The organism is Lactobacillus iners DSM 13335 (assembly GCF_000160875.1).
Lineage (GTDB): Bacteria > Bacillota > Bacilli > Lactobacillales > Lactobacillaceae > Lactobacillus > Lactobacillus iners.
Window position 1 is genome coordinate 76,253 of record NZ_GG700801.1, and the last position, 41,226, is coordinate 117,478.

At 32.5% G+C, this 41,226-nt stretch carries 46 protein-coding genes and 1 other RNA gene; 6 read left to right on the forward strand and 41 right to left on the reverse strand.

Annotation, left to right across the window (positions count from 1 at the left end; translation table 11 throughout):
- Positions 1–268, forward strand: a 268-nt coding sequence (locus HMPREF0520_RS06175) for an HD domain-containing protein (protein ID WP_006728903.1), incomplete at its 5' end; no start/stop codon positions are given.
- A gap of 82 nt (positions 269–350) precedes the next feature.
- Here HMPREF0520_RS06175 and HMPREF0520_RS00335 read toward each other — a convergent pair.
- The 24 genes from HMPREF0520_RS00335 to HMPREF0520_RS00445 form a co-directional block, all read right to left on the reverse strand.
- Complete coding sequence (locus tag HMPREF0520_RS00335; RefSeq protein WP_006728904.1) at positions 351–1,097, reverse strand: aspartate/glutamate racemase family protein; 747 nt, start codon at positions 1,095–1,097, stop codon at positions 351–353.
- Positions 1,098–1,120: 23 nt separating this feature from the next.
- Positions 1,121–2,680 (reverse strand): UDP-N-acetylmuramoyl-L-alanyl-D-glutamate--2,6-diaminopimelate ligase, encoded by a 1,560-nt coding sequence (locus HMPREF0520_RS00340; RefSeq protein ID WP_006731750.1) that lies wholly within the window; start codon positions 2,678–2,680, stop codon positions 1,121–1,123.
- A gap of 34 nt (positions 2,681–2,714) precedes the next feature.
- Positions 2,715–3,896 (reverse strand): sensor histidine kinase, encoded by a 1,182-nt coding sequence (locus HMPREF0520_RS00345; protein WP_006728906.1) that lies wholly within the window; start codon positions 3,894–3,896, stop codon positions 2,715–2,717.
- Positions 3,886–4,575: a response regulator transcription factor gene (locus HMPREF0520_RS00350; protein WP_033193072.1), complete on the reverse strand. Its 690-nt coding sequence runs from the start codon at positions 4,573–4,575 to the stop codon at positions 3,886–3,888. Before HMPREF0520_RS00350 ends, HMPREF0520_RS00345 begins: the two co-directional genes overlap by 11 nt.
- A 31-nt stretch (positions 4,576–4,606) precedes the next feature.
- Entirely contained in the window at positions 4,607–5,653 is a 1,047-nt protein-coding gene (gene tsaD / locus HMPREF0520_RS00355) for a tRNA (adenosine(37)-N6)-threonylcarbamoyltransferase complex transferase subunit TsaD (RefSeq protein WP_006728908.1), read from the reverse strand.
- A 19-nt stretch (positions 5,654–5,672) separates the two neighbouring features.
- Complete coding sequence (gene rimI / locus HMPREF0520_RS00360; protein ID WP_029327246.1) at positions 5,673–6,155, reverse strand: ribosomal protein S18-alanine N-acetyltransferase; 483 nt, start codon at positions 6,153–6,155, stop codon at positions 5,673–5,675.
- 28 nt (positions 6,156–6,183) lie between these two features.
- Positions 6,184–6,921 (reverse strand): tRNA (adenosine(37)-N6)-threonylcarbamoyltransferase complex dimerization subunit type 1 TsaB, encoded by a 738-nt coding sequence (gene tsaB / locus HMPREF0520_RS00365; RefSeq protein WP_006728910.1) that lies wholly within the window; start codon positions 6,919–6,921, stop codon positions 6,184–6,186.
- A 13-nt stretch (positions 6,922–6,934) separates the two neighbouring features.
- A complete protein-coding gene (locus HMPREF0520_RS00370) occupies positions 6,935–7,654 on the reverse strand; it encodes an acyl-[acyl-carrier-protein] thioesterase (RefSeq protein ID WP_006728911.1) in 720 nt (239 codons plus the stop codon).
- Between the two features lie 9 nt (positions 7,655–7,663).
- On the reverse strand, positions 7,664–8,518 hold the full coding sequence (gene rsmI / locus HMPREF0520_RS00375; RefSeq protein ID WP_006728912.1) for a 16S rRNA (cytidine(1402)-2'-O)-methyltransferase: 855 nt from the start codon (positions 8,516–8,518) through the stop codon (positions 7,664–7,666).
- A gap of 2 nt (positions 8,519–8,520) precedes the next feature.
- Positions 8,521–8,874: a DNA replication initiation control protein YabA gene (gene yabA, locus HMPREF0520_RS00380; RefSeq protein ID WP_006730421.1), complete on the reverse strand. Its 354-nt coding sequence runs from the start codon at positions 8,872–8,874 to the stop codon at positions 8,521–8,523.
- 15 nt (positions 8,875–8,889) lie between these two features.
- The gene (locus HMPREF0520_RS00385) at positions 8,890–9,747 is read right to left on the reverse strand and encodes a DNA polymerase III subunit delta (protein ID WP_006728914.1); all 858 of its coding nucleotides are present in this window, start codon (positions 9,745–9,747) and stop codon (positions 8,890–8,892) included.
- 16 nt (positions 9,748–9,763) lie between these two features.
- Positions 9,764–10,405, reverse strand: a complete 642-nt coding sequence (gene tmk, locus HMPREF0520_RS00390) for a dTMP kinase (RefSeq protein WP_006733547.1) — start codon at positions 10,403–10,405, stop codon at positions 9,764–9,766.
- A 59-nt stretch (positions 10,406–10,464) separates the two neighbouring features.
- On the reverse strand, positions 10,465–10,698 hold the full coding sequence (locus tag HMPREF0520_RS00395) for a DUF2508 family protein (protein WP_006728916.1): 234 nt from the start codon (positions 10,696–10,698) through the stop codon (positions 10,465–10,467).
- On the reverse strand, positions 10,695–11,294 hold the full coding sequence (gene recR / locus HMPREF0520_RS00400) for a recombination mediator RecR (RefSeq protein WP_006728917.1): 600 nt from the start codon (positions 11,292–11,294) through the stop codon (positions 10,695–10,697). Before recR ends, HMPREF0520_RS00395 begins: the two co-directional genes overlap by 4 nt.
- Positions 11,294–11,623: a YbaB/EbfC family nucleoid-associated protein gene (locus HMPREF0520_RS00405; protein WP_006728918.1), complete on the reverse strand. Its 330-nt coding sequence runs from the start codon at positions 11,621–11,623 to the stop codon at positions 11,294–11,296. The genes recR and HMPREF0520_RS00405 overlap by 1 nt, the downstream gene beginning before the upstream one ends.
- A gap of 45 nt (positions 11,624–11,668) precedes the next feature.
- Entirely contained in the window at positions 11,669–13,420 is a 1,752-nt protein-coding gene (dnaX, locus tag HMPREF0520_RS00410) for a DNA polymerase III subunit gamma/tau (protein ID WP_010222194.1), read from the reverse strand.
- Between the two features lie 54 nt (positions 13,421–13,474).
- Positions 13,475–13,570, reverse strand: an RNA gene (ffs, locus tag HMPREF0520_RS06180) — signal recognition particle sRNA small type.
- A gap of 32 nt (positions 13,571–13,602) precedes the next feature.
- Positions 13,603–14,079: a tRNA adenosine(34) deaminase TadA gene (gene tadA / locus HMPREF0520_RS00415; RefSeq protein ID WP_006728920.1), complete on the reverse strand. Its 477-nt coding sequence runs from the start codon at positions 14,077–14,079 to the stop codon at positions 13,603–13,605.
- Positions 14,080–14,097: 18 nt separating this feature from the next.
- Positions 14,098–14,712, reverse strand: coding sequence for a class I SAM-dependent methyltransferase (locus HMPREF0520_RS00420; protein ID WP_006728921.1), 615 nt, complete (start codon positions 14,710–14,712; stop codon positions 14,098–14,100).
- A 45-nt stretch (positions 14,713–14,757) separates the two neighbouring features.
- The gene (locus tag HMPREF0520_RS00425) at positions 14,758–15,387 is read right to left on the reverse strand and encodes an LVIS_2131 family protein (RefSeq protein WP_006728922.1); all 630 of its coding nucleotides are present in this window, start codon (positions 15,385–15,387) and stop codon (positions 14,758–14,760) included.
- A gap of 22 nt (positions 15,388–15,409) precedes the next feature.
- Positions 15,410–15,871 carry a hypothetical protein gene (locus tag HMPREF0520_RS00430; protein ID WP_006728923.1) on the reverse strand — a complete coding sequence of 154 codons (462 nt, stop codon included), beginning with the start codon at positions 15,869–15,871 and terminating at the stop codon, positions 15,410–15,412.
- A 300-nt stretch (positions 15,872–16,171) separates the two neighbouring features.
- A complete protein-coding gene (locus HMPREF0520_RS00435) occupies positions 16,172–16,624 on the reverse strand; it encodes a threonine/serine exporter family protein (RefSeq protein WP_006728924.1) in 453 nt (150 codons plus the stop codon).
- Between the two features lies 1 nt (position 16,625).
- Entirely contained in the window at positions 16,626–17,408 is a 783-nt protein-coding gene (locus tag HMPREF0520_RS00440; protein ID WP_006731773.1) for a threonine/serine exporter family protein, read from the reverse strand.
- A complete protein-coding gene (locus tag HMPREF0520_RS00445; RefSeq protein ID WP_006735436.1) occupies positions 17,401–17,790 on the reverse strand; it encodes a hypothetical protein in 390 nt (129 codons plus the stop codon). The genes HMPREF0520_RS00440 and HMPREF0520_RS00445 overlap by 8 nt, the downstream gene beginning before the upstream one ends.
- 184 nt (positions 17,791–17,974) lie before the next feature.
- Here HMPREF0520_RS00445 and HMPREF0520_RS00450 point away from each other — a divergent pair, with 184 nt between their 5' ends.
- Complete coding sequence (locus HMPREF0520_RS00450) at positions 17,975–18,559, forward strand: hydrolase (protein WP_006737708.1); 585 nt, start codon at positions 17,975–17,977, stop codon at positions 18,557–18,559.
- 31 nt (positions 18,560–18,590) lie between these two features.
- On the opposite strand, the gene HMPREF0520_RS00455 is transcribed toward HMPREF0520_RS00450, so the two are convergent.
- Positions 18,591–19,697: an LCP family protein gene (locus tag HMPREF0520_RS00455; RefSeq protein WP_006728928.1), complete on the reverse strand. Its 1,107-nt coding sequence runs from the start codon at positions 19,695–19,697 to the stop codon at positions 18,591–18,593.
- Positions 19,698–19,834: 137 nt separating this feature from the next.
- Between HMPREF0520_RS00455 and pepF the strand changes: the two genes are divergently transcribed.
- The 4 genes from pepF to dhaM all read left to right on the forward strand — a co-directional run bounded on the left by pepF (position 19,835) and on the right by dhaM (position 23,724).
- Positions 19,835–21,634 (forward strand): oligoendopeptidase F, encoded by a 1,800-nt coding sequence (gene pepF / locus HMPREF0520_RS00460; RefSeq protein ID WP_006728930.1) that lies wholly within the window; start codon positions 19,835–19,837, stop codon positions 21,632–21,634.
- Between the two features lie 132 nt (positions 21,635–21,766).
- Positions 21,767–22,762: a dihydroxyacetone kinase subunit DhaK gene (gene dhaK / locus HMPREF0520_RS00465; RefSeq protein ID WP_006730394.1), complete on the forward strand. Its 996-nt coding sequence runs from the start codon at positions 21,767–21,769 to the stop codon at positions 22,760–22,762.
- A 12-nt stretch (positions 22,763–22,774) separates the two neighbouring features.
- Positions 22,775–23,359 (forward strand): dihydroxyacetone kinase subunit DhaL, encoded by a 585-nt coding sequence (dhaL, locus tag HMPREF0520_RS00470; RefSeq protein WP_006728932.1) that lies wholly within the window; start codon positions 22,775–22,777, stop codon positions 23,357–23,359.
- Positions 23,356–23,724 (forward strand): dihydroxyacetone kinase phosphoryl donor subunit DhaM, encoded by a 369-nt coding sequence (gene dhaM, locus HMPREF0520_RS00475; protein ID WP_006728933.1) that lies wholly within the window; start codon positions 23,356–23,358, stop codon positions 23,722–23,724. Before dhaL ends, dhaM begins: the two co-directional genes overlap by 4 nt.
- Before the next feature lie 181 nt (positions 23,725–23,905).
- Here dhaM and HMPREF0520_RS00480 read toward each other — a convergent pair whose 3' ends face one another.
- The 16 genes from HMPREF0520_RS00480 to HMPREF0520_RS00555 all read right to left on the reverse strand — a co-directional run bounded on the left by HMPREF0520_RS00480 (position 23,906) and on the right by HMPREF0520_RS00555 (position 41,146).
- Entirely contained in the window at positions 23,906–24,778 is an 873-nt protein-coding gene (locus HMPREF0520_RS00480; protein WP_006728934.1) for an aldose 1-epimerase family protein, read from the reverse strand.
- Positions 24,779–24,961: 183 nt separating this feature from the next.
- A complete protein-coding gene (locus HMPREF0520_RS00485; RefSeq protein ID WP_006728935.1) occupies positions 24,962–25,639 on the reverse strand; it encodes a DUF4867 family protein in 678 nt (225 codons plus the stop codon).
- 12 nt (positions 25,640–25,651) lie between these two features.
- Complete coding sequence (lacB, locus tag HMPREF0520_RS00490; protein ID WP_006728936.1) at positions 25,652–26,227, reverse strand: galactose-6-phosphate isomerase subunit LacB; 576 nt, start codon at positions 26,225–26,227, stop codon at positions 25,652–25,654.
- A gap of 17 nt (positions 26,228–26,244) precedes the next feature.
- Positions 26,245–26,673, reverse strand: coding sequence for a galactose-6-phosphate isomerase subunit LacA (gene lacA, locus HMPREF0520_RS00495; protein ID WP_006728937.1), 429 nt, complete (start codon positions 26,671–26,673; stop codon positions 26,245–26,247).
- Positions 26,674–26,682: 9 nt separating this feature from the next.
- Positions 26,683–27,441 carry a DeoR/GlpR family DNA-binding transcription regulator gene (locus HMPREF0520_RS00500; protein ID WP_006730383.1) on the reverse strand — a complete coding sequence of 253 codons (759 nt, stop codon included), beginning with the start codon at positions 27,439–27,441 and terminating at the stop codon, positions 26,683–26,685.
- 116 nt (positions 27,442–27,557) lie between these two features.
- Positions 27,558–28,550 (reverse strand): tagatose 1,6-diphosphate aldolase, encoded by a 993-nt coding sequence (locus HMPREF0520_RS00505; protein WP_006728939.1) that lies wholly within the window; start codon positions 28,548–28,550, stop codon positions 27,558–27,560.
- Between the two features lie 100 nt (positions 28,551–28,650).
- Positions 28,651–30,054, reverse strand: a complete 1,404-nt coding sequence (lacG, locus tag HMPREF0520_RS00510; protein WP_006728940.1) for a 6-phospho-beta-galactosidase — start codon at positions 30,052–30,054, stop codon at positions 28,651–28,653.
- A gap of 67 nt (positions 30,055–30,121) precedes the next feature.
- Positions 30,122–31,813 carry a lactose-specific PTS transporter subunit EIIC gene (locus tag HMPREF0520_RS00515; RefSeq protein WP_006728941.1) on the reverse strand — a complete coding sequence of 564 codons (1,692 nt, stop codon included), beginning with the start codon at positions 31,811–31,813 and terminating at the stop codon, positions 30,122–30,124.
- Positions 31,814–31,817: 4 nt separating this feature from the next.
- The gene (locus tag HMPREF0520_RS00520; protein WP_006728942.1) at positions 31,818–32,129 is read right to left on the reverse strand and encodes a PTS lactose/cellobiose transporter subunit IIA; all 312 of its coding nucleotides are present in this window, start codon (positions 32,127–32,129) and stop codon (positions 31,818–31,820) included.
- Positions 32,130–32,544: 415 nt separating this feature from the next.
- Positions 32,545–33,552 carry a substrate-binding domain-containing protein gene (locus HMPREF0520_RS00525; RefSeq protein WP_006735926.1) on the reverse strand — a complete coding sequence of 336 codons (1,008 nt, stop codon included), beginning with the start codon at positions 33,550–33,552 and terminating at the stop codon, positions 32,545–32,547.
- Positions 33,545–35,218 (reverse strand): alpha-glucosidase, encoded by a 1,674-nt coding sequence (locus tag HMPREF0520_RS00530; protein ID WP_006728944.1) that lies wholly within the window; start codon positions 35,216–35,218, stop codon positions 33,545–33,547. Before HMPREF0520_RS00530 ends, HMPREF0520_RS00525 begins: the two co-directional genes overlap by 8 nt.
- Entirely contained in the window at positions 35,215–35,637 is a 423-nt protein-coding gene (locus HMPREF0520_RS00535) for a PTS sugar transporter subunit IIA (protein WP_006728945.1), read from the reverse strand. Before HMPREF0520_RS00535 ends, HMPREF0520_RS00530 begins: the two co-directional genes overlap by 4 nt.
- Before the next feature lie 14 nt (positions 35,638–35,651).
- Positions 35,652–36,488: a PTS system mannose/fructose/sorbose family transporter subunit IID gene (locus HMPREF0520_RS00540; RefSeq protein WP_006728946.1), complete on the reverse strand. Its 837-nt coding sequence runs from the start codon at positions 36,486–36,488 to the stop codon at positions 35,652–35,654.
- A gap of 62 nt (positions 36,489–36,550) precedes the next feature.
- The gene (locus tag HMPREF0520_RS00545) at positions 36,551–37,288 is read right to left on the reverse strand and encodes a PTS mannose/fructose/sorbose/N-acetylgalactosamine transporter subunit IIC (RefSeq protein ID WP_010222171.1); all 738 of its coding nucleotides are present in this window, start codon (positions 37,286–37,288) and stop codon (positions 36,551–36,553) included.
- 2 nt (positions 37,289–37,290) lie between these two features.
- The gene (locus HMPREF0520_RS00550; RefSeq protein WP_006728948.1) at positions 37,291–37,782 is read right to left on the reverse strand and encodes a PTS sugar transporter subunit IIB; all 492 of its coding nucleotides are present in this window, start codon (positions 37,780–37,782) and stop codon (positions 37,291–37,293) included.
- A gap of 295 nt (positions 37,783–38,077) precedes the next feature.
- Positions 38,078–41,146: a type I restriction endonuclease subunit R gene (locus HMPREF0520_RS00555; protein WP_010222168.1), complete on the reverse strand. Its 3,069-nt coding sequence runs from the start codon at positions 41,144–41,146 to the stop codon at positions 38,078–38,080.
- Positions 41,147–41,226 lie beyond the last annotated feature (80 nt).

A 41,226-nucleotide genomic window follows, 5' to 3' on the forward strand; every position in this document is an offset into this window, starting at 1 on the left:
TATCGGCATAGCACGTGCATTTGCTTACGGCGGGCACACTGGGCAGGAAATATATGATCCCCAAATATCAGTGAAGGAAATCAAAACACACGATGATTATCGCCATCACAAAAGTACAACCATCAATCACTTTTATGAAAAGCTGCTGAAATTAGCAAGTTCAATGAATACCAGAACGGGAAAACAGGAAGCCATTCGTCGAACAAAGTATATGCGTGATTTCTTATCTGAATTCCAAATGGAAACAGATGTAAAAGATGAGTGCTGAATTTCATCCGTTCTTACACAACAGATTTAAGAAAATGACCACACTGGAGCATCTTATACTCTAGTGTGGTCATTTGTTTTGATTAATACATATATTTTTTTAGAGCCTGTTGCGGTTCAATACCCTGTCTAATTTTTAATGCAACATCAATGGTGACATCTGCAATAATTGATTGTGGATCAATAACATTATATGGATGATCTGATGCTTTTTCTTGTGCTAAAGATAATTCTGTACATCCTAGCAAAATAACATGACAACCATATTTATCATGCATCAATTGCAAGATTTTATAAAAAAGTTGTGCATCAACTATGCCCTTTTCTTTAATATTTTTGTATATCAACTCATTAACTAAAGGTTGAATTTCAGGTCCACCAAATTCAACCTGACGACCTACTTTACTTAATTCATCAGCATATAAGTGATCATAAATAGATCCTTCAGTTGCAATCAATCCAATCTTTTTTTCGTTAGGATAATTATCAATAAAATTATGTATTGCAATTCGCATCATATGTAAAAATGGAACATCTGTCAAAGAAGCCAACTCATTATAATAATAATGAGCAGTATTGCATGGCATAACGAAAAAATCTGGTTTTAATTGAGCCTGTGACAAAACATCACTACGCAATGCTGGAAAAAAATCAGGCTGTGTATGATCTTTAATATAAGCAGTACGATCTGGGATTTGTGCATCATTAACCAAAATATAGTTTAAATAATCTTGATCACATTTGATTTTAACCCTACTATTAATCAACCGTACATAACTTTCTGTTGCAATAGTACCCATACCGCCAATTATCGAAAAAAAATGTTCCATATACTTATACCTTTTTCAGTACTTTAATTTTCTAATTTATTAATTACTTCTTGAGCTACCTTAATATCTGTTGGGTAAGGAGTATCTACACCTCTTATTTTTTGATATGGATCAGCACCCTTACCACATATCAATACAACATCATCATCTTTAGCCCCTTTGATAGCTTCAGCAATGGCCTTTTGCCGATCTAATTCAATCATTACTTGACAGCGATCATGATCAATACCGGCCGCAATTTCATCAGCAATAACTTGGGCATCTTCAAAGCCTGGATCATCAGTAGTTAAAAATACTTGGTTAGCATACAAACTCAAACTCTCACTAAAGCCTGCTCTACGAGAAATACCTTTATCACCAGGAGCTCCAACTACAACAATTATCTTAGGACTATCGAACTCCTTTTGCATAAAACTCATCAAAGCAATCATTGAAGCCTTATTATGTGCATAATCGACGATAACTGTTCCATGATTGGCAGTCGTTAAGGTTTCCATTCGTCCAGGAATAGTAACATTCTTAATACCATCATAGCAATCTTGATAATTAACTCCAGCTAACCCTGCTCCAATAATTGCAGCAGTAGCATTAATTTCGTTGAAATCGCCTATCATCTTCAAACTATAATTTCCTTCAACGGGGATATTGCGTGCAGCATCAGTTTCACTATATAGTTTGAATTTAGTCTCACACATATCGGTTTCCACAGAAGCAAATCTAAAATCAATTGGACGCTTTAAATCTGGATTATCATAATCATTACGTGCAAACAAATAGATGCTATCTGGATTAGTCGTAGTTGTTGCAGCAGCATAGATTTCATCGAAATGATCAGTCATTGCATTAATAATACATTTTCTGGAATTAACCATTAATTGCAATTTACAATGTAAATAATCTTCAAAATTAGGATGCTCATTAACTCCGATATGATCTGGCGTAATATTTAAGAAAAAGCCCAAATCATAAGTTAATCCAAAAACTCGATTTTTCTTATAAGCCTGAGATGATACTTCCATAACTAAATGCGTCATACCATTATCTACAGCACGTCGCATATCTCTAAATAAATCTAGAGATTCTGGCGTTGTAAGACTCGATTTAAAACGATCTTCAGGTTTAGGCCCTACTACATCATCAACAGATGAAAACAAAGCTGTTCTACCACCATTTAACTTATCTAAGATTCCTTTTAAGAAATAAGCAGATGTTGTTTTTCCTTTGGTTCCAGTGAAAGCTATTAAGAATAAATCATCTTGTGGGAAACGATAAAAAGCAGCTGATAACAATGACATAGCCTTTGTCACATTGCTTACAATCAAAGCGTGCATCCCTTTTCCTTCAGGATATGGTTGCTCTGCTACATAACAAATTGCACCATTTTCTTTAGCATAAGATAAATAGGTAGGACGAAATCCTTTTCCCTTACAGAAAAATAACGTATTTGTTTTAATATCACGTGAATCATATGATATATAATCCATCTTTGTTGAAACAACATCTTGCGTTGCACATGATTTTAATAAATGATGTTCTTTCAATATCAATATACACGTATTTAATGAAATGCTTGACTCGCTCATGCTCTCTCTCCCAATTAAATCAATTCAGTGTAAATTATAGCACATCCAAATTATTTTTTTGTATGTTTATAGGTAAGTCGATAATAAAAGAAGTCAATTTCTGATTAGATGTGCAAAAAATAGTTCCATGATGCATCTCGACGATTGTTTTAGTAATAGCTAGTCCTAATCCTGAACCACCAGTTTTTGGTGAACGTGATTCTTCAACGCGATAAAATCGATCAAACAACTTACCCAACGCATCTTGTGGAATAGCTTGGCCATCATTAGAAACGATAATTTGCACCATATCATTACTGATTTTTTTGACAGAAACATAAATATTTTTAGCACCAACACCATATTTAACCGCATTGGAAATTAAATTGTTAAACATTCTGACAATCTTTTTAACATCGACAGCTATCTCTAGATCTTGCGGTTCACAAGAAGTTTTAATATCAATCTGCTTCTTTTCAGCTTCTAAGGCAAAACCTGCAGCAATTTGTTCTATTAGTGATGATATTTTTATTTGCTCGAGTTCTAATTTTTTATCATGTGAAAAATTTAGAGTCGCATATTCAAATAAATCATTAGTCATCGATTTCATTTGCAAAGATTTATCAAAAACAATATTAAGATATTCTTGCCGTTGAGCTGGTAACATACTATTTTGATGCATCTTTAGCAAACTCATATAACCAATGATAGAAGTCAAAGGTGTTCTCAAATCATGTGATAAATTAGCAATTAATTCATCCTTGGACTTTTCAACAGCTTTTTCTTCAGAAATAGCCATACATGTACTATCAACTAAAGCATTAATTGAATCTACTACATCTTGCAACGGTCCCTTAAATTTAAATGGGATTCGATAATTAAAATGTCCATCCGCAATATAATGCAATTCTTTAATGATATGATACATTTGAAATTGATGATACCGACGCATCATTCGCAGATATACGACAAATAATTCTAAAACAAAAATCACATTTATTATTACTTTTTGCCACGCAAAGAAAGGTAGATGATTCCAATTATTTAACGTGTTATTAAATAATAATATGCCATCCACAAATTTGGAACTACCTAAAATCAGCAAATTTAGCAACACTAATAGCGACAAATTTAACAAACATAACAATCCAAATGTAACAACTGCTTCTAATATTAATCGTATTTTTTCTTTTTTACTTAGAAAAGTTACTTCTTCATCACAACTATTATATTTCAATTTTATATCCTACGCCCCACACTGTCTGAACTACTTCAGAACCTGCAGTAGCTTCTTGAATCTTATCACGAAGATGTGAAACATGAACCATTACTGTCTTAGTTGAAACTATCGATTCTTGTTTCCAAACTCGTTCAAATATTTCATTAGCAGAAAATACACGTCCTGGATGACTAGCTAACAAATATAAAATGCCAAATTCTAAAACTGTCAAATTAATTTTCACACCAGTTAAAGTTTTTACAACATGCGAATCTTTATTAATAACTAATGGACCAACTTCTATTAAATCAGGCATATCACTAACAATGTTTTTTTCACTACGTCTAATCAGTGAACGAATACGAGCCATAACTTCTAATGGATTAAAAGGTTTAGTCACATAATCGTCAGCACCTGTTAGTAATCCCTGAATTTTATCAAGGTCTTTAGTTCGGGCAGAGACAACTAAAATAGGAACTTCAGAATCTTTACGAACTTCTTTAATAAAATCAAGACCAGACATTTCTGGCATCATGATATCCAATATGATACATGTAATACTTGGATCCATTCTAAATTTAGTTAAAGCTTCTCTACCGTCACATGCAACTATAGGATCATAATTTTCATTTTTCAAATATATACTTAAAAGTTCAACAATTTCTTTATCATCATCTACAACTAATACTTTTACCAATTTTTTCCCTTTCAATCTCACATAAAAATTATTATTTGTACAATTCATCTGAATAAGGTAATTCCAATGATGGATCTGCATTTAAATTCAAGTCACTAAATTGACCAGCAACATACAGATTATAAGCTGCAGCACCAATCATTGCAGCATTATCACCACATAATTTCAAATCAGGCATGATCACTTTCAAATGATGATCTTGATTAATCACAGCAATTTCTCGATTTAATCGCTCTCTCAATCCAAGATTAGCTGCTACGCCACCACCCAAAATAAACGTCTTCGGCTTAAATTCTTTAATAGCACGCATAGTTTTGTAAGCTAATACGTCAACAACAGCCGCCTGAAAACTAGCAGCTAAATCATATTTATCCAATTTTTGGTTAATTTGATCTGCATGATGACAAGTATTAATAAAGGCACTCTTTAAGCCAGAAAAAGAAAAGTCATAATCATAATCTTCTAGCATAGCACGAGGAAATTTAAAAGTGTCTTGACCTTGATGTGCCCATGTATCAATAGTTTTTCCGGCCGGATAATTCACACCCAAGACTCTGCCTATCTTATCATATGCTTCACCAGCAGCATCATCTCTAGTATCGCCAATAATTTCAAAATCAATCGGGCTTTTTAGCAAAACAAGTTCAGTATGTCCACCAGATACCTGTAAAGCTAATGCTGGATATTCAATAGTATCTTTTAATTGTGCAGCCATAATATGTCCCATAATATGATCAACACCAATCAAAGGAATATTAGTCGCCATCGAAGCGGCTTTAGCAGCACTAACTCCAATCAACAACGCACCAACTAATCCAGGACCATATGTGACGGCAATCGCATCAATATCTTTCCATGTACAATTAGCTTGAGCTAAGGCCTCTTTAGTTATCTGCGTAATGACTTCAATATGGTGTCTACTTGCTACTTCAGGAACCACACCTCCGAAACGTTGATGACTTTTGATTTGAGTTGCTATAATTAAACTTTCTATTTCTGTACCATTTTTCACAATGGAAGTAGATGTTTCATCACATGAACTTTCATATGCTAAAATGCGAATATTTTTTTGTGTCACAATCTTTCTTCCTTCTATTTCAAAGTTTCAAAACCATATTTATTGCATCTTCTTGCAATGTTGCATAATAATTTTTACGAATACTATCTGGTGTAAAACCCATCTTTCGATATATCCGCTGAGCATGCACATTTTTAACATTAACTTCCAGAGTAATCTTATCAATGTAATTATTTCGAACTAATGTGATAGCTTGCTGAAGCAACAAAGTACCAATTCCTTGAAATTGATATTCTAATTTAACACCAATAAATGCAATATGACCTTCATCAGAACTCATCTTTAAACCTAACACAGCTGCTAATTGTTGTCGACAATAAAGCACCAAATAAATATTTTCTGGGTTAGTTATTTCTGTTGTTAAATACTTAATATTCCAACACAAAGGTCGCGGACATAATTGATATTGCAAGTCGAGAATATTAACTATATCAGATGAATCAGCTTTACGAAGGTAATATTGCAGGCCATTTATTTTAACTTTCATCGGATTAAAAGTCATATTAATATCTGACTTACAAAAAAGACTTTTAAACTTCCTCAACATATTCACTATCTGATGCAAAGTCCTTTCCGGTCTTACGATGCCAATCCATTTCTGCTTGCGTTCTTCTTAAATATCTAGGTAAAAATAGATCGGGATCTTGGGCAATTTCATCTACAGCTAACTTACCAATATTTGTAGCATGTAAGATATTTTCTTCAGCTGCTGCTTGTCTATATTGGGATGGACTGAAAAAAGCTTCAATTTCAGACTTATAATTGGCTATATCACTTCCAACAAAAACAATTGGATAGTCAAGCTCTAATTGAGCAACTTTATCTAATAATTTAGATAAATTATAATGTCCATCTGCAAGCAATTGCTTTAATTGACCATCTTCTTTTAAATACACACCTGCAAAGAAGTTTAAATTGCGAGCATCTAGCTCACTAATTAAAATTTCCCGATTACTAGTTACTCCCTGAGCTAAAGCCTTTAGTGTCGAAACACCAACCAAGGGCTTATTCAAAATAGAAGCAAACATTTTGGCAGTCGTAATTGAAATTCTTAATCCAGTATATGAACCTGGACCTTGTGCGACTGCAAAGCGATCAATTTCTTGCAACGTTAACTGATTTTGCTTAAGTAACTCATCAATTAATGGATCTAATCGCTCAGCATGATTGTGCATCCCTAATTCATTTTTTTCTGCAATAATCTGTTCTCCGTCAGTCAAGGCGACACTTAAGTGGTCTGTGGCGGTAGTAATACTTAAAACTTTCATCAACTATCTCTTCCTATTTATCACTAACCCAACTAATCTTGGCAACAGTTAATATTTGCTCATCACGCTTAATCGTATGATAACTTACACTGTGATCAGCATTCCATGTTAATGTTACAACAGCAGATTGGTCATATAAAATTTCCTTACGAAATTGAATTGAAGCTGCAACCATCGAATGACTATTCAAAAAATCTCGTGGAATAGTATTAACTATCCAATCAAAATAGCGACCATTAGTTAAATGATGATTGACATCCAAATCACTATACATTACACGATAACTTCGCTGAAAATCTTCCTGCCCTGCAAGAACTTTAATGCGGTCAAAATGCGGTAATTTTGCTATTTTTTGAGCATCCGAAATCCCCACTTTTGCTGAATCTAACTCAATCATCCTGCGTGAAAGCAAATCAAATAAAATCCACTGACTATTAATCGTAACTAGCTCATTTTCTTGAAGATCTTTAACTAAAAATTTGATATATGCAAAAAAGCGATTATAATAACACAAATCAATCTTAATCGTAATTTGGTCATCAAATTTTGGCAATTTATTAATATCAAATTGATAATTAACTACCACCCAACCAGCATGTTCAATCTTAATACAAGGATCAAGCAAATGACTCATAGTATCCATCATGTAGCTAATCAACATGGACATCTTTAGACGTCCACTTTCGTCGCAATCGTGGGATTTTATTGTATATTTTTTCTCCAACTTTTCCATAATAGTTCCTTATTTTTGATGGTACTTATCATATAATTCATTTTTAGAAATATTATATTTTTTGGCAATATTTTTAATAGCGTCTTTATTGCTCATACCACTTGCAACTGCTTGATTAACTTCAACTAACATCTGATCGATAGATATAGTTTCTTCTTCCTTAGCTGGAGAAAGCAAAATTACAAACTCTCCACGTGGTGCATTTTCAGCAAAATAATTAGTAATCTCACCAATACTACCCCTAATAAATTCTTCATGAATTTTGGTTAATTCTCTAGCACAAACTATCTCACGATTTTCACCAACTACTTTTTGTAAATTAGTTAAAGTTTTTAATAAACGATGTGGTGCTTCATAAAAAATTGACGTACCAGTAAAAGTAGCCATTTTATTAAAAAAAGCAATTTGTTCGGTAGCTTTCCTTGATAAAAAGCCATAGTAAATGAATGGTTGGGCATCAAAACCTGAAGCAATTAAAGCCGTAGCAAAAGCCGAAGGCCCTGGAAGCGGAATAACTGCTATATCATTTTTAATGCATTCCTGTACTAAAATAAAGCCAGGATCAGAAATAACCGGCATACCAGCATCGGATATCTCCGCTATCTTCTTTCCTTCTTTCATAAGTGCAATTAATTCTGGAGCTCGTTGCTTGGAATTGTACTTATGAAAAGAGATCATTTTATTATGTACGCCAATTTTTTCCAATAAAATCCCACTAGTACGCGTATCTTCAGCAGCAATATAATCTACTTCCATTAAAATTCTTTTGGCACGCAGAGTTATATCTTCTAAATTTCCAATAGGAGTTGGCACCAAATAAAGACAACCTTGCGTTTCGTCGTTAAAACTACTTTGTCGTTGCATGCTTACTTCTTTCTATTGCTCAAATTACCATGATTAACAAAATTATCCAAAATATCTAGGCAAAACATACAATCTTCACCTTGATCTCGATGAGAACCATAATACATATTACAAATATGATACCCAGAATCATAAATATTACGCAAAGACTTCAATCCTGCTTGTGGCTTTACACTGCCATTATTTTCTTTATGATCTAATTTATTAATCTTTTCTCTTAATAATTGATTTTCAACTTTCAACTCTGTATTTTCTTTTAAAATATCGAGCATTTCAATTTCTAAATTTTCCACCGTATTAGTCATAGCTTTGAGACTATTTTTTAATTGTGTTAATTGTGCAAAAGGATCTAACAAGTTAAACACTCATTTCTAGTTAAAACTTAATACTATATAATTTAAACAATTATAAAAACTAACATTGTTTGTTCGCATTTTATCACATTCCATCAGTAATTGAAGTAGTTTGGGTGCAAAAAGATAATCTTTATTTTTTTCAATCTTTTCCATAGCTATCTTAGCTAACTTATAAAACACAAATTTTTGCAGATTAGATTTAGCTGCTAGTTTCGAAATCTTGTAAGCTCTAACAATCGATAACTCATTTTGTTGACATAACTCCTGATATAAATAGGTGATTTCCTGCTCTAAGTTAGAAACATCTCCCATATCTGCGATTTCATCTTCATTTAATCCATAAGTCAAAAGATCTTCGGTAACACTACTTTTTTGCTTAGTTGGTGCAAAATGAATAATCTGTGTTCTAGAACGCACAGTAGGTAATATTGTATTTTCATTATTAGCAATTAAAATGGTCACAACTGGAGCTACTGGCTCTTCTAACAAATTCAATAATGCATTATTAGCAGATAAAGTTAATAATGATGCATCTTTAACAATGAAAAACCTACGGCTACCTTCAACTGGTTTTTTAGCTAATTCTTCTTTTAAGGGACGAATCTGATCAATAGAAAGACTCTTTTTATTTTCGGCTTCAACTAAAAATACATCAGGGTGATTGCCATTTAAAATACGTTGACAATTATTACAATTGGCATCTGGCTTATGTTCACCTGTACAATTTAATAAACAAATCAGCCAATACGCAGTCGCTAGTGCCGTGTACCCAGTAGGGTCAATAAATAAATATGCATGAGCTATTTTATCGTGCAAATATGCATCAAATAAAATCTTAGTTTGTTGCTGATCAACATTGCTTAAATTTACCATTAAAAATCACAGTTCCTTATTTAAACATATGTGGCATATATTCTTCCAATATTTTAACACTTTGAGAGACAACTTCTGCAATTGACAACTCTGCATCAACTCGCTTAATTCGCTCAGGATACGCTGACAAAAGTTGCTTATAGCCAGTATAAACTTTTTGGTGAAAAAGGTTATTTTCTTGTTCTAACCGATCTTCATTTTCAGGACGAACTTTTTGAATTCTTTGTAACCCTTTTAAAGGATCAATATCAAAAAAGAGAGTTAAGTCTGGTGTTATATGTCTGGTAGCAAATTCATTAATTTGTTTTATCTCATCAATTCCTAAATCTCGACCTATACCTTGGTAAGCAAGAGAACTATCAATAAAACGATCAGAAAATACTATTTTTCCGGCATTTAATGCAGGAATAATTGTTTCTATGACATGCTGACTACGTGCTGCCGCATACAATAAAGCTTCCGTTTCCGCATTCATTTCTTTATTTTTAGGATCCAAAATGATCTTTCTAATATTTTCTGAAATTTTTGAACCACCCGGCTCTCGAGTAACTAAAATCGGTGCAATCGTTTTAGACGAAAGTTGTTGCACTAATTCATTAATAATCGTTGTTTTACCAGCTCCATCAGGTCCTTCAAAACTAATAAAGTATCCCTTCATTACACACCATCCTTGCCATTTAATATAAAAAGCGAAAAAAGCTCCCATGCGAGCCTTTTTCACTGTGTAATAACACTATTTGAATATTTGGATCGAGCATGTCGATATTTAGCTTCATCATATAAGAAATGATATTTTGCATGTAAAATCAAATCCAATATTCGATTTTCTTCGGATAAATCAACAGTAGTTTGATTTAAGATACGTTGATTACTCAAATATATCTGTAATTCTGAAATTTTATTAATCAAATTAGCATCGCCTAATTCTTTGATTTTTTCCTTATTTTTCACAAACTGATTCTCCCTTGAACAGCACGTTTCAACGTAATACTGTTGGCATATTCAATATCACTTCCAACAGCTAATCCTGAAGCTAATCTTGACACTTTAATCCCAGACGGCTTAATTAATTTGCCTAAATACATAGCTGTCGATTCACCTTCTGGTGTCGAATTCAGTGCTAAGATTACTTCTCGAATTTCATCTGATTTTTGCAAACGAATAATTAAATTTTTGATGTTAATTTCTTCTGGACCAATACCATCCATTGGAGATAAAACGCCATGCAAAACATGATATAAGCCATTATATTCACCCATTTGTTCAAATGCCATTACATCTTTAGCTTGCTCAACTACCATCATGATCGTTTGATCACGATTAGTATTACTACAAATTTCACACGGATCCGTATCAGTAATATTACCGCAAATAGAACAAGAATGGATCTGCTTTTTGGCTTCAATCAGAGCTTGAGAAAAATCTTCGACATCTTTGTCTTGCATATCAAGCGTATAAAAAGCTAACCGTGTAGCTGTCTTTTCACCAATTCCCGGCAATTTCATAAAATTATCAATTAATTTAGCAATTGGAAGAGGATACTGCATTACATTAATCCTTTAGTATACTTACCCATCGTTTTTTCAGTAGCTACATCTACTTCACTAATTGCTTTATTAATAGCATCAATAATTAAGTCCTGTAACATATCTGGATCCTCTGGATCAATAGCTTCTGGAGCAATTTTCAAATCTTTGACTTTCTTATCACCAGTTAAGGTTGCTATAACCATATCATCTGCAGATTTACCTACAAATTCAGTTTGATTCAGACTCTCGCGCTCAGCTTCCATCTGCTGTTGCATTTTTTTAGCCTGTTTAATTAAATTTTGCATGTTTCCCATGCCCATTCCACCTAAATTTGGCATTCTTCCCATGATAAAATCTCCTTTTTTGTTTAATCATTATTAATACAATATCTATTATAAATCAGAATCATCTTTAACATTAACAAGATCACCAAATAGTGATTTTGCTTTTTTTATAACTTCTTCATTTGGGTTACTTGCAAGTTCTTTTTGAGCTATTATGAGATGTTCTTTATACTTCTTGACATATTCTTGCCGAATTGTTGTCCAGGAATTTTCAGATACTAGCACAATTTGATATTTATGTTGTGTCAGCTTTTCTAAATTATTTTCCAACTGACTAATAAAATTCTCATCAGCCATAGCTCGCTCAAACCAAAACTCATATTTGCATTTTAAGACTACTTGCGTTGGACTAGCTGCTACCGGTTCCAAAACCTCAAGTAGAGCTCTTTGACTAACTTCTAGCAATGATGACATATCTTGCTGCCAAACATCCTTGATTGTATTTAAATCTTGTTTAGTAGCCTGCGATAAAACAGCATTAACTTTTTTCAAATTAGCTTCAGTTGAAAGTTGCAACCCAGTTTTCTTTTTCTTTAAAGTCGCAACGTTTTGGTTAACAGCTTTTGTAGGTCTAACTTTATCTTTTATCTCAGTCAATATTTCTGATGGTTTAGCTATAGCAGAACTATTTGCTTTTTTTAGCAATTCAGCAACTTGCAGACTTAATTGTTCTACTTTAGTTTGTAGCTGCTTTATTTCAGCTGCATCAGTTTGGCTAACGGTCGCATTTACATCTTGTGTCGAAATTCGCACAACAAAAACTTTTAATGGAATTTGCTGTTGATTCGTATATCGCAAACTATTTAATGCTTCATTAGCCAATTGAAGTGTTTGACTCAATACTTGCGTCGATATTAGCCGCAATTGCTCTAAATAATTGGCAGATAAAAAAGTAACAGTAGTATCGCCTTTGATTGCTAACATAGCTTTAACAACCAAATTGATAATTTCATCTAAAATATTTTTCGCCGATGCACCATTATTTAATAATTCTTCAACTTCTTCTAGAGCTTGACTTGTTTTTTTATTTAATAAATCTAAAAATAGGGCTTCAATTTTAACTTGATCTGCATAACCAGTAATTGCCAATGTATCTTGATAATTAATTTTAGCTTGGTCATACGACAGAATCTGGTCTAAAATGCTTAAAGAATCTCGCATCCCACCATCCGCTACCTGAGCAATGACTTGCAATGACTTCTCATCATATGCAATCTTTTCTTGATCAAGAATAAATTTCATCCTAGCAACTAATTGATCATTAGAAATTCGCTTAAAATTATATCTTTGCGTACGTGAAATTATTGTTGCTGGAACTTTTTGTAATTCTGTAGTTGCTAAAATAAAAACAACATGCTCGGGTGGTTCTTCCAAAGTTTTAAGTAATGCATTAAACGCACCTATCGACAACATATGCACCTCATCGATAATATAAACTTTATAATAACCTTGCGTTGGTGCATATTTTACTTTGTCACGGATAGCACGGATCTCATCCACACCATTATTTGAAGCAGCATCAATTTCAATAATATCATTCAATATACCTTTATCTGCTGCTAAACAATTAGAGCATTGATTGCATGGTTCACCATCTTTAGAGTCCATACAATTAATGGCTTTGGCAAAAATTTTGGCACATGATGTTTTTCCAGTTCCTCTCGGACCAGAAAATAAAAAAGCATGTGAAATTTTATGACGTTTAATTGAATTTCTTAATGTATCACAAATAGCACTTTGACCAACTACTGCCTCAAAAGTACGTGGTCGCCACCTACGATATAATGCTTGATAAGCCATCATTAACCTCACAAATAAAAAAACTCCTAACTCTTTTTTAAGAGTTAAGAGTTGTTGAATTCTCAAAAAAAGGGCACATGCTCATACAGCCTTAGTGCTGCTATCTCCCGATCCTGACACGATTTGGATGACAAACATTGCCCAAGAGTTATTGTATCTTATTTATTTAATTTTTTCCACTATCAAATGCGATTTTGTTGCCTAATATTTTTAAAAAAATTTTTCAATTGCTGAGCAGCTTGCTCGCGATATAACCCGCCAAAAATCTGCGGATGATGATTAAATTTAGTAAATGCAAATAGATCAACTACGCTACCACAAGCACCGGCTTTAGGATCAAAAGCTCCATAATAAACATTTTTTAGCCTAGCATTAATAATCGCACCTGCACACATGGGACAAGGTTCTAAAGTGACAAACAAACTACAATCTATCAATCGCCAAGAATTGAGATTTTTACATGCTTCTTGAATAGCTATAATTTCTGCATGTCTAGTAGCATCTTCATCTAATTCTCGTCTATTATATCCTCGACCAATCAGATTACCTTCTGCATCAACTATGACTGCACCGATTGGTATTTCTCCTTGTTGTTCAGCTTTATCTGCTTCCAAAAAGGCTAATTTCATTATTTTTTCTTTTTCTTCTTTAGCAAACACACTCTCAACCTACTACATTCACTTGTTTACACTTTTCAAAATATAATAGCCCTTGTCACGTTTCAAAATCTCACAATTGCCATATGTTTGCTCCAGACATTTTTTAGCACTCGGGGCACCCTGTTTTTTCTGAATCACAACTAATAATATGCCGCCAACTTGCAAATATTTTTTAGCATTTTGCAAAATATCATCAACAACTTGTTTACCTGCTCGAATTGGTGGATTAGTCAAAATCAATCCAAATTGTTCCTGCTCATCAAGGCTACGATAACACTCAGAACTAAAAATATTCACATTATCTATTTCATTCAATTGAGCATTTCGCTTAGCTAAAGCCAAAGCACGTTCATTGACATCAATCATCGTCACATGACTTTTGGGCCATAATTTGGCTGCAAATAATCCTAAGGGACCATAGCCAGTACCAACATCCAAAATATTACCCGATATTTCGAGTTGCTTTAACACCTTAAGCAAGACACAGGAACCATAATCAACTCGGGTTTTAGAAAAAACACCAGCATCAGTATAAAATTGTAAAGATAATTCATCTAATTGATAATTAATTAAGTGTTCATCATGTTTTGCATCGGGATTGGTCGCAAAATACATCTGCGTTTCATTTTCCATAATCTTCTCTCCTCTAGCAAAGCAGCTAATCTCAAACTAAAAAAGTTATTTTTCTATAATTTTGATAAAACTTCTATCCGGTACTCTAATTAAATAATATTTAATAAACACATGCCCAGCGTGTAAGCCCAATCCGTTTTGCCAATTTTTTTTATAAGTTGCTGTATAAATTGCTACGTATGCTTTTTGATAATGATCATCAGCTGCTCGTAAATCTTTTTTATTATAAGGAATAATCTGAGCTTCTACTGGAAATGGGTCCACACCTTCTGCAATTGATGCATAATTACTTTTAACTGTAATACGTTGATCCTCACTAAAAAAGCGGTAAGATTGTTTCATTTTGCGATTATGTCGACAAGTAACAGTTACATAATGTGATTTTGTAGCACCAGTGGATAAAACTAGTGGTTGATATTCGAATTTATTAGTTAAGATCTGCTGATTAGAAAAATTAGGATTATCAAAAAAAGTAATTACTGACATATAACTGCAAGCTAGGATAAATATCAAAATTTCAATCACATCAATAATGGTCGTTTTAGCATCAAATTTTCTTCTTTTTTGAATAATCATCTTCAAATGCCGTTGGCGAATATTATGAATTATAAAAAATACATAAATTACCAAAATAGCCCAGACAAAAATACCTAGAAAATTCCAACTAATATGCATACAATTACCTCCTCATTTGTGGTTAATCATGGTTATAATTTCTAACCTCAGTGATCTTATCTTTAATAATTAAAACTAATTTATCAATCCATTGATCTGGCTCAGCCACAATGTCTGCTACTGGTGCTAAGAGATCAATTCTAAATTTAGAAATATTAATATATTCAGAAATCACCTCTACATATATATTAATATCATATTCGCTATCTTCGTCACGAAAATTCGTTATTTTTTTATAATTAGCAAATGGCAAATTAATAATATTGCTTTCTAACACAAAAGTTGCAGGACGTTGTCCTGTAATTACTAACTCAGTTTGCAACAATGAATTATTTTTGCTGGCTTGAATTACTTCCTGAATCATTTTTTGTGCAATCGTTTTTAATTTTGCATTAGTAATATCACTATATTTGATACTTTCCAAGTCTTGTAGATAATCTTGCTTTTCAATCTTTTGAATGAGAATTTTAGATTTAATTTTCACAGTTCCTGTTCCTTACATATTTATTGTTATAAATTAAGATAAACAAATCTCGCTTACTTTACAAACTTTTTTTATTTTAAAACAAATTTTTTATAATTTAAAGTAAAAAAAAGAGGATCAGTTATCCTGATCCCCCCGGAAGAAAACAATCTCGTTTCAGAGTCTTTGGTTCACATCCAAAGTTGCTCACTATCAGCACTTCCCGTGCCTGACTATTTAAAGTCTGATAGCTTCCTGTCAAAGAGTGCTTTCGCACTTTCCTCGACCCGTCGCAAAATTCATTATACACTAAAAACATAATTAATGATAGACTTTGTGGATTTTAAACCAGATTTCACCAACTAATTGAGCTAATAAAAAGCCCATAGCAATAGCAATAGTCACAATAAAAACACGCAATATCAGATTTTGGGCACTAGCTAAATCACCAATCACCATCGCTCTAACCGCTTGGTAAGCAGGCACACCTGGCACTAGTGGAACAATTGCCGGAATATTAAAAACAGTAACTGGACATTTCTTGAATTTGGCTAAAATAATTCCAACAATTCCAATTAATAATGCACCTAAAAAATTGGACGTCAATCGCCCCCAGCCAGCATGAATACCAAACCAATAAATCATCCACCCTAATGCACCACTGTGGCCACAATAAATCAAAGCACGTTTAGGCACATTCAATGTCAGAGCAAAACCAACAGAAGCAATCCAAGCAAAAGTGAAATTAATTATTATATCTAACCAGTATGGCATATTAAAAACCTCCTAAGAATTTAATAGCTAGGCCAATTCCGCCGCCTAAAGCGACAGCTGTTAAAAATGCTTCTATTGCACGTACAGTTCCTGAAACTAAATCTCCTCTAAACAAATCACTTAACGCATTAGTAATTGGAACTCCTGGAACTAGGGCCATTAATGAACCAATTAAAATATTATCCATCGATAAACTAGGAAAAATATGACAAATGCCAATAGTCATTGCCCCCATAATCATCGCAGTAACCAGTTCACCTAAAAAACGAACGCGACTATACTTTTTGATCCACAAATATATTCCATAACAACTGCCACCCACAATTGCTGCTACTGGAAAATCAATCCAATCATAATCGTCCATAAATAATACCATTAAGGTACAACTTAAAATAGTAGCACCAAAAATTTGCATTAAGTTGGAAAATGTTTGTCTATGATCTGCTAAATCACACAATTTATTATGTAATTGATCTAAAGTTATTTTTTTATCTGCAAATGCACGAGATAACTCATTCACTTTATCAACTACTGTCATATCAATATTACGATTTTTAATCAAAGTCATCTGAGTCTTAGAATGTTCCCCTAAGCTCATAAAAAGTCCTGTCGGAGTTGTAAAGCAGCGTGCAGCTGGAATATTTGCATTACGAGAAATTCGTAGCATTGTATCTTCCACACGATACATCTCACTACCACTTTCGATCATTAATCTTCCAGCTTTTAAACAAGTATCGAGCACTTGATCATTATATTGATTTTCAGTCACTATTTGCTTAGTCAATTTTAGATCTACCACCCTTTTTTTCATCATATTCTCTTAATTTACATAGTATAGCAAGCCATTTACGCTTAGCAACAATTAAGCTGAGTTTATTATTATGTATGGGAAAATAATCAGATTTTAGTCCAGTAATTTTGGCCAAGTCATCCGCAGACAAGCAATGCTTAGCTACTAAATACTTAATTTGATTAGAAATATAAGCCAAAATATAAGCACTAATGTAAAAAATTAAGGCAACTAAAGAACTAATCAGCAAAGAATGCGTAGTTGTCATCTGAAAAGTATGTTTGCACACATTGATCACAGCTATAAAAGCCAAAATACCAATGACAGTTGCATAAATAACTGGAAAAAAACGATGTTTCTGATTTTTATTCGTCATATTTGTAGTCCTCATATTACATTTCTTTTACAATATTACATAAAATGAGCTATTTTGTTACATTTGTTATAATTTGTAAATATCTCATTATCTTTATGAAATATACATACCATATAATACTAGACATATTCAATCAAAATAACAACGTTTTACAAAGATTAATTATTATATGGGAGTGATAAGTTTGAAACATAAATTTATTGCGATTATGACTGCAATTTCATTACTAATATTAAATATTGCTATTCAGCCTGTTTTGGCAACTCAAGTTACTAACAAAATAAATATCTCATCTGCTTTAGTAAGAAACACAATGAAAGTTCAATTAATGGAACAAGACTTCCAATTAAAGCAAAAAAAGCAAGCAGATCAAGCTAAATTAAAAGCAATTAAAATTAAACAACAACAATGGAACCAAATGGAGCAAAAGCAAGCTATGCAACGTGCTCAAAAAGCAAAACAAGCTATTGCACAAGCACCAAAACCACAAATAAGGACAGTAAACAAAGGTACCTTTAAAGTCTCATTTTATGACCCAGCTGTCTTAGGATCACGGCTTGGTTATCATGGAGTAGCTGCTAATTTAAATATTTTTCCGCGTGGAACTAGACTAAGAATAACATTATCAAATGGTATGGTTTTATATAGAGTAGTTAATGATACTGGAAGTTTTGCTTATAGTAACCCTAGACAACTAGATGTAGCTATGCCAAACAGCCAAATACCAGCAGCTGGTATTTTATATGCTAGTGTAGAAGTAATATATTAAAAAAATCTGACTTGAATTCAAGTCAGATTTTTTATTTGCCTGTCCAAACTTTAGTTTTAGAATGCCTTTCATAAATAATATAATTTTCAAATGGATCTTTCTTTTTCCACTTCAAATGTTTTTGCAATTTATTTTGGCGTGTTTCTTCGTTATGTAATTTTTGCTTCTTCAAATTCAAATTTGACCTCGTAAGATCAGAAGCTCGTTGTAATTCACTCGTTGATGCAACTTGCAATGCTGCTCCTCCAATCCATGCATCATGTGCATGAACATAGTCTTGAACAATATGATGCGAACAACTGCGATATTTAAACGCTACTGATAACATATCATTAAAAGTCAGATTTGTTTTTACATATTTAGCAAATACATTTAAAATCTTCCGATAATTGTTAAGTGATTTCAAAGTCATACCCTTATGAATTAATTGCTCGATCACTTGTCTTTGTCTTTTTTGTCGTCCATAATCACCTTGAGGATCTTCTTTTCTCATACGTACATAATCTAAAGCCGCATTACCATTTAAATGTTGCATCCCCTTAACAAATTTAGTGTTATAAGTAAAAGAAAATGGAACTTTAACATCAACACCACCTAAAGCATCAACTAAGTTTTTCAGAGCCTTCATATTAACTTCCATATAATTATTAACAGGTACATTAAGTAATGTAGATACTGTTTTGACTGCTGCTCGATTACCACCAAGTTGATAAGCGGAATTTACACGAAACATATAAAACTTTTTAGAAGGTTGGATATCTGCCAGTAAGTCACGTGGAATCGAGGTCATTGTGGCTACACCTTTTTTAGGATTTAATGTTACCAAAATCATGGTATCAGAATTTCCCTGATCATGGCGACCTTCAATTCCTTGATCAACTCCTAAAATCAGAACCGAAAAAGGCTTTTGTTGTGCAATAAATGATGAATCCGCCATTACATGCCCTTGATTAGCCTGACGAACCGATGAAGCCATAGTAAAATAAATTCTAGTTCCTACAGCAACACACATTCCTAACATAATTGTAATAACTAAACCGATCAGCTTTAAAAATACTAATTTTGCTGGTTGCCTATTAATTTCTTTTGCTAAAACACAATTACGCTGTAATTTATCTTTGTTTGATATTTTCATCATTATTATTTTTTCCTTGCCACTATATCATCAAACTAAATTATTGCTAAATTCAACTTTTTTATCAAGAGAAAATAGATATAATTATTGTTATAATACTATTTTTTATGTAAAAAATACTTAGAAAGAAGGAATTTCAATTGGCTACACCATATAGAAAAGACGTTGAAGTTGATTTGACATGGGATTTAACACGTATATTTAAAAATGATCAAGAATGGGAAAAGGAATTTGCCAAAATACAACAAGAGATTGCAGAATTAACTACACTTAAGGGCAAATTATCCACTTCTGGCACCGATCTATATGAAAACTTTTCTAAAATTCTAAAAGTATCAAGAGAGATTGAAAAAGTCTATGTTTACTCAACACTATCCAGTGATCAAGACACTAATAATAGTCACTACCTCGGCTTTGTAGCTAGAGTGCAAAGCCTCTATAATGATTTTAGTGCCGCAACAGCTTTTGTTGATCCAGAAATTTTGGACATTCCTGAAAAAACGATTGAACAATTTAAAAAGGATGAACCTAGATTAGCCGAGTTTGCTCATAGATTAGATACTTTAAATCAAAAAAGAAAACACACCCTATCATCCGACCAAGAAAAAATCATTGCTGCCGCTTCTGATGCCCTCAATACATCAGAAAATACATATAATATTTTAACTAATTCAGACATGGAATATGGTTATGTTGAAGATGAAGATGGCAATACTGAACAATTATCTGACGGTCTATATTCAAACTTGATTCAATCACAAAATAGAGAAGTACGTAAACAAGCTTTTGATACTATGTTTGCAACTTATGGTCAATTTGAAAATAGCTTAGCATCTACTTTGTCTGGTGTTGTTAAAGCACACAATTATAATGCTAAAATGCACAAGTATCACTCTGCTCGTGAAGCTTCACTGAATGAAAATGGTGTACCTACAGTAGTTTATGATACTTTACTAGCTGAAGTTAACAAACATATTAATCTTTTACATCGTTATGTAGCTTTACGTAAAAAATTGCTCAAGATTAATGATTTACAAATGTATGATATGTATGTTCCATTAACTGGACAACCATCTGACCATTATGACATTAATAAAGCTAAAAAAATTGCTTTAGAAGCCTTAAAACCGTTAGGTGAAGACTATTTAAAAGTTGTCAAGCATATTTTCAATGATCGCGTGATTGATGTTGTCGAAACCAAGAATAAAGCTACAGGAGCCTATTCAGGTGGTTCATATGATACTGATCCATATATTTTACTAAATTGGGAAGGTAACTTAGATTCATTATATACATTGGTACATGAAACTGGGCACTCAGTTCATAGCTGGTATACTAATCACAGTCAAAAATACATTTATTCTAATTATCCAATCTTCGTAGCAGAAATTGCCTCCACAACTAATGAAAATATTCTAACTGAATATTTCCTAAAAAATATTACAGATCCAAAGACCCGTGCCTTTATCTTAAATTACTACCTCGATTCATTTAAAGGAACTTTATTCCGTCAAACTCAATTTGCTGAATTTGAGCAATTTATCCATGAATCTGATGCCAAAGGTGAGCCCTTAACTGCTGAGATTCTTAACCAATTCTATGGTGATTTAAATCAACGCTATTACGGCTCGAGTGTGACACCTGGCGGGCAAATTGCTAAAGAATGGTCTCGTATACCACACTTTTATTACAATTTCTATGTTTACCAATATGCTACAGGTTTTGCTGCAGCAACTGCTTTATCGAATAATGTTGTCCATGGTGACAAAAAGCAATTGGAAGATTATTTAAACTTCCTTCGTTCTGGAAGCAGCGACTATCCAACAGAAATTATGAAAAAAGCTGGTGTCGATATGACTAAAGCAGATTATTTGGAAAATGCTTTTGCTACATTTGAAAAACGCCTCAATGAATTTGAAAGTCTAATTGGCAAATTTTAATTAACTAAACTCTCAAGGTTAATCAGCTTTAATTTTGAGAGTTTTTTTATACATGCTCGCCAAAAGAAAACGCTTTATAGTAAAATTAAAGTAACCATTATATTGAATATTTTTATGAAAGAAGATATTTTTATGAAAAAGATTATTAATGATCCACAAAATTTAGTCGATGAAATGGTACAAGGAATGACTCGTGCATATTCTAGTATTGTTGAACAAATTCCAGCTACCAACGCAATTGTTAGATCAGACAAAGCCTCTATGCAAGAAAAGGTCGGTATTGTCAGCGGTGGTGGTAGCGGACATGAACCAACCCATGCAGGTTTTGTTGGCAAAGGGATGTTAAGTGCTGCCGTGTGCGGACAAGTCTTTACATCACCTACACCAGATCAAATTTACGAAGCTATTAAAGCAGTTAACCATGGCAAAGGCGTATATTTAGTTGTCAAAAACTATTCTGGGGATGTGATGAATTTTGACATGGCCAAAGATTTAGCTGCAATGGATGACATTGAAGTAAAATCTATCGTCGTTGATGATGATATTGCTGTCGAAAATAGTCTCTATACTCAAGGTAGACGTGGAGTTGCTGGCACTTTATTCATGCATAAAGTTTTAGGTGCTGCAGCACAAAATGGTGCAAGCTTAGATGAAATTGATGAATTAGCTCATGCTATTTTACCTAATATTAAGACCATTGCTGTAGCCTTATCAGCTGCCACTAATCCAATGACCGGTCAACCGGGCTTTAAATTGGCTGATGACGAAATGGAATACGGCGTTGGTATTCATAGTGAACCAGGTTATCGTCGTGAAAAAATCAAGAGTTCCAAAGAATTAGTAGAAGAATTAATTACTAAACTAAATGAAGAATTGCACTTCGACTCTCGCAACAAATATGCTATGTTAGTAAATGGTATGGGAGCAACTCCTTTAATGGAACAATACGTTTTTACTAATGATGTATTAAACAAATTAGATAGTTTCAATATTACTCCTGTCTTTATGAAAATCGGCAACTATATGACTTCCATTGACATGGCCGGGATTTCCTTAACGATCTTTGAAATTAAAGATGACAAGTGGTTAGAATATTTGAATTATCCTGTTCAAACAATTGCATGGTAGAAAGGATTCATAATGGAATTAGACGCAACACAATTAAAAAAATGGATGGAATTATTTTCCAAAAAAATAACAGCAAATGAAAAATATCTTTGTGAATTGGATGCACCGATTGGAGACAGCGATCACGGTTTTAATATGAAACGTGGAATGGATGCTGTAGTCACCAAACTAAATAGTGCCCCAGATGAGCTAACAATTTGCTTAAAGACAATCGCCATGGCACTAATTTCTACTGTTGGTGGTGCTAGCGGTCCACTTTATGGCACAGCCTTCTTAGAAATGGCTAAAGAAAGCCAAAAAAGTAATAATATAGTTGATTTACTCGAAGCTGCACTAGCAGGCATCAAAAAGCGTGGCGGTGCAACTATAGGCGACAAAACAATGGTTGATGTCTGGTCAGTTGTAATCGAAGCTATCAAAGAAGATGCATTAACCACTGAAAAAATTGAAGCAGCAGTATTAGCTACTAAAGATATGATTGCCAAAAAAGGCCGTGCATCCTACTTAGGAGAACGTTCAATCAATCATATTGATCCAGGTTCTCAATCTAGTGGCTACCTCTTTGAATCTTTATTGGAGGTTATAAATAACAAATGAGTTTAGGTATTACTTTAGTTTCCCATTCTCCTAAAATTGTAGCTGGTTTATCCGACTTGTTAAGTCAAGTTGCCAAAGATGTGTCGATTACAATTGCAGGAGGAACTGAGCAAAATGATATTGGTACTTCCATGGATAAAATTATGACTGCCTTTGAAGAAAATAAAGCAGATGAAATTTTAGCTTTTTATGACTTAGGAAGTGCTAAGATGAACTTAGAAATGGCACAAGAATTTGCGAGCAAAAAGGTTCATCTTTATGATGTTGCTTTTATTGAAGGTGCATATACTGCAGCTACTTTATTGCAAGCAGGCGTAGATTTATCAACTATTGAAGCTCAATTAGCACCTTTGAAAATAAAATAATCATTAATTTATACAATCAAAAAAAAATCAGGTAATTTTACCTGATTTTTTTGATTTAATCTCGCTTTTTCTTATTAGAAATTAGCCATCCTGCCAATCCAAAACTTAATATTGATATTAAAACCTCCAAGCTCCATTGAGCTCAGAGGCTTTGATTGACTTTAAGTTAATTAGTCATTTTTTACTTAAAATTAAGTGATACTGTAAATTGATCATTACTATTAGCAGCAATATGCTGTTCACCTAATTTATCTTTGATATCAATTGTTTTGCCATACTGATCTGGTAACCCTCTAAAAGGCTCCACACATAAAAATGGTGCTTTTTTATTTTCAGGGCTCCAAACTGCCAAATATGGAAAATCTGCGATATCTTCGGTAACTTGATGTGCATCCCTACAACTAATAAGAGATACAGTCTTAATATCACTAATATCATAAATCTTAACACCATTATCAAGCATAGGATAATTTAACTCTAATTTCCCATTCTGTAATTGTGTATCAGCAATTTTTCCATTTCTAAATGGATTAGGTTCTACTAATAATGTTGGCAAAGAATTCAATTTAGGTTCGAATTGCAAACTATAATTGGATAAATCGCTATTCAAATTAAAGCCTGGATGAAATCCGAATGAATAATACATATCTTTAGCATCATTATTATCAATTTCATAATTGATGTGCAAATAAGTATCTTCCAAAGTATATGTTATTGTAACAGTATAAGAATATGGATAAACTAATTTAGTTTCTTCAGTAGCACTATGTTGCAACACCAGTTTATTCTTTTGCTTATCTACAATTTTGAAAACCCGATCTCTTAAAAAACCATGTTGTTTCATATTGTATTCTTTACCATCAATTAAATATTTATTTTCATATGATCTACCGATAAAGGGAAATAAAACTGGTGCATGCCTGCCCCAATATTTAGCATCAGCATACCAAATATATGAGAAATTATCTTTAAGGCTCTTAACTTCTTGAACTTCTGCCCCAAGTAAAGCAACCTTTATTGCTAAAACATCATTTTCAATCGTAACTTGTTTCATAAATTTAAAACCTCTTCTAAATAAAAAGCAAAAATCTGAATTAATGGGCTATCTTCAGACTTTTGCTTTTAATATAAACTAATATAGGAGGATATCTAAAAAACATTATTTTTAGAAATAGCAAGGGAAATTAAATATGCTAAATTATACTTAGTCCAATAAATATCCTTATAAATAGAATCACTACATTTTCAACGAATTAGTCTTAATGACATCACCGACTACTGCTAATTTATAACCTTGTGCAAGCTTATCTTTTCTACATGCATGCACAACCTGAAACTTACCTTTTTTAACTAATCTAGGATTAGCAGTAACTACATTTTCAGATAAACTAGTGTTAGTTCCACTAATTACTATGACAACTACCTTGTATCCTTCAGACGTAACTTGTAGGGGTGCATAGTGTAAAGTATCATTATATAACTCAATAACTGATCCCTTAGGTACATAAAACATTTTAGCTTCTCGATTAGGATCAATAGTACCATAAGTCTCTAGCGTTTGCCTTTTGCCTAAAACCATAATTACATCATCTAACATAATATTAACTTCAGAACATTGATGGTATTCAAAAGCAGTAAATTCTTCTGAATGACCAAAGGTAAGACCAACATCAATAGGCATATCACCAAAAATATCATATTTTATTTTATTAATTAAATGTTTGCTTTCAAGTTCTTTAATTGGTGAAACATATTTCATGCCATCTTTAGGTTTAGCATATTGACTAATTACATCATCAATCTCACTAACATTGTCAAAAGGATATACAACACCATAATCGCTAAAAGATGAATCGTGAATATCATAAATTTTATAATTGGGATTTATTTGCCGAAATTTATCTATTGTATCCATAATGTCACACTTTTAATCGTGATATACACCTTCAGCCCACTTCTTATTTTCTTCATCAAAGAAGTGTTCATTGCCAGTTTGCTCTGGATTAGGTGTTGCTATATGATCGATTTTTTCAATAAGTTTCTTATTTTCTGGTGTTTCATGATATTTTTCATTCAAAAATGCATCAGCAATATAGAAGATAAAATCTCTACCTAAAACTATGCCACCTATACCTAAAATATTAGCATTCAATTCACGCTTGGCATATTTAGCCTGAGCAACATCACCTACCATAGCTGCTCGAACGCCATCATTTTTATCTGCAGCGGTAGAAATTCCGATACCTGTACCACACATTACAATTGCAACATCAGCACGGCCTGTAGCAACTGCTTCGGCTGCTCTTTTTCCATAAATAGGATAATGTGTTCTAGAATTATCATAAGTACCAAAATCAAGAACTTGGTAACCTTCATCTTTTAAATGATCAGATAAAGCCATCTTAATCGGTGTAACAATATGATCATTAGCTAAAGCAACAACAACATGCTTATCAATAGCAGGATCTACATATTCTGGTTGTGGTCTATCATTATCTAACATTCTTAAAAACCTCCTAATTAAATCATCTTTTCAAGCATATCTAATCTAACTTGATGACGTCCACCAGCATATTCAGTATGTAAATAATACTCAATAATGGACTTAGCTAGAGTTTCTCCTACAATGCCACTACCAATTGCTAATGCCTTAGCACCATTATGCATAGCTGTCATATGACCAGTTCTCTCTTCATTGACATCGGCTGTTACCATTCCTTTAACTTTATTCGATGCCATAGCAGAACCAACACCATATTTATCAAACATAATAGCTTTTTTAATATTATTTTCTAAAACTTCGTGGGTAACTTTAAGACTAGATTCAACAAAATCTTCAGCTGGTTCAGGAGTTACATCCACCACTTCATAATCATTGCTTGTCAACCATTCTTTTATAGTCTCTTTTAAAGCAAATCCATCCTTATCACTACCAATAACTACTTTCATTTTTACTCCTCATGAATTATCTATTTCTATAAATTGACCATAGTAATCAACTAATTTTTTAGCAACATCGTGATTAGTTATTAAACGATCTATATCTGATAATTTATAAAAATTATAAAAATCATTTTTATTCAATTTAAACTTATCACATACAACATATTTATGAACTGCACGGTCAAGAACGATTTTTTGCGTTAACCCTTCTTCCATATTTGCTGTCATCAAGGCATCATCTATAATGCCATTAACACCAACAAATGCTCGATCATATCCCATAGATTTCAAATCATGATTAGCTAATGCACCAATACATGCTCCACTAGTTCTTCTATAACTTCCACCTATCAAAATAAGATCATAATTATTAGCATTCTGTCTAGCTGCTTCAAAGACAGGGATTGAATTAGTAACTAATCTTAATTTTTTTTGCTTTAATTCAGCGACCATAAATTCTAAAGTTGTACCTGGGCCAACGTATACAGTTTCTCCATCTTTAATAAGTTTAGCAGCTTTTTTAGCAACTTCTTTTTTTTCAGGAACGTGAATCTCACGTTTCTCATTGAAATTCTTTTCTATAATAAGTGAACTAGAGACAGATTGTGCTCCTCCGTGAACACGTAAAACTTTGCCTCGACGATCCAACTCTCGCAAATCTCTCCTGATAGTCATTTCAGAGACATTCATCATATTAGCTAAATCAGATACCTGTACTATTTCTTCAGTGCTCAGAATATTAACAATTTTACTAAATCGTTCTTGTTTTAACATAGCTACCACCTTGCCAAAAATGTTTCTTTATTATTATCTTTAAAACAATTCTAACATTTTCGAACAACGGTTTTAATAATAAAAGCGATGTTTTTTCACCGTTTTTACTACTATAATTATTCTACCGTAAGTTTATTTTTCCACGACTTTGCACCAATCAAAGCATGGTTAAGATTTTCAATATTTTCTTTACCTTGTGTTGCCAACCAATTACGACCAACGCTTTCACCTTCTGCTGCAAAAGGCTTAATAGATGGTTTCCACGTAGCTCTACCACACAATACCCCATTAAATTCCGCACCTGCTTCTTCAGCCATCTTTAATTCAGCAATAAATTCTTCTGAAGTTACACCTGCTGATAAGAATATATATGGTAAATCGGTCAAATCTGATTGTTTTTTAAACATTGCCTTAGCTTCATCAACAGTATATAAAGCCTTGTTATCACCGTTGAATCCAGCTACATAATGAATATTAAACGGAACTTCTACCTTTAAAACTGTTACTTCATATTGTGGCTTAGAAAACTCTTCCATAGTCATAAATACTTTCTTCGGTTTTATTTTGGCATATTCTTCACTCTTAACTGAATCCATTGATCCATCATAAGTTACAACTTCTAAGAAGAAAGCTAAGCCATAAGCCTTGGTTTCTGCCCCAACTCTTTCTACAAATGCTTTTTTCTTATCATTAATTGCATCGGGTTCTTCAGGGTCATAATATAGCATAAACTTAACTGCATCTGCTCCCTCTTCTTTTATTCTACGAACAGATTGGTTAGCAATTAAATCACACATTCTTCCAGGTTCAGTAGTATCGTATCCTGTTTTCTCATAAGCTAAAATCAAGCCACAATTTTTATCTCTAACCTTAGTTGCAGGTAATCCATATTCAGGATCAGTTAAAATAGCTGATGCGTAAGGGGTCAACTCTGATGAAATAGCTTTTTTGAAATCAACAATGGTAGTTTCATCTGCAGGTTTATTAGCTGCTTCTGCTAACATTTTCTTTAATGATCCTCTTTGATCAATAGCTACAGCACTAATAACCCCATCTTCATTAGATAATCTTTCCATGTGTTTGGCAACTTCTACTGTAATATTTCTCATTTAAAAACCTCTTTTAATTTAAACTTATCTTTTTAATTACAATTATGATTATTTAGGTAGACCTCGATAATCATAGTATTTTTTACTGTTACGATTATTTTTAAACAATATGAGTATCAGAAATTTTCTTATACCATTCGGCACTCTTTTTTGGATATCTTTTTTGAGTTTTAAAATCAACGTAAAAAAGACCATAACGCTTTTCATAGCCATTAGACCATGAAAAGACATCCATCAATGACCAGATAAAATATCCTTTCACATTTGCACCATCAGATATAGCATCTGCTATTACCTCTAAGTGTTTTTTCACATAATCAATACGTGCATCATCATAAACAGTATTATTCTCAAATACGTCCTTATATCCTAGACCATTTTCCGTAATATAAATTTTTTTGTAATTTGGATAATCCTTTTTTACCCTCATAATTTGATCATATAATCCTTTAGGATATATCATCCAATCCCAATCAGTACGTGGTACATCAACATCAAATACACGTTGACCTACACCCTTAATTTGATATTTAGATCCACCTTTATTTCCTGTTGAATTATGTGTAATCTCAGTGTCGCCATCAAAAGCTTTCATCCAATCACTCATATAATAATTTATTCCTAAAAAATCATTTAAATTTTTAGCAGCATTTAAAACTTTAAAATCTTCTGGACGTAAATCGAGTTTTCCACCATTTACAGCCAATATATGTTCAACACCTTTTATGGTTTCATCAGAATACTTTCCCAAAAAAGTAGCATCCAAAATAAATTTATTATGAATAATATCATCTAGTTCAGCAGCTCGGACATCTTCAGGATTTTCTGGATCATACGGATATTTTGTAGGTAATGCATGAACAACTCCAATTTCACCATTATATCCTCCATCTTTAAACAATTTAACAGTACGTGCATGTGCTACCATCATATTATGATGAGATTGAAAAACTTTGGCTAAATCATATTTAATACCCGGTGGAAATTTTCCTATTAGATATTGACCCTCTCCTATCGGTCCAATTTCATTAAACGTAGTCCAATAATTGATTTCTGGATATTCCTTAAAGCAAAATTCAGCATAATCGACAAAATGATCAATATTTTCTCTATTTAAGAAATCACCATTTTCATGTAAAATTTCAGGTGTATCAAAATGATGTAATGTAACAAATGGCTCAACATTTCGCTTATGACATTCTGCAAAAAGTTTATGATAGAACTCAACACCTTTATAATTAACTTTGCCGTATCCTTCTGGAAAAATTCTAGACCATGCTATAGATACACGAATACCATTTATTCCATATTCTTGTGCTAATTTTAAATCTATCGGATATTTATGATAGAAATCACTTGCAGGTTCCGCAGTATACCAATAATTTTCTTTTAAATACTTATCCCATGCTACAGGACCTTTTCCATCTTCGTGAGTAGCTCCTTCTGCTTGATAAGCTGCTGTAGCACCACCAAAGATAAAATCTTTAGGTAATATTTTTTCCATTTCAAAAACCTTCTCTTACTATTTATAAAAACAGGAGAGGCATATTCAAACCTTTCCCATTTAGACTCTAGTTTTTAATTTGTTCTTCAACAAATTTCAGTGCACCTAATCCATCTCTAGTCAGTTTTATATACTGAACACCTTCAGTTTTAGCTAATTTTATGCCTAATCTATCGGTTTCAGCTTTCATATCAACATAATTAGAAGCTACTTGAGGTGCTAAAATAACAAGCTGATATTGTGGTAAAATTTCACGATGAGATCCATAGCTACCAGCAGCTGCTGTAATAGGGACATTATAATCTTTAGCTGCTTTATTCAAAGCATTGGCTAACAAACCACTTGTTCCGCCGCCTGCACAAAGTACAAGAACATTCGTTTGTTTTACATCATTACCAACTTTAGATATATTATTTTTTTCTAAAATTGCATCTGCCTTAGATGTATCAAAATTAGCAGCAACTTTATCCTTTAAATTATTAGAACAATTACCAGATATCTCGTGTTCTAGAATCTGATTATCGTAAACCTTGAAAAATGGATAATAAATAATAACATCTACCGCAATTAAAGTAATAGCCAAAACAACTGACCATAATCCAAAACCAGTGCCCATAATAATTCCAATAGGGCCAGGGGTAGTCCATGGCAAATTAACACTAAAACTGTTCATACCAAGTACATCTACAAAGAATTTAAAAATCCATACATTAGCTATAGGAGCAAAAACAAATGGTATAAAGAAAATTGGATTTAATACTAATGGTGCTCCAAACAAAATTGGTTCATTAACCCCAAAGAAAGTAGGAACCACTGAAGCACGACCAATGGCACGATTTTGTTTAGACTTAGCCAACCACATAAACATGAATGGTACAACAAGTGTTGCTCCTGTGCCTCCCATGGTAACTATAAACATTTGAGTACCTGAAGTTAAAATTTTATCAGCATGTTGACCAGCTTGTAGCAATTTGAAATTAGTTTCAATATTAGCGTAAGTAATAGCAGCTATAGCTGGTTCTACAATAGAGGGACCATGAATACCAATAAACCAAAATAGAGCATATGCACCAAATATAATGGTAATACCTACATACCCATCTGCTGCTTTAAAAAGTGGAGCAATAACTTTTCCAATAGCCGGAGCTACTCCAGTACCTAGACTTCTACGCACTAATAAATCTAATGCATATAAAACTAATATTGAAAGTGCAAATGGTATTACGTCTTTAAATACCTGTGATATGTTAGGCGGAACTTCTTCAGGCATTCGAATAGTAACATTCTTTTTTATACAAATTTTATATATATTTACTACAATGAAAGCTGCAATAAAAGCAGATAGTAGGCCTTTTGTTCCTAAGAAATCACTTGAAAAGCCTCCTTGAATACTATCAGATGCAAGAATAAGAAATCCTGTAATAGAAGCTAACATAGTAGATATAAAATTAACTTGATTTGTCTTATCCATATCCCTATTAATAGAATCAGTTAATGATTTTGCTGTAGTACCAGCAACAAGAAATGCTACGATTCCCATAGTGTAATTATATGGTTTCATTAATAGTTCAACGACATCTTTACCCCACCTTATACCAAAAATATTTGGAACAAATGCAATTAGTAAAAATATGCTGGAAAACAAAATCACAGGCATACTTGCAATAAAACCGTCCCTAATTGCCCTAAGATAAATATTTCTAGAAACTTTTTCAAAAAAAGGTTTTCCTTTTTCTATTTTTGAAATTAATACATTCATACAACTATCCTTTCTTATAAAGTGCAATAATATGTTTCATCAAATCACGTAACAAAATAGCTGTCATCAAGTGATCTTGACCATGCATTAATGTAACACTAAATTCAATATTCTTACCTGCAGCTTCTTTGGAAAGAAGATCAGTTTGAACACTGTGTGCCTTATTAAGACACTCATCACCAGATGCAATTAACTGCTCCGCTTTATCATATTCACCATTCTTAGCAGCATCTAAAGCCTCTAAAAATTTAGAGCGAGCATCACCAGCATAAGCTACAATTTCAAAACCTAAAAGTGTAAGTTGTTCTTTATCCAAATCTCTTACCTCCTAAAAATATAGTAATTACCTTTTTTAACGCTTAACTATATGCAATTTTTACGTCAAATAAATTACTTGCATTATAGACTGCTTTCAATATTCATAATCGCAAAGCTCAAGATAACGCTTTCATCTAATTCACAATATAATAATATCACTTTTTCGAACAAAATCAAACACTAAAGATAAAAAACATGTTCGATTAATGATAAAATAAACACATTCGAACAGCAATTAATTTATTCTACTTAGTTTACATATTAAGGACAATAAAATAAGCATAACTGAAACACGTAATCAGTTATGCTTACTTTTGTATAATTACATAATAACAATTTATTTTTTGGAATATACAATCATTAAATAATACTACTAACAATAGAATAATTATTGTATAACGTAAAAAACTATATTATCTTCGTACGTCATTATTAGTAGTAATTCCTGGTATAAAACTAACCGGCAAATTGATTCTCCTGATCTCAAAATTATCAGAATATCTTATTTCTTCATCTAATTGCTTAACAGCATACTCTGCTATCATATCTACTGGTTGACGAATAGATGAAATATTTAATGAATCTTCCTCTGTAATTTTCCAACCATCAAATCCAATAATTTGAATATCTTCTGGTACTCTTATACCCTTCATCCTCAATTCATTGAGCAATACAATAGCTATTTCATCAGTATGCGTAAAAACACCAATATCACCCAAATTATTTTCAGACAATAATTTTTTTACTATTTTATCTATATCCTTACGAAACTGACTAATTTTTCGACTTGAAGCAACTGTTAATACATCCGCCATTAATCCATTATTATGACAATAATCCATAAAGCCGGACCTTCTTGCAATCATTGAAACAGAATCTTGATTAGTAGTACCAATAAAATAATATCTTTTCACATTTCTTAATTGCAATTCTTTTGCCGCTAAACTACCACCAGAATAATTATCAGACGTAACCAATGGAAAGATCCCTGTTGATTCTTTTTCTATAGACACAAATGGTATATCAGAACGAATATGAGTTGTTAAATTTGAATATGAAACAGAAATAATACCAGCAGCTCTCTGTTCTTCAGCCATTTTAACATAATCTTTTTCTAACTTATAATCATTCTCGGATATACATAAAATCATCTTATATCCTAAACTATTTAGTTTTTTTTGAATCCAAAAAGTTAATTCTGAAAAATACGGGCTCCAAACTGTAGGAACTACAAAAATAACAAAAGGTGAGCAATTGTTTTTTAATAACCTAGCTGTATTATTTACAACATAATTTAATTTTTTTATCGCCTGTTCTATACTTTTAGCAACTACAGGTCGTACTTTTTTACCATTAATATAATTTGAAACAGTACCTACTGAAACCCCGGCTTCACGGGCGACGTCCTTCATATTAGTCAAGACTAACTACTACCCCTTCATATGGTTTAAGATAAATCGTTCTATCATTAATATTTATATCTTTTTCATAATTACTTAAAATCACTTTAGAAATATTTCCAACATTTTTTGGAACTTCAAATTTTTTATTATAAGCACATAGTGAACATACAATTAATTTTTTATGACCAGAAAGCTCCCTAATAAAAGCATATATTTCAGAATCATTGATATATAACGGTCTGAACTCTCCATCGATCATTATACTATCTTCTTTTCTAAGTTGTAATAATTTTTGATAAAAGCGATATATAGAATCACTAGACTGTAAATCTTTTTTAACATTTATAGATTTATAATTTGAATTAACATCAAACCACGGTTTAACATCCGAGAACCCTGAATTTCGATCAAAATTCCACTGCATAGGTGTACGTGCATTATCACGAGTTTTCCTATTGACCATTTCTAAAGCTTTTTCTGGCGATATCTGTTTATCTATGAAAAAATTGTAATTATAATGAGCTTCTATATCTTTAAGCTCATTAATATTAGTAATATGTAAATTAGTCATACCTATCTCTTCGCCTTCAAAAATGAATGGCGTACCTTTTTGAAGAATGTACATCATTGCTAGTACTTTAGCAGACTTAATTCTATATTTATCATCATTTCCAAATCTAGAAACGATGCGTGGCTGATCATGATTACCTAGATAATTAGTATTCCATGATAATTTTTCTTGCCATTTATTCATTGCACAACGCAAATCATTCAGTTTATACATGACATCAGAATATCTACCAAATTTACCATAATCTACATGCATATGTTCAAATTGAAATACCATATCTAACTCATTGCGATATGGATCAACATACTTTTTTGCTTCTTCAGGTGTTGTATGTGGTGTTTCACCAATTGTGATTATATTATATTTACTTAAAACCTCACTATTCATTTCTTGCAAATATTCATGAATATGTGGTCCATTAGATATATTATAATAATAAGCTCCATATCTCTGGTGATTTTCCAGAGGAACATTATCAAATTTTTCTGGTTTTGAAATGAGGCTAATCGAGTCCATTCTAAAACCATCCACCCCCTTGTCAAGCCAAAACTTCATCATATGATATATAGATTGTCTCACTTTGACATTATTCCAATTCAAATCGGGTTGTTGTTCTGAAAACAAATGCAAATAATATTGTTTACGTTCAGCTACATATGTCCAAGCAGATCCGCCGAATGCTGAACCCAAATTCGATGGTTCGGTTCCATCAGGTTTCGGATCTCTCCAAATATAATAATCACTATACTGATTATTTTTACTTTTTTTTGACTCTAAAAACCATTTATGTTTATCCGAGGTATGATTTACTACTAAATCAAGTATTATTTTGAGATTCTTTTTATGAGCAGATATCAACAATTTTTCAAAATCACTCATTGTACCATAAATGGAATTTATACTTTCATAATCTTCTATATCATATCCATTATCTACAAGTGGTGACTTAAAAATTGGAGTAATCCATATACTATTTGCACCTAATTCCTTTATATAGTCTAATTTACTCTCAAGTCCGTTTATATCACCAATTCCATCATTATTTGAATCTTTAAAACTTTGAATATATACCTCATAAACTATAGTTTTCTTTTTCCAATCTTTTAAACTCATTCATCCTCCTCACTAACTAATGTACTTATCTCATTTTCATATTTAATTTGTTTTTGAGCATCTAAAACAAGTTCTTTTATCTTTTCAGGACTTATATAACTATCTAACGGTTCCATAGTTATAGCCAATGCTAACGATAAATTCATACCCGTAAGTAATATTGTATGTGGTCTATTAATATACAGGAAAAACTTTTGATTTACAGATCCACCTAAAATATCAGTCAACACTACAATTTCATCATCAGAATCTATGTTTTCAAACATACTTTTTATTGTTTCATCTATGGGTACATTATCAACATATGCGGTAAGTACTGTTATTTTCAACTTATCTCCTGCAAAAAATTCCAGTGTATCCTTCATTCCTTGAGCTAAGTTAGAATGTGAAGCAATAATAATGTGTCTATTTATTTTCATACAATTATACTCCCTTATTTGACTACTCCCAGTATGCCAGTAAATGATCCTAACAAACAAATCAATATTATTAAACCTATAATTTTAGTTGGGGTTATATTCTTCTTTCCTAATAACCAGTACACAAATATAGTAACAGCAACTGGTAACAAAGCTGGCATTATTTTATCCAAAATTCCATTTTGTAATGATAAAATCACTTTACCAGTCTTAAATTTAAGAGGTATAAACACTTTTACTACAGTAGGAATAAGACATCCTATAACCATTAATCCCATAATTGAAATAGCATCCGTAAAAATGTTTATCTTCTTTCCTAATGACGTAACCAATTTAGTTCCTGAATTATATCCAGTTTTAAATAACCAAACTTTTAAGAAATAAAAAATTGCCTGCAATATCATCCATATTACGGCACCAGTTGCATTTCCCTGTACAGCCATATAACCAGCAATTGAACCCATTATCGTAGGTATCAAAATCCAGAATATAGAATCACCTACACCAGAAAAAGGACCCATCAAGGATGTTTTTAAAGATTGTACTGCATTCTTAGCTTTTATACCTTCATTTTCTTCCATAGCTAATGTTGCACCTAAAATTACGTTAGCCATTAATGGATTAGCATTAAAATATTTGTAATGATTATCCATAGCTTCAATATATTCTTTATCATCCTTATAAATTTTTCTGAGAGCTTTTCTCATTGAAAATGCAACTGATGGTGCTTGCTGAGTTTCAAAATTGTAACCTAGACCAGCAGAAAAAATCCACCGACGAAACATTTTATTAAGATCTTTTTTTGTTAATTTACAATTTTCATCTGTAATATGACTATTTTCGTTACTCATCAAAATCGTCTCCCTCACATTCACCACTTTGTACTACAGTACCATTAGCAAGATTTGCATTATCAATTTTTTTTAGAATTTATACGATAAGTTTCATAAGTAGCAGCTAATCCTATTAATGCAATAGCTAAAACAGGTAATTTCAAATACCCAGCTAGAACAAAACCTATAATTAAAAATGAAAAATATTTCTTGACGGGCATATATCTAAGTAACATACCTATACCCACTACAGGTAGCATTCCTCCAGCTATTGTCAACCCATTGGTAAACCATCCAGGTATAACTTTCAAAATAAATTTTACTATTGGCGTACCAAAGAAAACTACTAATGATATCGGAATCACATATTTAAGCATCCATACAGCAATAGTTAAATAAAATATAGCATCTATTTTTGCATACTTTTTTTCATGTAGCATCTTTTGAGACCAATGTGCAAAGAAATTATTAATTATTTTAATTAATACATCTAATTGCAATGTAAATATTCCAACTGGCAACCCAACTGCTACTGCTGTTCCTATAGAAGCACCTGTCCTAATTGCAATAAATACTGCGACAATTGTAGCTACACCATATTCAGGTATAGACGAACCACCAATTGCTGCTACACCTAATGACATTAATTGTAATGTTCCTCCAATAGCTAATCCTATACTAATATTTCCCATTATCAGCCCAATTATCATACCGATTATAACAGGCCAATTACCAGTTATCTGATTACCTGTACCGTTATCCCACGCCATATAAGCTGCAACAATAATGACTAAAATATTTTGTAAAATAATAGACATTTTCATTCCTCCTTATTTTTCAAAACAGCTTCAAGTTCAATTTCATTTTCATCATCAGGTGTATATTCAAAGAAAACTCTGATGTTTTTTGATGCAATTTTTTTGAGATCTGAAACCTCTTGATCATTCATAGCTACATGGTTTGTATATGGTTTCCTGCCCTTTTCTTCAAATAAAGCACCTACATTGACACTTTTAATTTCTATTCCTGCATTAACCAAATCTAAAATTATTCTAGGTTCTTTTACAATAAGAAATACAGAATGAGTATCATATTTTCCCGCTTTAAAATTTTTAATAGCATCGTCTATACTTATAATAGACATACCTGTACCAGCTGGTTTTCCCATTCTCATACTTGCTTTAACAAGCTCATTATTACTTATTTCGTCATCTACTACCATAAAGCGTTTAGGATGTAAAACTTTGTTCCATTGATTTACAGTAATACCATGAATCAAACGCTGATCTATTCGTGCTAAAACAATAGGCATAATATTATATCTCCTTACTTAAAACGATTTAAGTGTAAAAATTGTTTTATATAACTTAATAATTACTTGGCTTTTTTATATAAATTGAAACGTTTCATTTACATTGCATATTATATCATTATTTCACCACTATGCAAACGCTATCTTTTTAATTTTTTGAATTCTAATTCTCAAACGGTAATTTTTTTTACACTCAGTTGTTTATGTTCATAAAAATACCCTCCTTACTGGTTTGTCCAGTAAAGAGGGTACATATCAAATTCGGAGGATTTTTTTGTTGTAATGATTATGCAAACTACATATCTGTATTATCTGTCCACAATTCGCATTGGGTCATTACTGTTTGGACAGCATCTTCCATACCCTTAGGAGGATATCGATGCTGTTTAAGAAGCTTTTTAATCATCATACGCATTTTAGCACGTTCAGAATCACGCTTTTGCCAATCAATCGTACGATTCTTACGAAGAGCTTCCGTAAGTTCTTTAGTGATGGCAATCAGCTCATCATTTTCATAGAAATCCTTAATAGCTTGTGGTTTAGTTAATGCATCATAAAATGCTAGCTCATCTTCTGAAAGCCCAAGTTGATCACCAGCTTTATGAGCATCTCGAATTTGCTTCGCCATCTTAAGTAGCTCTTCAATAACTTCTTCATTGGTCAACATACCATTTAAGTATTTATTCATTACACCTTGAATAATTTCACTAAATTTTTCAGATTTAACGACATTTGTGCGTCTGTATATATGAACCTGTTCAGCTATCAATTTCTTTAGCAGTTCAACAGCAAGATTCTTTTCCTTCATCTTGGAAATTTCTTCCAAAAATTTAGAATCAAAAAGAGAAAATTCCGTTTTGACATCTGAGAATAAATCAATAACGCCATCGCTCTTTATGCTTGCCTTCAATAACTCATTAATCCGAGCATTCATTTCCGGCAAAGATATTTTGTTACCTTCACCTTGATTTATAAGACGCATGACAAGAACACGAACAGATTCAAAGAATGCAGCCTCAACTCGTAAATCACGTTCAACTAGTGAAGAACAAAGAGATAGTGCCTGAGAAAGCAGCAGAGATTCTTTAAGAAAATCTTCTCGCTTTTTATTTTTATCAGTACCAACAATGAAGTTAACGCCTCCAGTAATTGCTTTTGAACGCTCTAAATCATAACCTTTGATAAATCTTGAATAATCATAACCGTGGAATAAATCACGACAAATAGAAAGTTTTTCAAGAAATTTAGGATAAGCAATTTTAGCGATATCTGTATCACCATAGTTATTTTTATCACGTGACGTATAATCGTTCATTGCTTGCTTCAATGCAGAGGCAATGCCAACATAATCAACGATTAAGCCTCCTTCTTTATTCTTGAAAACACGGTTTACACGAGCAATAGCTTGCATTAGATTGTATCCTTGCATTGGCTTATAAACGTACATAGTGGCAAGGGAAGGTACATCAAAGCCAGTCAGCCACATGTCAACAACGATGGCAATTTTCATCTCACTATTGTTATCTTTAAATTCTCTTGCCAACTCATCACGATGATGTTTATTTCCAATAATAGATCGCCATTCTTCGGGATCTTTGTTACTATCAGTCATAACAACCTTAACTTTTTTAGTCCAGCTTGGACTATGCTCAAGCATTCGCTTGTAAATTTTCATAGCAATCTCACGAGAATATGCAACAATCATTGCTTTTCCAGTTAATAGGTTTTCTCGATAATTCTCATAATGGTTAATAATATCTCTAACAAGGGTATCTATGGTTGTATCATTGCCCAGAATAGCTTCCATTTGTCCAAGGTCACGTTTACTTTTTTCAATCACTTCAGGATCGGCATTATTGGCCATTATGTCATATTCATTATCAATCAAATGTAAAGTTGCCTCATCAAACTTAAGCTTAATGACTCGACTTTCATAATAAACAGGTCTCGTTGCACCATCTTCAACAGCTTGTGTCATATCATAAATGTCGATGTAGTCACCAAAAACCTCACGAGTATTTCTATCTTTTTTTGCAATGGGCGTACCAGTAAAACCTATATAAGTAGCATTAGGAAGGCTGTCACGAATAACACGTGCTGTGCCAATTTTTATCTCACCAGTTTTGGCATTAACTCTTTCCTTTAAGCCATATTGACTACGATGTGCTTCATCTGCCATGACAATGATATTTCGCCGCTTGGATAACGGCTCGGAAGATTCTTCAAACTTTTGCATCGTCGTAAAGATAATGCCATTGGCTTTCCTACCATTGAGCCAATCTTTTAATCCAATATCATTTTTACCAGAAGTTTCAACTAATTTTCTGCAGGTTGCATGAACAGGAATTTGACGTAAAAAATCCTTACATTTGGCAAACTGACTATAAAGTTGATCATCAAGATCGTTACGATCCGTAATAACAACAATAGTTGGACTATCGAGAGCTTCTTGTAAAAGATGTGCATAGAAAACCATAGACAGCGATTTACCACTACCTTGTGTATGCCAGAAAACACCGCCTTTACCATCTGTAACTGTTGCACGCTTAGTTGATTCAATAGCTTTATTAACAGCAAAATATTGGTGGTAGGCAGCTAGAATCTTAATTTTATTAAGCCCGTCATTAGAGAAACAAATAAAATTTTTAATGATATCTAGCAGCCGTACTTTATCAAACATCCCTTCAAAAAAGGTATCAAACTGAGCGTACTGTGTATTTTCATAGCTTCCATCTTTAGTTTTCCACTCCATAAATCGATCTTCACCAGAAGTAATAGTTCCTGCCTTGCTGATTAATTGATCACTAATAACGCATATACAATTATAAATAAACATGGATGGAATTTCTTGCATATAATTTCTAATTTGCAAGTATCCTTCAGAAGCATCTGTTTCCTCACGAGCAGGAGATTTTAATTCAATAAGAACAAGAGGCAATCCATTTAAAAAAAGGATAACATCAGGACGTTTATTGCTATTTTCAATAAAAGTCCATTGATTTGCTACTACAAAGCGATTGTTATCAGGCTTTTTGTAATCAAGTAGATAAACAAGACCAGAACATTCTTCATCATTAACGAAATACTTAACTTCAATTCCATTTTGAAGATAATTCATGAATAGTTCGTTCTTTTGGACAAGTTCAGCATTTTCAAAGTTTTTTAGCTTATAAAGAGCGTCTTGAATAGCAGCTTCAGGCATAGATGGATTAAGTCTATATAATGCAGCTATTAATTCTTCATCGTACAATGGGCTATAAAAATCTCTTTCAATTTTTGGCCCGTATACATGATAATAGCCCATATTTCGAAAGAGTTCTACTATGGAATTCTCATAATTCGCTTCCTTATATAATCCTGACATAGCACTTTCTCCCTTATTTTTTTCTACCATTATACTCCGTTTGATAGAACTATAGTCATTAATGTAGCGTTGTTATATGA

Coding starts and splice junctions, on each gene's coding strand:
- HMPREF0520_RS00405 (WP_006728918.1), bottom strand. CDS start 11,623: ATGGGAAGAATGCCAAATTTAGGTGGAATGGGCATGGGAAACATGCAA.
- rsmI (WP_006728912.1), bottom strand. CDS start 8,518: ATGCAACGACAAAGTAGTTTTAACGACGAAACGCAAGGTTGTCTTTAT.
- HMPREF0520_RS00370 (WP_006728911.1), bottom strand. CDS start 7,654: ATGGAAAAGTTGGAGAAAAAATATACAATAAAATCCCACGATTGCGAC.
- HMPREF0520_RS00555 (WP_010222168.1), bottom strand. CDS start 41,146: ATGTCAGGATTATATAAGGAAGCGAATTATGAGAATTCCATAGTAGAA.
- HMPREF0520_RS00340 (WP_006731750.1), bottom strand. CDS start 2,680: ATGAGCGAGTCAAGCATTTCATTAAATACGTGTATATTGATATTGAAA.
- tmk (WP_006733547.1), bottom strand. CDS start 10,405: ATGAAGGGATACTTTATTAGTTTTGAAGGACCTGATGGAGCTGGTAAA.
- dnaX (WP_010222194.1), bottom strand. CDS start 13,420: ATGGCTTATCAAGCATTATATCGTAGGTGGCGACCACGTACTTTTGAG.
- lacA (WP_006728937.1), bottom strand. CDS start 26,673: ATGAAAGTAGTTATTGGTAGTGATAAGGATGGATTTGCTTTAAAAGAG.
- HMPREF0520_RS00500 (WP_006730383.1), bottom strand. CDS start 27,441: ATGTTAAAACAAGAACGATTTAGTAAAATTGTTAATATTCTGAGCACT.
- HMPREF0520_RS00435 (WP_006728924.1), bottom strand. CDS start 16,624: ATGCCATACTGGTTAGATATAATAATTAATTTCACTTTTGCTTGGATT.
- HMPREF0520_RS00480 (WP_006728934.1), bottom strand. CDS start 24,778: ATGAAACAAGTTACGATTGAAAATGATGTTTTAGCAATAAAGGTTGCT.
- HMPREF0520_RS00445 (WP_006735436.1), bottom strand. CDS start 17,790: ATGACGAATAAAAATCAGAAACATCGTTTTTTTCCAGTTATTTATGCA.
- HMPREF0520_RS00535 (WP_006728945.1), bottom strand. CDS start 35,637: ATGAAAATAAATAGACACATTATTATTGCTTCACATTCTAACTTAGCT.
- HMPREF0520_RS00550 (WP_006728948.1), bottom strand. CDS start 37,782: ATGCCTATTGTTTTAGCACGAATAGATCAGCGTTTGATTCATGGTATT.
- HMPREF0520_RS00540 (WP_006728946.1), bottom strand. CDS start 36,488: ATGAGTAACGAAAATAGTCATATTACAGATGAAAATTGTAAATTAACA.
- lacB (WP_006728936.1), bottom strand. CDS start 26,227: ATGTTAGATAATGATAGACCACAACCAGAATATGTAGATCCTGCTATT.
- HMPREF0520_RS00420 (WP_006728921.1), bottom strand. CDS start 14,712: ATGGAAAATGAAACGCAGATGTATTTTGCGACCAATCCCGATGCAAAA.
- recR (WP_006728917.1), bottom strand. CDS start 11,294: ATGCAGTATCCTCTTCCAATTGCTAAATTAATTGATAATTTTATGAAA.
- HMPREF0520_RS00505 (WP_006728939.1), bottom strand. CDS start 28,550: ATGAGAAATATTACAGTAGAAGTTGCCAAACACATGGAAAGATTATCT.
- dhaM (WP_006728933.1), top strand. CDS start 23,356: ATGAGTTTAGGTATTACTTTAGTTTCCCATTCTCCTAAAATTGTAGCT.
- HMPREF0520_RS00425 (WP_006728922.1), bottom strand. CDS start 15,387: ATGCATATTAGTTGGAATTTTCTAGGTATTTTTGTCTGGGCTATTTTG.
- HMPREF0520_RS00515 (WP_006728941.1), bottom strand. CDS start 31,813: ATGAATGTATTAATTTCAAAAATAGAAAAAGGAAAACCTTTTTTTGAA.
- HMPREF0520_RS00545 (WP_010222171.1), bottom strand. CDS start 37,288: ATGTCTATTATTTTACAAAATATTTTAGTCATTATTGTTGCAGCTTAT.
- lacG (WP_006728940.1), bottom strand. CDS start 30,054: ATGGAAAAAATATTACCTAAAGATTTTATCTTTGGTGGTGCTACAGCA.
- dhaK (WP_006730394.1), top strand. CDS start 21,767: ATGAAAAAGATTATTAATGATCCACAAAATTTAGTCGATGAAATGGTA.
- HMPREF0520_RS00335 (WP_006728904.1), bottom strand. CDS start 1,097: ATGGAACATTTTTTTTCGATAATTGGCGGTATGGGTACTATTGCAACA.
- HMPREF0520_RS00385 (WP_006728914.1), bottom strand. CDS start 9,747: ATGGTAAATTTAAGCAATGTTGATCAGCAACAAACTAAGATTTTATTT.
- HMPREF0520_RS00455 (WP_006728928.1), bottom strand. CDS start 19,697: ATGATGAAAATATCAAACAAAGATAAATTACAGCGTAATTGTGTTTTA.
- dhaL (WP_006728932.1), top strand. CDS start 22,775: ATGGAATTAGACGCAACACAATTAAAAAAATGGATGGAATTATTTTCC.
- rimI (WP_029327246.1), bottom strand. CDS start 6,155: ATGACTTTTAATCCGATGAAAGTTAAAATAAATGGCCTGCAATATTAC.
- tsaB (WP_006728910.1), bottom strand. CDS start 6,921: ATGAAAGTTTTAAGTATTACTACCGCCACAGACCACTTAAGTGTCGCC.
- HMPREF0520_RS00530 (WP_006728944.1), bottom strand. CDS start 35,218: ATGAGTTTAAAAGATTGGAAAAAGAAAACTATAGTTTATGAGGTATAT.
- HMPREF0520_RS00485 (WP_006728935.1), bottom strand. CDS start 25,639: ATGGATACAATAGATAAATTTCGGCAAATAAATCCCAATTATAAAATT.